A 40,922-nucleotide genomic window follows, 5' to 3' on the forward strand; every position below is an offset into this window, starting at 1 on the left:
ACCGATTATTGACAGCGTTCAGGCGCGGCTGCTGGATCTGCTGCGCGGGCTTGTGCGCGACATGGGATTGTCCGCGATCGTGGTGACGCATGATCTTGCCGTGGTGCGGCTGGCTTGGCAGGCGCATGGCCTGTGCTACGGTGTTTCCTGGCCGGAACCCGGTGGCGGGACGGTGCTGGTCGACCTGTCGCGGCGCTGCCTGGCCGATGCGGCGCGGGTCTTTCCGGGGCTGGGCGTGATCCATGTCGGCGCGGAACCGGCGCTTTGTGTCGCAAGGCTGGCTGCGCGCGGGCGCGAGGATCGGGCGCAGATCGCCGATCGCATCGCCCGCGAGGCGGTCTTCGATCCGGGGAACCTGCGCCTGATTCGTATCGACAATTCCGGCGATCCGGCGGTTTCGACGATCGCCTTTCTCGCTGCGCTGGACGAGGTTGTTCCATGATGATCCTTGCAAATGCCGAACTGATCCTGCCCGACCGCGTGATGCGCGGCGCCATCCATGTGGAGGACGGCGTGATCGTGGCCATCAGCGAGGGCGCCGCCGTTCCGCCCGGCGCGATGGATTGCGGCGGCGACCACGTCGCCCCCGGCCTGGTGGAGCTGCATACCGACAATCTGGAACGGCATATCCAGCCGCGTCCCGGCGTGGATTGGCCCCATGCTGCCGCGATCTTCGCCCATGACGGTGAACTGGCCTCGGCCGGGATCACCACGGTCCTCGACGCGGTAAGGGTCGGGTCGATCCCCGAAGACGGGGCGGGCTACGCGAAATATGCGCGCCCGCTGGTCAGCGAGATCAATGCTCTGCAGGCCGAGGGACGGACCCGGATCAGTCACTGGATCCATTTGCGGGCCGAGATTTGCAGCCGGACCCTGCTGGACGAACTGGCCGAATTCGGGCCGCAGGATCGCGTCCGGCTGGTCAGCCTGATGGATCACACGCCCGGCCAGCGTCAATTCCGTGACATCGCCAAGCTGGCCCGGTATGTGCAGGGCAGGAAGGGGCTTACCGATGCGGCCTTCGCCGATCATGTCGCGCGCCTGACCGCGCTGCGCGACCGTTTCGGCGCCGCGCACGAGGCCGGCGCGGTCGCCGCCGCGCGCCGCCTGGGCGCGACGCTGGCCAGCCATGACGACACCACCGCCGATCAGGTCGCGACCAGCGCCGGCTATGGCATCCGCCTGGCCGAGTTCCCTACCACGGAAGAGGCCGCGCGCGCCTGCCACGACCACGGCATTGCGGTGATGATGGGCGGGCCGAACCTGATCCGGGGCGGATCCCATTCGGGCAATGTCGCGGCCGAGGCGATGGCGCGGGACGGATTGCTGGATATCATCTCGTCCGACTACGTGCCCTCCAGCCTGTTGCTGGGGGCGCAGCATCTGGCGCGTGTGTGGAAGGATCCGGCGCGCGCCTTCGCGACCGTCACCGACGCCCCGGCGCGCGCGACCGGCCTGACGGATCGCGGCCGGATCGGGACCGGCCTGCGCGCCGATCTGATCCGGCTGGCCGACATGGACCGGACGCTGCGGGTGGCCGGGGTCTGGGTCAAGGGCCGGCAGGTCGGCTGAGGATCAGTCCGGCGCCGCGACCGCCTCGCGGACCAGCGCGCCGGGATGGGCGATCACCTTGCGGCTCAGCGCGTGACCGGCGCGGATCGCATCCTCCGGACCCGCGCCGCCAAGGCTGGCGGCCAGATAGCCGGCGTTGAAGGCGTCGCCGGCCGAAGTCGTATCGATCGGCGTGGCGCGTTCCAGATCGCCGACCACGCCGACGCCCTGTGCGCCGCCGAACCGGATCGGCTCGCCGCCATTCTTGATGACCACCTCGCCCGCGCCCAGATCCAGATATCGCGCCAGAGTCGCCTTGTCATCCGTATCGCCGAAATGGGTCATCTCGTCCTCGAGGCTGGGCAGGACCAGATCGGCGCCCGAGGCCGCGGCCTCGATCCAGCGGCGCATCGCGGCGGCCCCGGTCCACAGCCGGGGTCGCAGGTTCGGGTCGAAGACGATCCGGCAGCCCGATGCCCGCGCCCGTTTCAGCGCCGCCAGCAGCCTGTCGCGCCCGGCGTCGGACAGGATCGCCAGCGTGATTCCCGACAGATAGGCGATGCGGCACCCTGCCAGCGCAGTGTCCAGCGTCTCCGGATCGTCGGCCAGATGCCGGGCGGCGGAATTGTCGCGCCAATAGGAAAAGCTGCGCTCGCCATCCTTCAGCGAAATCGCGTAAAGGCCGATCTCGCGGTCGGCGTCGCGGGTGACATGCGCGGTCTCGATCCCCTCGGCATCGAGGAAATCGACCATCTTCTGCGAGAACTCGCCCGTGCCGACGCGGCTGAGATAGCCCACGCGCCAGTCGGTCCCCAGGGTCCGGCGCAGATACCAGGCGGTATTCAGCGTATCGCCCGCGATCCCCAGACGCCACAATTCGCGCGTGTCCGACCGCGACAATTCCAGCATCGCCTCGCCGATGGACAGGATCAGGCCGCTCATGCCGGCACCTCCGTCAGCGGATGGCTCAGGGCCGCCTCGACCCCGCGCAGTTCGGCCAGACCCTTGAGGCGGCCGATGGCGGGATAGCCCGGCTGGCCGTCGCGTCCCAGATCATCGAGGATATCCTGACCGTGATCGGGCCGCATCGGAATCACCGCATCGGACCGCCCGGCCCGTCGCCGCCGCCTTTCCTCGCGCAGCACCGCGGCGATCAGCGCCACCATGTCGGTCTGGCCGGCCAGATGTTCGTCCTCGAAGAAAGAACCCCGGATCGCGTCGCCGTCGCGGCGCACATTGCGCAGGTGCAGGAAATGCACCCGGTCGCCCAGCCGGTCCATCATGCCGGGCAGGTCGTTGTCGGGCCGCGCGCCCAGCGATCCCGAACACAGGGTGATGCCATTGGCGGGAAGATCGACGGCGGCCATCCGTTCGGCATAATCGGCCTCGGTCGACATGATCCGGGGCAGACCCAGCAAGGCGAAAGGGGGATCGTCGGGATGGCAGCACAGCCGCATCCCGATCTCTTGCGCGACGGGGGCGACCTGTTCCAGGAAATCGTGGAAATTGCGGCGCAGGACCGCATCCGTCACCGGCGCATAGCTGTCAAGCAGGTCGCGGACATCCTGCAGGCTGAAACGTTCGGCTGCGCCCGGCAGGCCGAAGACGACGTTGCCCGCCAATTGCTGGCGTCGCGCCTCGTCCATGTCGGCAAAGCGGCGCGCGGCCTCGTCGCGGACATGCTCGGGGACATCCCGGGCCGCGCCCTGGCGTTGCAGGATGTGGATGTCGAAGACCGCGAAATCTGTGAAATCGAACCGCATGCAGCGCGCGCCCGAAGGCCGGGGCCAGGACAGGTCGGTCCGGGTCCAGTCCAGAACCGGCATGAAATTGTAGCACAGCACCTCGATTCCCGCGTCGCGGAGATGGCGCATCGAGGCGATCCAGTTCGTCACATGCGCCCGCCAGTCGCCGCTCTGGGTCTTGATGGCCTCGCTGACCGGCAGGCTTTCGACCACCTCCCAGGCCAGCCCCGACGGGGTGCCGTCGCGCATGGCGGCGATCTGGGCCTGGCGGCGCGCGATCTCGTCGGGCAACCATGTTTCGCCGGTGGGAATGTGGTGCATGGCCGAGACCACGCCCCGCACACCCGCCTGAAGCATGTCGTCGATGGAAACCCGGTCCTGCGGCCCGAACCAGCGCCATGTCTGTCGCATTCTGTCCCTCTTTTCCTTCAGCCGATTGCGGGCCGGTCGGTTGCGCCCTGTCTAGCTGTCATTGCCCCAGCATCTCGGGTTGTTCAATGCGCAGTCGCTCCAGCGTCTCGTTGATGCGTGACAGATGGTCGGTGACGGCGGCGGCGGCGGCATCGGGGTCGCGATCGCGCAGGGCGCGCAGGATCACGCGATGTTCCTGCATCGCGTTCTGCGCGTTGTAGGACAGCGACAGATAGCGGGCGCGGTCCATGTGGCCCTTGTTTTCCTTGATCAGGGTCCACACCACCTCGCGACCGATGAAGGCGCAGATGTCGTGGTGAAACCGGTCGTCCAGCGCATGAAAGCCGCTGCGGTCGTCGGCTGCGATGGCGGCGTCCTGCCGGGCGATCAGATCGTCCAGCGCCCGATGCTGATCCGGGGTCAGGCGCAACGCGGCCTCGCGCGCGGTGGCGATCTCCAGCGCGTTGCGGATGAAATGCGCCTGCCGGATGGCCTGCTCCGAGATCTGCGTGACCACCGTCGCGCGCTGCGGACGGATCAGGATGAAGCCCATCTGCGACAGCCGGTAGAAGGCATCGCGCACCGGTTGGCGCGACACCCCCATCTGCGTCGCTACCTCGGCCTCGGACAGCCGGGCGCCGGGCGGCAGGGTCAGGTCGATCACCCGCTCATAGAGGGCGTCATAAACCTGGTCGGTCACGCTGGGCGGTCTTGCCTCGTCCAGCGCCGGCAGGGCGACATTGGCGGGCGATGCGGGCGGGGTCATGGCGGCTCCGGTTGACATCTCATAATCTAGCATATTAGATGACTAGCACAGTGGCAAGGCGAATCGGGGGGATGATGGCGCTGCTTGACGACGACCGCCTGTTTCCGTCCGAACCGGTTCAGCGAGATCTGGCGCGCGATCTGTATGAAGGCGTGCGCGATCTGCCCATCATCAGTCCGCATGGCCATACCGACCCGCGCTGGTTCGCCGAGGATCAGCCCTTTCCCGATCCGGCGCAGCTTTTCGTGACGCCGGACCATTATGTCTTTCGCATGCTGGCCTCGCAGGGGGTGCCGCTGGCCGATCTGGGCGTGCCGCGGGTCGATGGCGGCCCGGTCGCATCCGACGGGCGCAGCATCTGGCGGATTTTCGCGCGCCACTACCATCTGTTTCGGGGCACGCCGTCACGGCTGTGGCTGGATCATTCCTTCCGGCATGTCTTCGGCATCGACCGCCGCCTGACGGCCGAAACGGCGGACTGGTATTACGATCACATCGCCGATTGCCTTGCGAAACCCGAATTCCGGCCCCGCGCCCTGTTCGACCGCTTCGGGATCGAGGCCATCGCCACGACCGAGGCCGCCACCGACGATCTTCGCTGGCACCGGATGATCCGCGAATCGGGTTGGACGGGCCGCGTGGTGACGACCTATCGCCCCGATGGTGTGATCGACCCCGAGATGGCGGGCTTTGCCGATAATGTTGCGCTGATGGGTCAGCAGACGGGGTTCGACACGACGACCTGGGCGGGCTACCTGGACGCCCACCGCGCCCGCCGCGCGTATTTCAGGGATTTCGGCGCGACCGCGTCCGATCATGGCCATGCCAGCGCCCGGACCGAGGATCTGCCGCAGGCCGACGCGGCCGCGCTGTTCGGAAAGGCGCTGAACGGTCGGTGTTCCGCCGAGGAAGCCGATGCCTTCCGAGGCCACATGCTGACCGAGATGGCCCGGATGAGTCTTGATGACGGGCTGGTCCTGCAAATTCATCCCGGATCGCGGCGCAACCATTCGGACGCGGTCATGGCGACATTCGGCCGAGACAAGGGTTTCGACATTCCCGGCCCCACCGATTACGTCTCCGCCCTGCGCCCGCTGCTGAACGCGGTGGGGATGCGACCCGATCTGACGGTGATCCTGTTCACGCTGGACGAGGCGGCCTTTTCGCGCGAACTGGCGCCCCTGGCCGGGGCCTGGCCCTGCTTGCGGCTTGGTCCGGCCTGGTGGTTCCACGACAGCCCCGAGGGGATGCGCCGCTTTCGCGAGACGACGACCGAAACGGCAGGTTTCTACAACACGGTCGGTTTCAACGACGATACCCGTGCCTTCTGTTCGATCCCCGCCCGCCACGACGTCGCGCGGCGAGTGGATTGCGCCTATCTGGCCACGCTGGTCGCAACCGGCCGGCTGGACGGGGAGGAAGCGCCCGAAGTGGCGCGCGAGCTGGCCCACGGCCTCGCCAAACGGGCCTACAGACTTTGAGCTTCATCCAGGGAGGATTAAACATGAAGTTCCTGAATACGACACTGATCGGGCTGCTGGCTTCGGCCGCCTTCGCAACCGCGGGCGCGGCTGCGGAATGCGAAATCACGCTGCGGTCATCGGACACCCACCCCGACGGCTATCCGACCGTCGAGGGGGTCAAGTCGATGGCCAGCGAGGTCAAGGAGAAATCCGATGGCCGCATCTGCATCGAGGTCTTCCCGGCCGCGCAGCTGGGAGAGGAAAAGGACACGATCGAGCAGACCCAGTTCGGCGTGATCGACATGGTTCGTGCCAGCTTCGGCACGTTCAACGACATCGTGCCGGTCACCCAGCTTTTCTCGCTGCCCTACCTGTTCCGGTCGCAGGATCAGATGCACAACGTGCTTGATGGTCCGATCGGCGAAGAAATCGCGCAGAATTTCGCGGAAAAGGATCTGATCGTTCTTGGCTATTATGATGGCGGCGCGCGCAGCTTCTACAACAGCCAGAAACCCATCACCTCGATCGAGGATCTGAAGGGCATGAAGTTCCGCGTGATGCAGAACGACGTCTTCGTGGACATGATGTCGGCGCTTGGCGCGAACGCGACGCCGATGCCCTATGGCGAGGTCTATTCAGCCATCCAGACCGGCGTCATCGACGGGGCCGAGAACAACTTTCCCAGCTATGACAGTTCGGGCCATGCCGAGGTCGCCAAATACTATACCCTGGACGAACACCTGATGGTGCCGGAACTGGTGGCGATGTCGAAACTGTCCTGGGAAAAGCTGAGCCCCGAGGATCAGGAGATCATCAAGACCGCCGGCAAGAACTCGGTCGAGGTCGAGCGCAAGCTGTGGGCCGAGCAGGAAAAGGCGTCCGAGGAAAAGGTCGTCGCGGGCGGGGCGCAGATCATCAAGGATATCGACAAGACCGCCTTTCAGGAAGCGATGGCCCCGGTCTACGAGAAATACGTGACCACGCCCGAGGCCAGGGATCTGGTCCGGCGCATTCAGGAAACCAAGTGATCCCGTGACCTTCCGGCCGCCCGCGCATCCCGCGCGGGCGGCCCCTTGCCCTTGCAGGAGATCGCCCGATGCGCGGTGCAATCTTGAAACTGGCCGACGTGACCGGGCTGGTGGCCCGATTGGGATTGTGGCTGGCGGGGATCGGCCTGGTCCTGATGACGGCGGCGGTCTTCGCGCAGGTCTTCTATCGCTACATCATCGGCTACAGCCTTTTCTGGGCCGAGCCCGCCAGCGTCATGCTGATGGGATGGTTCATCTTCATCGGCGCGGCGGTCGGCGTGAAAGAGGGCTATCACCTGTCCTTCGACGTCGGCCTGATGGTCGTGCCGGAAGGCTGGCGGCCCTGGTTTCACAGCCTGTCGGACGTGGTCGTGGCAGCCTTCGGCTTCGGGATGTCGTGGTTCGGCTGGCAACTGGCCGCAAAGGCCGCCAGCGGCGACATTCCGGGACTTGGCATTTCGCGCATCTGGGATTTCGCGCCGCTGATCGCGGGCGGGGTGCTGCTGCTGCTGTTCTCGGCCGAGCGTATCCTGCGCCGGCTGGTGGGGCTGCGCACCCGGCGCTTCGGCGACATGGATGACGCCGCCGATGGCGAGGTCGACGGCCATGCGGCGGGCGCGCGGGCCCGCGACATGCTGGAGACGAAGTGATGGAATACTGGATCCTGTTCGGAAGCTTCACGGGCCTGCTGCTGATCGGAACGCCGGTTGCCTTCTGCCTTGGCGCATCCAGCTTTTTCACCGTTCTCTATCTGGGACTGCCCCCGGTGGTGGTGTTCCAGAGGCTGAATTCCGGCATCTCGGTCTTTGCGCTGATGGCGATCCCCTTCTTCATCTATTCGGGCGATCTGATGGTGCGCGGCGACATCGCGCGGCGGCTGGTCGCACTGGCCGGGGCGATGGTCGGGCACCTGAAGGGCGGGTTGGGACAGGTCAACATCATGGCCTCGCTGATGTTCGGCGGCGTCTCTGGCTCGGCCGCGGCGGATGCCTCGGCGGTGGGCGGGCTGATGGTGCCGCAGATGAAGGCGCGGGGCTATGACGTGGATTATGCGGTCAACATAACCGTGGTCAGTTCGATCATCGCGCTGATGATCCCGCCCAGCCACAACATGATCATCTATTCCATTGCCGCCGGCGGCCGGCTGTCGATCGCGGATCTGTTCACTGCGGGGATCATTCCCGGCCTGCTGCTGGCGCTGATGCTGATGAGCGCGGCGTGGTACGTGGCCCGCAAGAAGGGCTATCCGACCGAGCCGTTTCCCGGGTTCCGGATGATGGGCGCGCTGTTCGTCTCGGCCGTGCCGGGGCTGATCCTGATCGCGATCATCTTCGGTGGCGTCCGGTCGGGCATCTTCACGGCCTCGGAATCCTCGAATGTCGCGGTGGTCTATGCACTGCTGATCACGGCGCTGGTCTATCGCAGCCTGCCATGGGGCGAATTCGTCGAAGCGACCAAGGGCGCGGTCCGCACCACTTCGATGGTGCTGCTGGTCATCGGCAGCGCGGCCTGTTTCGGCTGGCTTCTGGCCTATCTCCGCGTGCCGGCACAGCTGGTCCAGCTTTTGCAGAGCGTCTCCGACAACCCGCTGGTGATCCTGCTGCTGATGAACCTGATCCTGCTGATCCTGGGCACCTTCATGGACATGTCGCCGCTGATCGTGATCACCACACCGATCTTTCTGCCCGTTGCGCAGGCCTTCGGCGTGGACCCGGTGCATTTCGGGGTGATCCTGATCCTGAACCTGGGCATCGGATTGTGCACGCCGCCGGTCGGCGCGGTGCTGTTCGTGGGCTGCGCGGTGGGACGTATCAGCATCTGGCAGGCGATGCGCACCATCTGGCCGTTCTACGGCGCGGCCTTCCTGACGCTGATGCTGGTCACCTACATCCCGGCACTGTCGCTGTGGCTGCCCTCGGTGTTCAGATGAGCGATCCCGTCCGCACCGTGCTGGCCCACAGCCCCGAAATGATGGTCGTCCGCTTTGCCTTCGCGGCGGGCGACCGGGGGGCGCTGCACAGCCACCCGCATGTCCAGTCGACCTATGTCCGCTCGGGCCGCTACCGTTTCACGATGGAGGGCCGCGAATTCGAGATCGGGCCCGGCGACGCCTTCGTGATCCCCTCGGGGGCCGAACATGGCTGCCTGTGCCTGAAAGCGGGAGAGTTGATCGACAGCTTCACCCCGCGCCGCGACGATTTTCTGTGAAAGGATTCCTGATGACCCATGTCGAAACCCGCCACGCGATCCATCCCGACCACGCCAAGGGCATGGATACCGCCGAGCTGCGCCGTCACTTTCTGGCCGAGGGCGTGTTCGCGGACGGCCAGATCCGGCTGGTCTATGCCCATTACGACCGCTTCGTGATTGGCGGCGCGGTGCCTGCGGGCGGATCGCTGGTGCTGGACAGGATCGAGGAAACGAAGACCGACAGCTTTCTTGAGCGCCGCGAGATGGGGATCGTGAATATCGGCGAGACGGGCACGGTCGCCGCGGCCGGTCAGTCCTGGGACATGCAGAAGGGCGATGTGCTGTATCTGGGCATGGGTTCGGGCGCGGTGACCTTTTCGGGGCAGGGGCGGTTCTACCTCGCCTCGGCCCCCGCGCACCGCGGATTGCCCTGCCGGCTGGTCACGGTCGGCGAGGCGAAAGAGGTCAGGCTGGGCGCGGTCGAGACCAGCAACAAGCGCACCATCCGCCAGTTCATCCACCCGCTGGTGATGGAAAGCTGCCAGCTGGTCCTGGGCTATACGACGCTGGAGGACGGATCGGTCTGGAACACCATTCCCAGCCATGTTCACGACCGGCGGATGGAGGCCTATCTGTATCATGGCATGGCCCCCGAGGCCCGCGTCCTGCACCTGATGGGCGAGCCGCAGGAAACCCGGCACCTGTTCGTGGCCAATGAACAGGCGGTGATCTCGCCCACCTGGTCGATCCATTCCGGCGCGGGGATCGGCGGCTATACCTTCATCTGGGCGATGGCGGGCGACAATGTCGACTACACCGACATGGATTTCGTGCAGCCGGAGGATCTGCGGTGAACCCGTTTTCGCTGGAGGGCCGCACGGCGCTGGTGACCGGCGCGAATACGGGCATCGGGCAGGCGATCGCCGTGGCGATGGCGCAGGCCGGCGCGGAGGTGATCGCCGCAGCACGCCGCGATTGCGACGAGACGCTGGCGCTGATGGGGTCGGGTCGCGCGTTGCGCCTGGATTTCGCCGATCCGATGGCGGCGCGGGACCTCTTCGCATCGGAACGGATCGACATTCTGGTCAATAATGCGGGCATCATCCGCCGCGCCGATGCGGTGGATTTCACCGAGGCCGACTGGGATGCGGTGATGGATGTGAACATGAAGGCGCTGTTCTTCACCTGCCAGGCCTTCGCCCGCGCCGCGCTGCCGCGCGGGGCCGGCAAGATTGTCAACATCGCCTCGCTGCTGTCCTTTCAGGGCGGCATCCGGGTGCCGTCCTACACCGCCAGCAAGCATGGCGTGGCGGGTCTGACCAAGCTGATGGCCAATGAATGGGCCGCGCGTGGCCTGAACGTCAACGCCATCGCGCCCGGCTATATCGAGACCAACAACACCAGCGCCCTGCGCGCCGATCCCGACCGCTCGAAAGCCATTCTGGATCGCATCCCCGCGGGTCGTTGGGGCAAGCCCGAAGACATTGCGCAGACGGCGGTTTTCCTGTCGGCGCCGGCATCCGGTTACGTCAACGGCGCGGTCCTGAACGTGGACGGAGGCTGGCTTGCCCGATAGGCTTTTCCGGTCGCCGTCCGAGGCTCCGGCGGGCATCGTCCATCTGGGGCTCGGTGCGTTCTTCCGCGCCCATGGCGCGATCTATCTGGCCGAGGCGATGGCGGCCGGGGGCGGCGACTGGGGCGTCACCGGGGTTTCGCTGCAATCGCCGGGCACCCGCGACCGGCTGCGGCCGCAGGGCTGGGCCTATCAGGCGGTCGAACTGGGTCCGCAGGGCGAGGCGGCGCGGGTCGTGACGGTTCTGCGCGACGTGCTGGTCGCGCCCGAGGATCCTCAGGCGGTGCTGGATGCGATGGCGGCGGCCGCGATCCATATCGTCAGCCTGACGGTGACCGAAAAGGGCTATTGCCACGAACCTTCGACCGGGCGGCTGAACCGTGACCATCCCGACATCGCGCATGATCTGGCCCATCCGCTGCCGCGTTCCGCCCCCGGCTTTCTGGTCCGCGCCCTTCAGGCCCGCCGCAGGGCCGGCCTGCCGCCCTTCACCGTCCTGTGCTGCGACAACCTGCCCGAAAATGGCCGCGTCGTCCGCGGTGTCGTGCTGGAACTGGCGCGGCTGATCGACCCCGATCTGGCGACATGGATCGATGTCGAGGGCGCTTTCCCCTCGACCATGGTGGACCGCATCGTCCCTGCCACGACGGCGGCCGATCTGGACCGGCTGGAAGCCCGGACGGGCCAGCGCGACGAGGCCCCGGTCATGCACGAACCCTTTCGCCAATGGGTCGTCGAGGACCGTTTCTGCGGCCCCCGTCCGGCGTTGGAACAGGTCGGCGTGCAGATCGTGGGCGACGTGACCGCGTTCGAACACATGAAGCTGCGGATGCTGAACGGCACCCATTCATCGCTGGCCTATCTGGGTTATCTGGCGGGACACGAGACGATTTCCGACACCGTGGCCGATCCGGTCTTCTCGGCATTCGTGCAGCGCCTTTGGCGCAACGAGATCATTCCTGCGCTGACCCCGCCTCCGGGCGAGGATCTGGCTGCCTATGCCGATGCCCTGCTGGATCGATACCGCAACCCGGCCATCCGGCACCGGACATGGCAGATCGCGATGGATGGCAGCCAGAAGCTGCCGCAGCGGATTCTGGGCACCATCGTCGAAGGCCGCGCAGCGGGGCGCGACGTGCCGGGGCTGATCCTCTCGGTGGCGGCGTGGATGCGCTATGCCTCCGGAACCGATGAGCAGGGCGGTCCGATCGAGGTCAAGGATCCGCTGGCGGCGAAGCTGGCCGCGCAATGGGCCCGTGACCCTGCCCGCACAGTCGCCAATTTCCTGTCGCTGGGCCAGGTTTTCCCGCCCGTCCTGCGCGAGGATGCGGCCTTTGTGCGCGATCTGACGGCGGCGCTGGCCGGGCTGGTGCAGAAGGGGGCGCGGGCCATGGCGGCAGAGCCGTCCGATGGCTGAGCCGATGATCCTGAACCCGTCCGACAATGTCGCGATCCTGACCGAGAGGGGGGTCGCGCCGGCGGGGCACAAGATCGCGCGCCGCGCCATCGCCACGGGCGAGCCTGTCTTCAAATATGGCCAGATCATCGGCTATGCGACCGCTGACATCAGCGCGGGCGATCACGTCCACAGCCATAATTGTGCATTCGGCGACCACGATCGCGCCCATCGCCCTGGCGCCGGCCTGCCTGCCGCGCGCGCCGCGCTGGACCGGTATCGTGGGCCGGCCCTGACGTTTCAGGGCTATCACCGCGAGGGCGGGCAGATCGGGACGCGGAACTTCATCGCGCTGGTCTCGACCGTGAATTGTTCGGCCACGGTGATCCGCCGCGCGGCCGAGGAATTGCGGATCGAGGGCGCGCTGGACGCCTTTCCGAATGTCGATGGCGTTGCGGCCTTCGCCCATGGCTCGGGTTGCGGCATGGCCGATGGCGGGCCGGGCTGGCGGGCGCTGCAACGGGTGCTGACCGGCCATGCGGGCCATCCCAATGTGGGCGCGGCGCTGTTCGTGGGGTTGGGCTGCGAGGTCATGCAGATCGCCCGGATGAAGCAGGAACTGGGCGCGGCCGCGCGCTTTCACGGCCTGACCATCCAGCAGAACGGCGGCACCCGCGCGACCATCGAGGCGATCAAGCTGCGCGTGCGCCAGATGCTGCCGCAGGTGAACGCCGCGCTGCGCGCGTCCGCCCCGGCCTCGGCGCTGAAGATCGGGCTGCAATGCGGCGGTTCGGACGGGTTTTCGGGCATCACAGCCAATCCCGCGCTTGGACTTGCCAGCGACATGCTGGCGGCGCAGGGGGCATCGGTGGTGCTGTCCGAGACGCCCGAAATCTATGGCGCGGAACGTCTGCTTCTGGACCGCGCCGCCTCGCCGGACATCGCGCAGCGGCTGCTGGACCGGATCGCCTGGTGGCAGGATTATACCGCCCGCAACGGCGCCTCGCTGGACAACAATCCAAGCCCCGGCAACAAGGCGGGCGGGCTGACGACGATCCTGGAAAAATCGCTGGGCGCCGTCGCCAAGGCGGGTGCTACGCCGCTGAACGCCGTTCTGGATTATGCCGAAACGATCACCCAGCCGGGGCTGAATTTCATGGATACGCCGGGCTATGACCCGGTATCTGCCACCGGCCAGATTGCGGGCGGGGCGCAGCTGATCGTCTTTACCACCGGGCGCGGCTCGGCCTTCGGGTCCAAGCCTGCGCCGACGATCAAGCTGGCCACGAATGACGCGCTGTTCCACGCGATGTGCGAAGACATGGACCTGAATTGCGGCGATATCCTGTCGGCGGCCGTGACGCTGGAGAACAAGGCCCGCGAGATCGTCGCGCTGATCATCGCCAATGCCTCGGGCCAGCCCAGCAAGAGCGAGGAATTGGGCCTGGGCGACAACGAATTCGTCCCCTGGCAGATCGGCGCCGTGCTGTGAGAGTTCGGGCTTGGCGTGCCGGTCTTTCTTCACGCTACCGTCCTGCCCTGGAGATTGTCCCTGCACCGACGGGCAAGCCCCGTTCCATGGCGCCTTCTGCCACGACCGCCGTGGCCATTACGGGACGGCCGCGGCGAAAGCGGTCTCCACGGCATCAAGCAGGATCTCTGCCTCGGGCTGCTGCAGCACCAGAGGCGGGCGGATCTTCAGGATATTCGCGCCGGGTCCGGTGGCGCTGATCAGCACCCCGTTCTGACGCAGATGGTTGACCACAAAGCCGGCCAGCGCCGCGTCGGGCGCGTTGGTTTCGCGCCGGGTCACGCATTCCACCGCCAGGAACAGCCCGGCGCCGCGCACATCGCCGATGGCCTCGTGCCGGGCGGCGATCCGGTCCAGCCCGGCCTTGAGAAAGGCACCTATTCGCAGCGCATTGTCCTGCAAGCCCTCGTCCCGGATCACGTCCAGCACCGCAAGGCCGGCGGCGGCCGCGACCGGGCTTCCGCCGAATGTATTGAAATAGCGGGATCGCGCGCCGAATTCCCGCACCAGTTCGGGGCGCATGGCGACCCCCGAAACCGGAAAGCCATTGCCCATCGGCTTGCCCATCGTGACCATGTCGGGCACCAGACCGTGCCGCGTGAAACCCCAGAACGCCTCGCCGGTGCGGGCGAAACCGGGCTGCACCTCGTCGGCGATGAAAACGCCGCCCTCGGCGCGGATCAGCTCGACGGCGGGGCGCAGGAAACCGGCCGGTTCCGGATGCAGACCGTCGCTGGAAAAGATCGTGTCGGCGATGAATGCCGCCGGTTCGATCCCCTCGGCGCGCATCCCGGCAATCGCGCGGGCCAGATCGGCGGCGAGCCTTGCGCCCTGATCCGCCGCAGGCACCCGCAGGCCGTCCGGCGCCTCGATCAGCCGGACGCGCGGGCCGCGCGGCACGAATTCGCCCAGCGACGGCGACAGTTCCGACACCGCTTCGGTCAGCCCGTGATAGGCCAGCCGGGTGACGACAACACCCTGCCGTCCGCCACGGCTGCGCGCGATGCGCAAGGCCAGGTCATTGGCTTCGGACCCGGTGCAGGTGAACATCACATGCCCCAATGCGTCAGGCATCGTGGCCAGCAGCCTTTCGGCATAGATGACCACATCCTCGTGCAGATAGCGGGTATGGGTGTTCAGCACCCCAAGCTGGGCCGAAACGGCCTCGATCACGCGCGGATGGCAATGGCCCAGCGAGGCGACGTTGTTATAGGCGTCCAGATATCTGCGGCCGCGCCTGTCCCACAGCCAGACGCCCTTGCCCCGCTGGATGTGCAGAGGCTCTTCGTAGAACAGCCGGTAGGCGGGCCCCAGAACGCTGGCGCGCCGGGCGATCAGCGCCTTGTCCTGGGGGTCGAGACGGGCCTCGCCGCTGCCGTCGAAGGCGTTGATCATGGTCATGGCATCCGCTCCGGCGGCAGGGCGCGTTTCAGAATGTCCAGGACGGCCGCGGTGCCGATCCGGTCCAGCACGGTCAGCCCGCGCAGCGATGCCGCGCCGTTGCGCCGCAGATAGGCCGCATTGGCGGGATAGCGCCGCGCCCGCCAGGCCCCGATCGTCAAGGTGGCGGCATGGCGCATGCGCATCAGGTCGGGCAGCAGATCCAGTTCGGCCCGTTCCAGCGGCAGGATCGGGGCATAGCCTGCCAGCAGCCGCCCGATCGCCTCGATCGGGCGCGGTCCGTCGCCGATCTGGTAGGAACAGGCCACCGCCAGATCGCAGACCAGAGGCGTGTGCACCATATCGCCGAAATCGATGATCCCGGTCAGGCGGGTGGCGCGGGGGGCATCGACCAGCAGGTTGTGCGGATTGAAATCGTTGTGCACGACCTGGGCGCGCAGGCCGCAAAGGCGCGGCGCGATTTCGGCGTCGAAGCGGTCGATCAGCCGCGTCAGCCGCCCTCGCAACCGGCCGTCCTCGACCGCCTCCAGCATCGGGCGCAGGTGGTGCGCGCGCTTGATGTCCCATTGCAGCATATGCCGGGCCGCGGGATGGTCGAACCCGCGCAACCCGATCGTCAGCCGGGCCAGCAGCGCGCCGATATCTTGGTGCAGGCCGGTGGCGGACAGGGCCTGCCCAAGCGTCGTCCCCTCCAGATAGGTCAGCAGGCGGACCATATGGCTTTGCCCGCCGGGGATCGACAGGATGTGGGCGGCCCGCCCGGTCAGGGTTGGCCGGATATGGGGCACGGGCAGCGTGGGATCGACCCTGCCCAGATGCATCAGGGCGGCGGTCTGCATCTCGGTCACGCCGCGGTCTTCGGCAGCGTTGGTGATTTTCAGCAGGACCGGCGGGCCTTTGGCGGGGGTGATGCGGAAATTGGCGTCCTTTTCGGCGCTGAGCCATTGCACATCGCCGCAGACACCAAAGATCTCCGCTGCCAGTTCCGCCGCCTGCGCGGACGTCACCGCAGGCGCCGCATGGTCCAGCAGGTCGGGCGCGACCGCCGTTCCGGACAGCCCGACCAAGGATCGGGGGCCCGTGTCACGCATCAGGTCTGCACCGGTTCGACGCCGCACCATTCGGCGACGAACAGCGCCATGGCCTGCGTGACCCGTCTGACCGAAGTCAGGCTGACGCATTCGTCGATGCCGTGGATATTGCGCGCGACCGGCCCATAGCAGAGCGCGGGGATCCGGTTGTAGAGTGCATGGACCCGCGTATCGAGGTAACCGGCCGTCATGAAGGATTGCAGCGGCGCGCCGATGGCGGTTTCATGCGCACGGCCCAGCACCGCCTCGGCCTCGCTGCCCGGTTCCAGCACGTAACCTTCGGCGTAGAAGCCGTTGAAAACCACTCGGGGCGGGTTGTTGGCCAGGAACCTGTCGGCTTTGGCGAAGGCCGCGACACGCGCGGTTATCTCGTCGGCGGCATCCCCGGCGCTGCGGCCGGGATAGATCGATACCCGGCAGTCGATCCTGCACCAGCTGGGCACGGACGAGGCCCAGTCGCCGCCTTCGATCTTGCCGATATTGAGATTGATCGGATGGGCTTCCTTTTCGAAATGGGGGTGCCTGTCCTTGTCGGCGTTCCAGTCCGCCTCCATCTCGCGCAGCGCGGCGATGATGCGGGTGGCGCCGTCGATGGCGTTGGCGCCTTCGCCCATCTCGCGCACGTGCACCGGCACGCCGCGGACCTGCACCTGAAACCACAGGACGCCGGTATTCGCACGCACCAGCATTTCGTCCTCGGGTTCGGGGATCAGCACCGCATCGGCGGTATAGCCCTGAAGAAGGGTTTGCAGCGCGCCGTTGCCGGTCGATTCCTCCTCGACGACCGATTGCACATAGACGCTGGCTGCGGGCTGAAATCCCGCGCGGCGCAGCGCGTCCAGCGCAAAGATGTTGGCCGCCGCGCCCGCCTTCATGTCGCCTGCGCCGCGGCCATACATCCAGTCGCCCCGGATCCGGGCCGAGAAGGGCGGTTCCGCCCACATGTCATGCGGCCCTTCCGGCACCACGTCGAGATGCGATTGCAGGATCAGCGAACGGCCCGTCTGCTGACGCGGGCGGTGGATGCCGACGACGATAGGCGCGTCCGAATGATCGTCCGAGAATTTCGACCCTCCCGGATGCGCCTCGATCGCCGTCCGGTCCATCCGGAACCGGTCCATCGCGTATCCGCGTTCGCGCAATTCCTTGAAGATCAGATCCTGGATCGGATGTTCGCGTCCGCGCAGCGACGGCATCCGCACCAGTCTTTGCGTGAAGGCGACCTGATCGTCGAACCCGTCGGAAACGGCCTGCAGGATACGGTCGCGCAGATTGGCGTCGAGAGGCATGGAATTCCCTTTTCCGGTTGCTGGCTCAGATCATCGCTTCGATCAGGAACGGGCCGGGCTCGGCCATGGCATTGCGCAGGGCCCGCCGGAATTCGCGAATGTCCTCGACCCGTCGGCCCGGCACGCCCATGCCGCGCGCCATGGCCACGAAATCCAGCCCCGGCCGGTCCAGGTTCAGCATCCCGAGCGCGTCGGGACCGGGCTGCGCGCCGACATTGTGCAATTCGCCCTTGAGGATCGCGTAGGCGCGGTTGGCCAGGATCACGGTGGTCACGTTCGCCCCCTCGCGCGCCTGGGTCCACAGCCCTTGCAGGGTGTACATCGCCGAGCCGTCCGCCTGCAATGTCAGCACCGGACGGTCGGGACAGGCGATCGCGGCGCCCGCCGACAGCGGGATGCCGATGCCGATCGAGCCGCCGGTCAGAGCCAGCCAGGAATGGGGCGCGGCGGCAGCGCCGCCGGGAAAGATGTCGCCGCTGCTGGACACGGCCTCGTCGATGACGATGGCACCTTCGGGCAGGGTCTCTGCCAGCACGGCGGCGATGGTGACGGGGGTGATGGCCCCGGCCTGCGGCACCGGCGCCGGCTCGATATCGCGCGCCGTGACGGGCCGGGCGCCGATGCGGTCGGCCAGCGCCGCAATGGCGGCCGGCCCATCGCCGTCGATCCCCGCCAGGGTAAGCGTGTCGCAGGTTTCGGGCAGCAGCAGGCTGGGCTTGCCCGGATAGGCGAAAAAGGCCACGGGCGGGCGGGTTTCCACCAGGATCGCCCGCGAATAGCCCGCAAGGCAGTGCAGCGCCGCGTCGATCGGATAGGGGATCTTGCCGATGGCGAACCGCCCGCGACCGCGTTCCATCCGCCGGTTCGAGGTGGGGGCAAGAACATCGGCCCCGGTCCTTTCGGCGATGCCCTGCAGTCGCGCCAGCGCCGAGACATCCTCCAGCACCGACAACCCCGCGATGATCACCGTTCTTTCGCCGCTTTCCAGCGCGGTCACGGCGGCATCCAGCGCCGTCTCGTCCAGCGGGGCAGGGCCGGCGGTCGCCACCGGGGCCGCCATATTGCCGCCCGCGTCCCAGCCGATATCGGCTGGCGCGATCAGCGTCGCGATGCGGCCGGGCTTGCCCCTGGCCACCGCCAGCCCAGCCATGGCGTCGGCGGCAAAGCTGCCGGCGTCCCGGCCCGTCCGCACCCAGTCGCTGAACGGCGCGCAGGCACCCTCCACATCGGCGGAAAGCGGCGAGTCATATTGCCGATGCCGCAGCGCGTGATCGCCCACCAGGTTCAGCATCGGCACCCGTGCCTTTCGCGCATTGTGCAGATTGGCGGCGGCATTGGCGAAACCCGGCGCCAGATGCAGAAGCGTCACCGCCGGCTTGCCGGCCATCCGGGCATAGCCGTCGGCGGCGGCGCTGACCACGCCCTCGAACAGGCCCAGCACGCATCGCATCAGCCTGGTTCGGTCCAGCGCATCGACGAACTGCATCTCGGAGGTGCCGGGATTGGCGAAACAGACCTCGACGCCATCGGCATGAAGGCTGCGCAGGACGCTTTCGGCGCCGTTCATCGGGGCAGGCCGTTCCGTCATCGTGTCGCCTCGCGGAACGTGGAAAGAAAGGCGCGGGCATTGTCGGCCAGGGACGGGCCAAGATAGCCACCTTCCTGGATCAGCGCGGTGGGCAGGTTCAGCGCCGCCAGACGGCGGGCCATTTCCGCGAAACCGCCCGGATAGACCGCAACCGCAGCCAGCGGATCGTCGGCGGCCATGTCGAAGCCCAGCGAGACCACCAGTGCCTCGGCCCCGAAATCGCGGATCGCGGACAGACCGCGGTCCAGCGCCGCAAGCACCTCGGCCTCGCCCGCGCCGTGTTCCAGCAGGATGTTCAGTGACCGGTTCCTGCCTTCGCCCGCGCCGGTCTCGTCGGGATGGCCAAGATAGAAGGTCGGGAAGGTTCCGGGATCGGGATGCAGCGAACAGAAGAAGATGTCGCCACGCTCGTACAGGATGTCGAGCGAACCATTGCCGGTATGCACATCCACGTCGATCAGCGCGACCTTGCGGAATTTTCGCGTCAGGTGGTTCGCGGCGATGCAGGCATTGTTGAAAAAGCAGAATCCGTTGGCACAATCACGCATGGCGTGGTGACCCGGCGGACGACACAGGGCATAGGCCGCGCGCGCACCCGCGATGATGTCCTCGGCGGTTGCGATGGCGGTCTGGGCTGACCAATAGGCCGCCTCCCATGTGCCTTCGGTCAGCGGTGTCGATGTATCGGTCATCCACCAGCCCAACTGGCCGTGGATGTCACGGGGCTCTCTGCCACGCCTGGCGCCCGGATGGGCGGTGGGGATGGCCAGCGCGTCCGGCCCGGCATCGGCCACGAAGCGGGCATGGGCGTCGGTCAGGAAATCGACGTAATCGGGATTGTGAACCGCCTTGATCGGCCCGGCTCCGTAATCGCGCGGTCCGGTGATGTCGAACCCTTCCCCGATCAGCATGTCGCGCAACAATTCCGCGCGTCGGGGCTGTTCCTGATGCGGCATGGCCGCCCCGCGCCGGAAATAGATTTCGGGCGCATGGCGCAGCTGGCGCGGGTCGAAGAAGGCTTTCATGATCGGTTCCTTCGCGAGAGTTCGTTCCTGTCGTGGTGGCGCGTCCGGCCCGCTTGGCGCGTGCCGGCATCATCGCAGGCATGATTTGCGGATTCAATGAACATGATGCATCATGCACCAAAATCGGCCCATCGGCGGAAAGCCTGCCGGGAATGGGGCTGGGGGAGAGGATGAAGGTAATCAGCAGGGATTCGCTTGGAGACGCCATCTACCAGCGCCTGTGCCGGGATCTGGTGCGCGGCAAGCTGCGACCGAACCAGAGGGTCACGATCCGCGGTCTGGCAGAGGCCCTGGGCACCAGTTCGACCCCGGTGCGCGATGCGGTGCAGCGATTGCTGCGGGACAACGCGCTGGTGCAACGCTCGGGTCGCGATGTGCGGGTTCCGGTGCTGACCATCAGCCAGTATCACGAGATCGCGCTGATCCGGATCGAGTTGGAGGGGCTGGCCGCCGCCCGCGCCGCGGAGCTGGCGCAGGACCGGGATGTGGCCCGGTTGCAGCGGATCGTGGCGCGCAACGAGGAGGCCATTGCCGCCGCGCGGTGGCAGCAGGCCAACCAGCTGAACCAGGAATTCCACTTTGCCCTGGCCGAGATCGCCGACATGCCGATCCTGCTGGATGTCCTGGACCGGCTGTGGTTGCGGATGGGGCCGCTGCTTTCGGAATATTATGCCTGCGCAAAGCAGGATATGGTCAGGCAGCATCACATCGTCATTTCCGCCTGCGGCAATCGTGACCCGGCGACGGCCCGCGAGGCCATGCAGACCGACATCGCAACGGCAAGGGAGGGGATCGTCGCCTATATCAGATCGCTCGAAACGGTCTGACGCTTGTGCCGCCCCGGATCGGGATCGTCGCAAGCAGCGGGCTGGTCGTCATGTTTCAGGCGGCCGAAGCAGAAAATGCCAAGAACCTATAACAACGTCAGGGAGACACCATGTTGAAGCACATCAAGATCACCGCCACCGCCACGGCCGCCGCCGCCATTCTTGCGCTGGCGGGTCCGCTGGCCGCGCAGGACGCAAAGCCGCAGACGGGCGGCACGCTGAATGTCGTCATCCAGCCCGAACCGCCCGGCCTGATGATCGGCCTTCTCCAGAACGGACCGACCCAGATGGTCGCGGGCGACATCTACGAAAGCCTGCTGCGCTATGATTCAGAACTCAAGCCCAGCGGACAGCTGGCCGAATCCTGGGAAATATCGGAAGACGGCAAGACCTACACATTCAAGCTGCGCAAGGGCGTGGTCTTTCATGATGGCGAGCCGTTCACCTCGGCGGACGTGAAATTCTCGATGGACAAGTTCCTGCGCGAAACGCATTCACGGATGCGGACCTATATGGAACATGTCGAAAGCATCGACACGCCCGACGATTATACCGTCGTGTTCAAGCTGAAGCAGCCGTTCGGTCCCTTCCTCGGCATATTCGAGCCGGGCACGGCGCCGGTCATTCCCAAGCACATCTATGAAGGCACCGATTTCGCCAACAATCCGGCGAATGCCAACCCCATCGGCACCGGCCCCTTCAAGTTCGCGGAATGGGTCAAGGGCAGCTATATCCGGCTGGTCAGGAACGAGGATTACTACATGGAGGGCAAGCCCTATGTGGACGAGATCTATTATCAGGTGATCCCGGATGCGGCCTCGCGTGCCGTGGCCTATGAAACCGGCCAGGTGGACGTGCTGCCCGGCGGCGCGATCGAGAATTTCGACGTGCCCCGCATCCGCGAGATGGACAATACCTGCATCACCGACAAGGGCTGGGAATATTTCGGGCCGCTGTCCTGGATCTGGATCAATCTGGACAACAAGCCTCTGGACGATCTGAAGGTCCGCAAGGCGATGATGTATGCGCTGGACCGCGAATTCGCGAGGGACGCCTTGTGGAGCGGTCTGGGCAAGGTCGCCACCGGTCCGCTGTCGTCCTCGACCCGGTTCTATTCCGCCGAGACCCCGGACATTTCCTATGACCCCGAGAAAGCCAGACAGCTTCTGGAGGAATCGAGCTATGACGGCGAGACCATCCGTCTGCTGGGTCTTCCCTATGGCGAGACCTGGCAACGCTGGGCCGAAGCGGTCAAGCAGAACCTGACAGAGATCGGCATGAACGTGGAAATCGTGCCCTCCGACGTGGCCGGATGGAACCAGAAGGTCAGCGATCGCGACTTCGACCTCGCCTTTACCTATCTCTATCAGTATGGCGATCCGGCCCTGGGCGTATCGCGGACCTACATGAGCACCAATGCCGAGCCCGGTTCGCCCTGGAACAACGTGGCCGATTACCAGAACCCGGAGGTCGACAAGCTGTTTGAGGAGGCGGCCCTGATGGCCGACCCCGAAGAACGGCGCGCAGCCTACAAGAAGGTCCAGGACATGATCGTCAGCGACGTTCCGAATCTGTGGCTGCTGGAACTGGGCTTCCCGACGATCTATCGCTGCAACATCAAGAACCCGGTCAACACCGCCCTGGGCGTGAATGACGGATTCCGCGATGTCTGGATCGACAAGGCGCAATAGGGACACCGGTCCCGCCGTCCGGGCCAAGGCGTTGGCCCGGACCGAACGCATCACACGGACGGCAAGGCAGACAGCGTGATAAGGTTCATCCTCGGCAGGCTGGTCAAGGCAGTGTTCATCCTGCTGGCCATCCTGATAGTCAACTTCCTTCTGATCCACGCCGCCCCCGGCGATCCCGCTGCGGTCATGGCCGGCGAGGCGGGCGCGGCGGACGAGAAATTCCTTGCCGATCTGCGGACGCGCTTCGGGCTGGATCAGCCACTTTATGTCCAGCTCTGGACCTATCTGAAGGGGGCGGCACAGCTTGATCTGGGCTTTTCCTATCGGCAGCAGATGCCGGTGGCCGACCTGATCGCCGACCGCCTGCCTGCGACCCTGCTGCTGACCGGCGTCGCCTTCGTGCTGTCGCTGGTGCTGGGGGTGATCGCGGGTGTCGCGGCCTCGGCCCGGCAGGGATCGTGGAGCGACACGATCATTTCCACGCTGGCGCTGCTTTTCTACGCCACGCCCCTGTTCTGGGTGGCGCTGATGGCGGTGCTGGTGTTTTCGGTCTGGCTGGAATGGCTGCCGGGCTTTGGCTATTCGACCATCGGCGCCGGCTATACCGGACTTGCGCATGTGCTGGATGTGGCCAGGCATCTGGTCCTGCCGGCCAGCACGCTGGGGCTGTTCTTCATGGCCATCTACATGCGCATGACCCGCGCCTCCATGCTGGAGGTCAGCCGGCTGGATTTCGTCAAGACCGCCCGTGCCAAGGGACTGAAACACCGGGTGATCCAGCGCCGGCATATCCTTCGCAACGCCCTTTTGCCGGTAATCACGCTGGCCGGGCTTCAGGCGGGACAGATCTTCGGCGGGGCGATCCTGACCGAAACGGTCTTCGCCTGGCCCGGCATCGGCCGGCTGATGTTCGAGGCCATCAACCAGCGCGACTATGCGGTGATCCTGGGCGTGTTCTACATTTCGGGCGCGATGGTGCTGTTGTTCAATCTGATCACCGATGTCGTCTATGTCATCGTTGACCCGCGCATAAAGCTGACAAGATGAAAGAGTTCTGGAAACGCTTCCGCTCCAACCGGGGCGCAGTGATCGGGCTGGTCATCCTGGCCGTGGTGATCGCCACCGCCGTGACCGCGCCCTTCCTGTTTCCCACCAGCCCGTGGAAAATGGTGCAGCGCCCGTTTTTGCCCCCCTTCACGCAGGACGGCCTGCCGCTGGGCACCGACGCCGTGGGGCGCAATGTGCTGGCGGGACTGGCGCATGGCGCCTATGTCAGCCTTCTGGTCGGTCTCGTCTCTACCATCGTGGCGCTGGCCATCGGGGTGCCCGTGGGCGCGCTGGCGGGTTACTTTGTCGGCCGGACCGATGACGTGCTGATGCGCTTTACCGAATTCTTCCAGACCATCCCCAGCTTTGCGCTGGCCATCGTGCTGCTGGCGATCTTTCAGCCCAGCCTGACCTTCGTGATCATCGCCATCGCCATCGTCTCATGGCCGCCGGTGGCACGACTGGTGCGGGGCGAGGTGCTGAGCCTGCGCACGCGCGAATTCGTCGAGGCGGCGACCCTGTCGGGGCTGGGCAACACGCAGATCATCCTGCGCCATATCCTGCCCAACGCGCTGCCGCCGATCATCGTGCTGGCCTCGCTGATGGTGGCGCAGGCCATCCTGCTGGAAAGTTCGCTGTCCTTTCTGGGGCTGGGCGATCCCAACATCATGTCCTGGGGCTACATGATCGGCGCCGCACGCACCGTGATCCGCACCGCCTGGTGGCTGTCCTTTCTGCCCGGCATGGCGATCCTGCTGACCGTGCTGGCGCTGAACCTGATCGGCGAGGGATTGAACGACGCCCTCAATCCGCGTCTGACAAGGAAATCGGAATGAGCCTGCTGAGCATCCGCGACCTCGACATCGCCTTGCCCGAGGGCGCCGACCGCGCCTACGCCGCGAAGGACATCAGCTTCGACCTGGCCGCCGGTGAAATCCTGTGCATCGTGGGCGAAAGCGGCTCGGGCAAGTCCATGTCCGCCAACGCGGTGATGGGGCTGTTGCCGCAGGAGGTCAAGCCGGTGCGCGGCGCCATCACCTTCGACGGCCAAAATATCCTGGCCCTGTCCGAAGCGCAGATGCTGGAACTGCGCGGGCGGCGGATTTCGATGATCTTCCAGGAACCGCTAAGCGCACTGAATCCGCTGATGCGTGTCGGCGCGCAGATCGCCGAGGTCTTCGAGGCGCATGGCCAACTGCGTCCCCAACAGCGGCACAGCCGGGCGCTGACCCTGCTGGAAGAGGTCGGGATCCCCGATCCCGAATCGGCCATCCGCGCCTATCCGTTCCAACTGTCCGGCGGGCAGCGTCAGCGGGTGATGATCGCCATGGCGCTGGCGCTGGAACCCGACATCCTGATCGCCGACGAACCCACGACCGCGCTGGACGTCACCACCCAGGCCCAGATCCTGGACCTGATCGAGGATTTGCGCCGGTCGCGCGGGATGGCGGTGATCTTCATCACCCATGATTTCGGTGTCGTGGCCGACATCGCCGATCGCGTGATCGTCATGCAGACCGGCGAGATCGTCGAAACCGGCGCGGCGGACGAGGTTCTGCTGCGACCCCGGCATCCCTATACTCGGGCCCTGATCGCCGCGATTCCGCGCCTGACCCTGCAGGCCGATGCCCCAGCCGGCGACCGCGTGCCGGTGCTGAGCGTCGAGGGGCTGAACAAGACCTTCGTCACGGGCGGCGGCGGGCTGTTCGGCAAGCCGCGCGTGGTCAGGGCGGTGCGGGATGTCAGTTTCGATCTTCACGCCGGTGAAACCATCGGCATCGTCGGCGAAAGCGGTTCTGGCAAATCCACGGTCGGGCGCTGCCTGACACGCCTGATCGACCCCGATGGCGGCCGCGTGATGATCGGGGGTGCCGATATCGCGCTGATGTCGGGGGCAGAACTGCGCGACAAGCGCCGCCAGCTTCAGATGATCTTCCAGGATCCGTTCTCATCGCTCAATCCGCGCGCGCGGGTATCGCGCATCCTGACCGAAGGGCTGATCGCCTATGGCACGGGCCGGGCGCAGGCGATGGAAAGGGCACGGGAATTGCTGGGTCTGGTCGGGCTGGACCCGTCGGCGATGCATCGTTTCCCGCATGAATTTTCCGGCGGCCAGCGTCAGCGGATCGGCATCGCCCGTGCGCTGGCGCTGGAACCGTCGATCATCATCGCGGACGAGGCGGTCTCGGCGCTGGATGTGTCGATACAGGCGCAGGTTCTGGATCTGCTGGCCGAATTGAAGGCGCGGCTGAACCTGTCGATGCTGTTCATCACCCACGACCTGCGCGTTGCCGCCCGCATCTGCGACCGGATCATCGTCATGCAGAAAGGTGCCATCGTCGAAGTGGGACCGACGGGCAAGGTGCTGCACGACCCCGACACGGCCTATACGCGCAGCCTGCTGGACGCGATTCCGGGCCAGGAATACGAACGCGCGCTGGCGGCGGGTGGCGACTTCTAGACGCGCGGCCGATGGCCTGTTGCACGGGTCAGGGCGCTGATCTTCAACTTGCGCATCCGGCCTCGCCTAGCGGCACTTGGGATTCAAGCTGAAATGGCAGACGTGGGCATCGTTTTTCCTGGCTGGGCCTGCCGCCCGTGACCTTGTTCCCCGGACGGCCTGCGCGCCGGCACGGGGGGCGGGCAGGCGCACGGTCAAGAAGGAAAATGACCTGCGGCGGGGCTTGACCTTCCGGCTGCCAGGACAAAGCCTTTTCAGAAGGCGACGGGCAAGGCGGGGTGATCCTTGGTCCCGGCGATGTCGCGAAACTCCGCCGGTCCGCGAACAGGCTTCACGGGCGGCCGGGGATCGGGCAGATTGAAGGGCAGGCGCAGGGTCGCACCAGGTCGATCCCGATCAAAATCACATCGCTTTCAGCCGTTGAAAGACGGCATCGCGATGATTGGCACGGCCCCAGACGACGAACGGGAAAGGAAGAATGGCGTGATGAACAACGGATTTGGCGGCGGCATGATGTTCGGGATGGGCCTTTTCTGGCTCATCGCATTGGTGGTGGCGGTCCTGGTCGTGGCCGCCTTGATCAAGTACCTGCGGAAATAGGGGGCGGAAGGCCGGATGGATGATCGCGAAAAACCTCTTGTCGTCGTAACCGGATCAAGCGGGTATCTGGGCGGCGCGGTGGTGCGGCGCCTGCACCGGCGCTATCGGGTCGTGGGACTGGACCGGCATTCGCCGCCGCATCCGCCGCATCAGGCCGAATGCATCTGTTTCGACATCACCGACCAGGAAAGCGTTGACAAGGCGCTGTCCCGCCTGCGTCTCGCCTATGGCGACCGCATCGCCGCCTGCGTCCATCTTGCCGCCTATTTCGACCTGACGGGAAAGGAAAGCGGCGCCTATGACGCGGTGACGGTCGATGGGACGAAACGTCTTCTGACCGGCTTGCAGGAATTCGAGCTGGAGCAGTTCGTCTTCGCCTCGACCATGCTGGCCCACGCACCCACCGAACCGGGGCGGCCGATCGCCGAGGATGATCCCTTCGATCCGAAGCTGCCCTATCGCGCCTCCAAGATCCGCACCGAGGCCATGTTGCGCGAACAGCGGGGCCACGAGAAGCTTGTGCTGATGCGCCCCGCGGGCGTCTATGACGACAGCGGCCGTTCGACCTTCCTCGCCCATCAGATCGCCCGCATCCACGAAAAGCGGTTCAGCGGCAAGGTCTATCCCGGCGATCTGGCACGCGGGCAGGCATTCCTGCATCTGGAGGATCTGCTCGACGCGCTGGAGCGGATCGTGGACAGGCGCGCCGATCTGCCGGACATCTTCCCGGTGCTGCTGGGCGAGGAAGATCCCGTCCCCTTCGGCGAGTTGCAGCGTTTGATCGGCCGGGAACTGCATGGCGAGGACTGGATCACCTGGAACGTGCCGCCGCGCCTGGCCAAGGCAGGGGCGTGGATCGAGAACCGGGTCTTCGGCGAGGATGCCTTCATCCGCGCCTGGATGGTGGACATTTCAAGCGATCACTATGAACTGGATCTTTCGGCCGCCAAAAAGCATCTCGGATGGACGCCGCAGCACAGCCTGCGCGACGACATGCCGAAGATCCTTCAGGGGCTGAAGGACGATCCCTATGCCTGGTATCGCGGCAATGGCCTGAATGCCGCCCGCGTCTCGGCGGCAAAGGTCGAGAAAGCCGCCGCCGAGGAGGCGGCGGAATACGCGCCGCCCGCCGCCGAACAGGATACGGCCGAACGCGACCAAGCCGCCCAGATGCGGCAGATGCATTTCTCGATGCTCTGGGTTCACTGGCTGGTGATGGGGCTGGGCCTCTGGCTGGCAACCGCGCCGTCGGTCTTCGGCACGTTCGACCAGACCGAGTTCAGCGCCGCAGTCCAGCGCGTGACCGAGGATCGCGGACTTTTGGACGCTGCCACGCGCAGTTGGCTGACCGCCTGGAACGATGTTTTCACCGGACTGCTCATCATGGTCTTTGCCGGGCTGTCGCTTCGCCCCGGCATGGGCTGGGCGCAATGGGCGAATGCCGCGCTTGGCGTCTGGCTGCTGGCCGCCCCGCTGATCTTCTGGACGCCGGATGCGTCGGTCTATGCCAACGACACCCTGATCGGCGCGCTGGTGATCGCGCTGACCATCCTGATCCCGATGATGCCGGGCATGTCGCGCGAGGGGATGATGGACGATGGCGACATCCCTCCCGGATGGACCTATTGTCCCTCGACCTATGTCCAGCGCCTTCCGATCATCGCACTGGGCGCTGTGGGGTTCATCCTGTCGCGGATCCTCGCGGCCTATCAGCTTGGCCATGTCGATGGCGTCTGGGAGCCGTTCTTCTCCTCGCCCTCGGGCCTGAACGGCACCGAATACATCGTCACCTCGGATGTCTCGAAAGCCTGGCCCATCGCCGATGGCGGACTTGGCGCCATGAGCTACATGTTCGAGATCCTGATGGGCGTCATGGGTAGCCGCCTGCGCTGGCGGACGATGCCGTGGATGGTGGCGCTGTTCGGGATCGTGGTCGGGCCGCTCGGCATCGTGAGCATCTATTTCATCATCATCCAGCCGATCACCATCGGCACCTATTGTACCATCTGCCTGATGGCTGCGCTGGCGATGCTGATCATGATCCCCTTCTCGCTGGACGAGATCGTGGCCATGATCCAGTTCATGGTCTGGAACACCCGGCGCGGCCGCCCCTTCTGGCGTGCCTTCTTCCGCGGCGACGCGCTGCCCGGCAGCAGCAAGGGCGGAGACATGAGCTTCGACGCCGGCGTCCTGGCGGTCTTTCGGCAAGGCGCGCGCGGCGTCATCGTGCCCTGGACCCTCGCGCTCAGCGCCGGGATCGGTATCTTCCTGATGTTCTCTCGCGCGATATTCGGCAACGAGGCGGCGATGGCCAACAGCGATCACCTGATGGGAGCGCTGGTGCTGACCACCGCGGTCATCGCCTGGGCCGAAGTCGCGCGGCCGCTGAGATTTCTCAACATTCTCTTCGGCCTGTGGCTGATCGTCGCACCACTTTTCCTGGAGGGCGGAACCGTCGCGGGCAGCCTTGTCGGAATGATGCTGGGCGGTGCGCTGATCCTGCTGAGCCTGCCGCGCGGGCGCCGCAGCGACGAGCATTACGGAAGCTGGGACAGATTCATCGTCTGACGGCATTGTCGGAAGTGGATTGATCCGGCGCCGGCTGTCGGGCCTCCGCCGAAGGCGGTCGCGCGGCGATCCGGATCGCCGCGCGCCGATGGGTCCCGAGAACCGACCCCGCCGCGACGAGGATATGGCGGGCCTTTCCCGCCAAGGCGGAGCGATCCGCCGAGAAGCGGAAAAACCTTCTTCTGCTCGCTTGACCTTCCCCCTGGTGGAAGGATTAGTTTCGTCTCAGTCGAGAAGGATCGCTGCCATGACCATCGGACCTGTCGCGGATCAGACGGAAGGCTCGTCAGGACCATCCGCCATCGCGATCCCGCGCCTGGCCGTCATGGCTATGACCGGCCGGCCTTTTGTCGCGGTCGGGCCGAGGCCGGGCGGGGCCGGATGGGCTTTGGCGAGTCGATCACCAAATCGCGCATACGCCACACTGGCATTTCCGCCGGCCGGAGGCTAGATACCAGCCATGCAATTGTTCGCCCGCCTGATTCTGGTCGCCCTGCTTGCCGCTTTCGCGGTCGGCACGGTCGCGCAGGCCGCCGGGTCGGCGGGTATCGCCACCGAGATGGCTGCGGTCGATGTGGCAACCTCGGACATGGCGGATTGCGACGCTTGCGGCGATTCCGGCGCTGGCGGCATGGGACTTGCCTGCGAATTCTTCTGCGGGGCGGGCAGTTTTTCGGCCGTCCTGGCGCCGCAAACCGACAGGTTTGCCGAGGCGACGGGCAGTTCGCTCTGGCCCGCGGCAGCCCATGCCCCCAGTGGTGTCATCGGGACGCCCGCCAAGCAGCCTCCAAGAATCCTCGTCTGATCCGACGCCCGGTGCATGACTGCATCGGGGCGCCTTGTCGTGCCGGCCCGTGCGCCTGTTTCGATGCAAGGCCGAACCGTCGCCCGCTGCCCTCTGTCTTCCGGCGACCAACCCGATGATCAGCAAGAGATGAACGATGACTCGATTTCCCCATATGCCGCTTTCGGCCGCCTCACGATCGGCAGCGACAAGCCGGCATTGTTTTTCCGACCCGTCCAGACGCGGATTTCTGACCGCATCGCTGGCGGCAGCCGGCCTTCTTCTTCTGCCGACGTCGCTGCGCGCGGCCGATCCTGCGCGCTCGTCGCTTGCGGCGCTGGCATTCGACGGCGATGTGTTGCTGGCCGCGGGACAAGCCCTGGTTCGCAGCGATGACGGCGGCCAGTCCTGGTCGCCGCTATCCGGCCCCGCGCAGATCCTGACACTTGCGACGCATCCTGAACGACCGGGCCGGATCCTGGCAGGTCTGGCCGCCGACGGCATCGCGCTGTCGGAAGATGGCGGCAGGACATGGACAAGCCGCGCAAGCGGATTGCCCGCGGGCCCGACGGACGCCCTGGCGATCGCGGCCGGCCAGCCCGACATGATCTATGCCGCGATCCGCGGCGACGGGCTGTGGAAAAGCGAGGATGCCGGCGAAAGCTGGAGCCTTGCCATGGATCGTCCCTGGCTGGACGAGGCCGAGCGGGATCTTCTGACGCTCGCCTCGGTCGATCTTGCCACCGGCATGGGCGGGATCTGGATCTATGCCGGAACCGAGAAGGGGCTGACACGACTGCCCGATTGCTTCTGCCGCTGGCAGGATGTCCAGCCAGGCAACGCGATGGATGCCCTGGTTTCCGGCGATGCCCCGCCCTCCGAAGCCCCGCTTCCGGCGGGCCAGCCGATCCGGGCGCTGGTCAGCGCGGCTTCCGCACCCCAGACCCTCTATGCAGCCCTTTCATCAGGCGTCTGGACCTCGCGCGACGCCGGCGTGGTCTGGTCGCGCCTTGCGCCGGGTGACGCAGTCTCGGTGGCGGTTCACCCGACCAATCCCGACTACATCTTTGCCGCCGTGGACGGCGGTCTGAAACAGAGCCGCGACGGCGGCACCACCTGGTCCGCGCTGGCGGCCATCTGAAGGACATCAACATGAAAAACGTTTTTGCATTCGCCCCGATAGCAGCCCTTGCAGTTGCAGGCGGCATCGCCTTTGCCTTGCCGTCCTTCGCGCAGGAAACGGGTTCGGCGGCCAGCGCCGGCGCGCCGGCGGAACCGGCCGCGCAGAGCAAGCAGCTGACCATGTGGCGCAGTCCCGGCTGCGGATGTTGCGACGCCTGGGGCGCCTATATGGAAAAGGCCGGATACACGGTCGAGATCATCGACGACCGCAACTTCGACAAGACGTCGGTTTCGGTGGGCGTGCCGCAGCAGGGGCTCGGCTGCCATCTGGCGAAGGTCGGCGGCTATTTCATCGGCGGTCTGGTGCCGGCCGAGGTGGTCGACCGTCTGCTGGAGGAAAAGCCCGAGATCACCGGTATCACCCTGCCCGGAATGCCCCCCAACGCCCCCGGCATGGCGAAGCAGAAGTCCGGCACGCTGAGGGTCTATTCCTTCGGGCCCGAGGGCGTGGCAGTCTATTCCGATGAGTGAATGCATGGGCGGAATGATGAGCGGCCCGATGATGGGAACGATGATGGCGGGCGGCGTCCTGCTGCTGCTGCTCGTGCTTGCGATACTGGTGCTGACGGTCGCGGCGCTGGTAAAATATCTGCGGAGCCCGGCATGAAAGGCAGGGCGCTGACCTTCACCTGCGCCATCGCGGCGGGTCTTGCGACGACCATGCAGTTCGCGGCCGCGCAGCCACCTGCCGCGCCGGAAGCGATCACGTTCCTGGGTGAACCCGTCAGTGCCGACCGGATCGCGCAGGGGCAGGAGATCTATGCCAATACCTGCGCGTCCTGCCATGGCGCAAATCTGGAAGGTCAGCCGAACTGGAAGCGGCGGCTGCCTGACGGCCGGATGCCGGCGCCTCCGCATGACCAGACCGGGCACAGCTGGCAACACCCCGACCGGCAACTCTTCGACTTTACGAAGCTGGGCATCGGCGGTGTCGTGGCAGGCTATGAAAGCGACATGCCGGCTTTCGGGGACGTGCTGACCGACGCCGAGATCACGGCCGTGCTGGCCTATATCAAGAGCACATGGCCGGATCTTCAGCGTGACATGCAGGCCAAACTCACCGCGAAAGACGAGGAGGGATCATGAGCCCGGATCTTGAACAGGAACCCCGGCGGCGGGGCGGGCGGCTGGTCCTGCTTCTGCCGCTGGCGGTCTTCGGCCTGGTCGGCGCGGCCTTCTTCTGGGGGCTTTTGAACAACAACAGCCCGTTGCCATCACCGCTGATCGGAAAACCCGTGCCCGAATTCACGCTGCCGCCGATCGAGGGGCGCGATGACGGCCTGTCCTCGGCTGATCTGCGTGGACAGGTCTCGCTTGTGAACGTCTGGGCATCCTGGTGTGTGCCCTGCCGGGCCGAGAATCCGCTGATGGTCGAGCTTTCCAAGACGGGCGAAGTCCCGATCTACGGGATCAACTACAAGGACAAGGCCGGCGAGGCGCTGGCCTTTCTCGACGAACTGGGCGATCCCTTCACCCGCATCGGAGCAGACCTGTCCGGGCGCGTGGCCATCGACTGGGGTGTCTACGGCATTCCGGAAACCTTCGTGATCGATGCCGCCGGACGTGTTGCCTACAAGCATGTCGGCCCGTTCAATCGGCAAATTCTGGAAGAAGACATTCTGCCGGTGGTGCGAAAGCTGCAACGCGAGGCCGGGCAATGATGTCGCGACCTTTCCTGTCCGGTGCAGGCGCGCCGCTGCGTGACGACCTGCGATGGATGCCTTCGCCCCGGCGGTCGGGATCATCGCGCGCGAGCCACCCCGGTGCCACGCCGCCGAGAGCCTTCAGACAACATCATTTTCGAGGAGAAACCGATCCATGTCCGAAACATCCACCCCACAGACCCGCCCCGCCCGGTTCAGGCTGCCGCTTGATCGCCGGGGCCTGGTGGTCGCTGCCATGGTCCTTGTCGGGGCCGGCCTCTGGCTGAACTGGGGCTGGGTCGCGGCGATCGGGGCCGCACCGCTGATCCTGGCGCTGGCCCCCTGTGCCGCCATGTGCGGCCTCGGATATTGCGCCACATGCAAAAGCAAGGGCGGTGACGCAGACAAGACCCCGGCCGACGCGCCGGGTGCAACGAGGGACTGAGACGAAACCCAACCAAGGAGACGACCATGAAGACGAATACCCGATTTGGCCTTGCCGCCGCGCTTGCGGCGATGATCGCAGCGCCGACGGCCTTTGCGCAGGATACCGCAGCCCCCGGAGATATGAAGCCGGGTGAATCCATGAATGGCGAGATGACCGGCGGCGACATGTCCGGCATGCAGGGTATGGAAGGCATGCAGGGAATGCAGGGGATGGAAGGCATGCAGGGGATGATGCCGATGATGCAGATGATGCAGCAGATGGGCCCGATGATGGCGGCCTGCACCGAGATGATGCAGACCATGACCGAGCAGATGAAATCCTCGGCGTCAGGCCAGAAGGAAGGTTGACCTCGATACCGCGCGGGCCCGAAGCCGGGCCCGCGCGGAACCTTCCTTCAATGAGATGACCATGACATCCACGACCCGTAACCTGCGCCATGTTCGGCTGGCGACCCTGGCTGCTGCGGCCGCGCTTCTGCTTTTGACAGGCGGCGCGCTGATCCTGCGCGCCTACACCCCGTCGCCGCCATCCCTGGCAACGACCGTCGGAGAGGCGGACGTTCGCTCTGAATTCTCGCTGATCGACCAGACCGGCACCGCCGTGACCGAGGCCGATTTCGCCGGCCGCTGGCAGCTTGTGTTCTTCGGCTTCACCAATTGTCCCGATATCTGTCCGACGACCCTGGCCTATATGGCAAGCGTGCTCGATCTTCTCGGACCCAGGGCCGAACAGGTTGCGCCGCTTTTCATCACCGTCGATCCGGCCCGCGACACCGTGCCCGTGATGGCGGAGTATGTCTCGAATTTCCATCCTCGCCTCGTCGGTCTGACAGGCAGCGACGCGCAGGTGGCAGACGCCGCGCAGAGTTTCCGGACCTGGTACACGCGGGTCGAAGAAAAAACGGCGCCCGATGGCTATCTGATGGCCCATGCCGGCTACATCTATCTGATGCGGCCCGACGGGCGTTTCGAGACCGTCGTCCAGGAGCGAGACCAGCCGCCCGAGGAACTGGCCCGTCGGATGTCGACCCTGATCGACGAAAGCATCTGATGCCGCCGTTGCCGCAACAATGGCCGGTCGCGGAGGCGACGCGGAGCCCGTCGCAGCTTGAAGGTCGGGACGCGCCGCGCACCGTGCCCGCGGGTCACGTGATTGCGCGCGGCGGACGCCCTTTCGGCGCAAGCCGTCGCGACAACGACCTGACCGTCGCGCCGCCACCCGGGCCGCCGCGGCACGACAACATTGTCCGACTGGTTCGATGATGACGACGATCTGTCCGACGGGAAGGCCCGACTGGCGGGTGGCGCTGCGGCGCTATCTTCTTTTTCTGGCCGCCGCGAACCTTCTGTGGGAATTCGCGCATCTGCCGCTTTATACCATCTGGCTGACCGCAAAGCCCCCGGAACTGGTCTTTGCGGTGCTGCATTGCACCGGCGGCGACGTGCTGATCGCGCTCAGCGCGATCGTGCTGGCGCTTTTGCTGTTTGGCAGTTCGGAATGGCCAAGGCTGGGTGCCGGACGCGTTCTTCTTGCCGTTCTGGCCTTCGGGATCGGCTACACCATCTTCAGCGAATGGCTGAACATCGTGGTCCGGCAGGCCTGGGCCTATCGCGACCTGATGCCGGTCATTCCGGTAATCGATACCGGTCTCAGTCCGTTCATGCAGTGGCTGGTCGTGCCGCTGGCCGCCTATTCCTACGCCACCGGCTGGCGACCATGGCGCCGCAAGAAAAGAGAGTCCGTACATGCCTGACCTTTCCCTGATCGGCCTGACCATCGTGCTGCTGGCGGGCGTGATTTCCTTTGCCTCGCCCTGCGTGTTGCCGTTGGTGCCGGGCTATGTCTCCTACATTGCCGGACGAACCGTCGGCGGCGCGGCGCGGCCCAGCCGTGGTCAATCCATCTGGCTCAGTCTGTTTTTCGTGCTGGGCTTCTCGACGATCTTCATGATCCTTGGCGCCTCGGCCACGGCTTTGGGCCAGTCGCTTCTGCGCTGGCGCTACGAGTTGAACATCATTGGCGGCGGCATCGTCGTCCTGTTCGGATTGTTCATGCTGGGCGCAGCGCGGATCCAGACGATGCAGCGGGATTTTCGCTTTCAGCTTGATCTGCCGGGCGGGCAGCCGGTGGCGTCCTATGTGCTCGGGCTTGCCTTCGGCTTCGGCTGGACCCCTTGCATCGGCCCGATCCTGGGCGCGATCCTGACCGCCAGCGCCGCCAGTGCCACGGTCGGGCAGGGGGTGGCGCTGCTGGGCGTGTATTCCATCGGGCTGGGCGTGCCGTTCCTGATCGTGGCCGCCTTCACAGACGGCCTTGCCGGCCGCCTGCGCGGCGCCCGCCGGCTTGGGCGCCGCCTGCATCAAATCGCGGGCGTGGTGATGATCGTGATGGGCGTTGCGATGATGACCGGCCAGCTGAGCGCGCTGTCCTACTGGATGCTGGATGCGTTTCCCGTGTTGGGCAGGATCGGCTGAGGCCGCGGAACCGGTATCACCGCGAAGCTCCGGCCTCGGGACGCGTCAGGAAATTTCTGCCGCGGCCCTTGAACCTCAAGCTACTGGAGATCCCATCTTGGGGAGACGAAAAGCGAAGGGGCGGCCGTGCCCCTGATCGGAACAGGAGGATCGACGGATGGTGGCTGACGTGAATGATGCCGGGCGCGGCCCGCAAGGGGGAGGCGGCAAGATGCGCTGCCCGGTCTGTGACGTGCCGCTGAGCATGGCCGACAGGCAGGGTGTCGAGATCGATTTCTGCCCCGATTGCCGGGGCGTCTGGCTGGACCGGGGCGAACTCGACAAGATCATCGAGCGCAGTGCGGCGGACGTGGCGCCACAGCGCGCGCCCGAACCGGCCGAACCGCGCGGCTATGCGGAAGAACGCGGCTATGGCGGCGGCTATGGCAAGCACGGTGGCGGGCACCATGGCAGCGGCTATGGCAAGCATGGCCGCCGCCGCAAATCCTGGCTCAGCGAAATCTTCGACTGAGACCGGCATGGGAGCGGGACATGATCACGGTGGCGGACAGGGCGGCGGAACCTCTGCCAGCCGCCACAAGGGCAGCCTTCGCTGGGCGCTGGCGCTGACCGGAACATTCCTCGTCGTCGAGGTGGTGGGCGGGCTGTGGACCGGCAGCCTGGCACTTCTGGCGGATGCCGCGCATATGGCGACCGACGTGGGCGGGCTGTTCATGGCCCTGGTCGCGGTGCGTTTTGCCGAACGGCCGGCGACGCCGCGGATGACCTTCGGCTATGTCCGCACCGAGGTGCTGTCGGCGCTGGTCAACGCCGTGGTGCTGCTGATCGTCACCGTTTTCGTGCTGCGCGAGGCCTGGGCGCGGCTTTTCGCGCCGCCCGAAATCCTCGGCGGCCCGATGCTGGCGGTGGCTGTGGCGGGGCTGATCGTCAACCTGATCTCGATGAAGATGCTTCATGCCGGGTCGCAGGAAAGCCTGAACCTCAAGGGCGCCTATTTCGAGGTGCTGGCCGACATGCTGGGTTCGGTCGGGGTGATCCTGGCCGCGCTGGTTGTGATGCTGACCGGCTGGACCATCGCCGATCCGATCATCGGCGCCGCCATCGGGCTGTTCATCGTGCCGCGCACCTGGATCTTGCTGAAAGGCGCGCTCAACATCCTGATGGAGGGAACGCCCGCCCATGTCGATACCGAGTTGCTGCGCCGGCGGCTGGCGGAAATTCCGGCCGTGACCGGGGTGCACGACCTGCATGTCTGGACCCTGACCTCGGGCCTCGACGCGATGAGTTGTCATCTGGTCGTGGACGACCCGGCCCGCGGCAGCGATGTGCTTGCCGCGGCCCGCAAGGCGATGAAAGAGGACTTCGCCATCACCCACACCACGATCCAGGTCGAGGACGCCGAGGCGGCCGAGACCGAGGATCCGAGCCATATGTGAGGACAGAGGCAGCATGGGAAACCATCTCTTTCGATCCGGGAAACACGGGCGCCGCGGGGACCGATATCGCGATGCCGGCAGGGGCGGCCACGGCGACGACCGCAGCGGCTTCGGCGACATCGCCCCGGCGCGCGGCCCGCGCATCGCTGGCGCGGTCCTTCTGGGCGGGCTGATCGTCTGGAGCCTTCTCGCGCTTGGCCTCTGGGCGCTGGTCGATCCGGTCCTGGCCTGGGCCGCGGGCATGACCGGCTCCGCCACCGATCTTGGCGTCGGTTTCGCGCGCTGGTTCGGCCTTGGCCGCGAGGCTTCGGCGTTGCGCGACGCGGCGAATGTCGATGGGCTGGTCGGCTGGGCGATAGGCCCGGTCCATGTCCTGGCCAAGGCTGGCCTGATCCTCATCTGGCTCGCCGGGGCGGCCGCGCTGGTCGTGCTGCCGGCGATCCTGCGTCGCCGATCCCGCTGGTGACATGCACTGAACGACGCTGATCCCCGCCGCCGATTGCGGCCCCGCGCGCGCGCCCGTCCGGCGTTTTTCGACCAGGCTGTCAGCCGACCGACAGGATGAAGATACCCGTGCCGAGGATCAGTCCGAATATCGTCAGCACCCCGAGGCCCAGAAGCAGACCCAGACGGTTGTTTGCCGCCGTCGCCGCGCGGGCCGGTCTTCTTCCATAGTCGCCGCCGGACGAAACCGGACCCCGGACCGGTCCGGCCATGTCCCGACCTCGCCGCAGCCGCTTTCCCTCCGTCCGGTTCCAGTCGAAGACGACAACCAGTATGGCGATCACCAGCATCATGCTGCCCGGCACCCAGAGGATAAAGCCGCCGGCGGTCTCGTCGGTCAAGGGCGCGATGCCGAAAAGCCGCCCCTCGATGTCGTAGGCGGTGTAGAGGATGCTGGTCTTGAAAACCGTGATCGCGCCGAGAAGAATGTTCGACACGATCGCCGCGAACAGCAGCACGACACGCAGAAAGTGCGACGGGTCAGAGGGCAGGTCGCGCCGGTCGAAGATCATCGCGAAGAACACCAGCCCGCCCGCCAGCATCGTCAGATGCATCGTCCAGTGGATCGCCGGATCAAGCAGGGCGGCGTTGTGGATCGGCGGAATCTGCCAGAAATAGAGCGATAGAAGAAAGATCACGAATGCCGTGACCGGGCCGGTCAGACGGCGGTAAAGTCCCGAGACCGCGCCGTCGGTCATCAGCGGCGCTACCAGCCACTTGCGCAGGAATTCCGGCAGGCCCGCGATCAGCAGGCCCTGAGGACGCGACAGAACGACCAGCATCGGCCCCACCATCCGAAGCAAAAGATGCTGGATCTGATGGGCGAGAAACAACCGTTCGCCCATCGGATCGACCGGCGATTGCAGCGACAGGAACAGCGCCAGGATTCCACCCCCGAAAAGGACATGCCGCAGGGCCGGGACCGGTCCTGTAACGGAACGGCGGCGCCACGCGCCGCGCAGGTAGACCGCCAGGATCAGCAGGATCGGACCGCTGATTTCGGGGGTGAGGTTCCAGGCCGTCCAGGCTTCGGCGGCCGAAAGGCCTTCGCCGCCATGAGCCAGCGCGACGGAAGGCATGGTCAGGGCCGCAACAGGCAGCAAGACGCGGGGCCGGATCGGACGAAGCCGGGCGGTTCGGGGTGCAGGGATCGGCATCTTGGTCTCTTAGAAGGCGTAGATGATTGTCGCGCCGGTAATGATCACGGTGGCGAACATCGCGACCGAAATCAGCGCCAGCGTGCGACCCATGCGGCGGTTTGACTCGGCCACCTTCAGTCGCAACTCATACGCGGTTTCGGGAAATTCGAGCGCGGCCGAGTTCGATCCGCTCCAGTTGTGCCGCGCGTTCCAGCGTCGGACCTCGGTCCGGTTCCAGCCGTTGAAGGCCAGGATGATGGCCGCCAGGATGACGAAGGACGAGGGAACCCAGATCGTGTAACCCCCGGTCGCCTCGTCGGCCATTGGCGCGAAATCCCACAGCCGTCCGGCGGCGTCATATGCGGGATAGAGCACCATCTCCTTCATCGTGGTGAGCGAGCCGAGCAGGATGTTCGAGACGATGACACCGACCAGCGCCAGAAGCCGCTTTCCGTGGGGTGCGCCCTCGGGCGGGCTGCGCCGGTCGAGCGTGACGGCAAAGAAGTTCAGACCCGCCAGCGTCATGCCGAGATGCGCCACAAGCGCCAGCGGCGGCATGGCGACCGCCGCGTTGTGCAGCACCGGCACCTGCCAGACATAGAGCGACGCGACCAGCAGGACGAAGCTTGTGCCGACGCGGGACAGGGCTCGCGCTGCGCTCTGTGCCGCGGGATGGTCTTTGCGCCGCCCGAGCCAGCGGCGAACCGGCCGGGGCAGACCCGCCCGCAGGACCGGCCAGGGATAGGCCAGGATGAACAGCAACGGCCCCAGCAGCCGGATGACCAGATGCTGAACCTGATGCGCCAGGAAAAGGCTTTGCCCCGCGCCCGCCAGCGGCCCTTCGAAGGCCAGGGCCAACAGCAGCATTCCGGCCGCGAACAGGCCGTGCCGGACCGGTCCGACCTGTTCGCCGACGATGCGGGGCCGGCCCATGCCGCGCAGATAGAGCCACGCGACGCCGCCAAGAACGGCAAGCGCGACCGGAGACAGGCTCGGTCCTAGCGGGTCGAGGATCGCGACGTTCATGCGGTGACCCGGTCCGGGCCGACCGCACCGGCGACGGATCGCCGAAAACCGCCAGCCGTCAGCGGCCGGGGGATTCGATGCGTGTCCCTGTCTCTGGGGTCCGACCGTCGGCGGCTTGCAGTTTCAAAGATCATTGCGCACGCGCGACCCGGATTGCAGGGATGGGAGGCACGGACCCGTGGGCTGCGGTCGAGCCCCGCCAGAACCATGCCGCCAGCATCGCGCCTTATGCATCAGTGGGCTCCAGCCGCCACAGCATCCGCAGGACGCTTGCGTCCGTATCTCGATGACCAGGCGCCTCATGGGCAAGGGCCCGGTTCGCTGTCCTGATCAGCAGGCCGCCCGCCGCAAATGCTTTTCATGCCCTGTCCCTTTTGCCTCTACGGAGGGATGGAAACCTCATTCGAGGGTCTGCCTACAACCTAAACCGGCTACAGGTTCAAGCAGAGAATGACCCGCGCGGCAATGTCGCGCCGCAATGTCGCACATGCTCCTGGAGGGGTCGCGCAGGCGGCGCTGCGGCGACCGGGTCGGAGAAAACAGCATCCGTTCTTCAGGCCGCCGGACGCAGCCGAGGTCATGCGGCCCGGCGGGCCCACGCACGGATCATGCCGCCAAAGCCGTGCCTTGCGCCTGGGGCCCTCGGTCATCTGCGTGCCGATGGCGTCGAAGAAGCCAGCGAACTGCACCCGTTTGAACGGCCGATATCCGTTGCGGTTCATCAAGCAGACGGGCAAGGGGCCTTGCCCAGATCGGACAGGTCAGGTCTGCAATGGCCCGGTCGGTACGCCCGCCATCCCGCCTGGACGTTTCGCAGCCGCGGCGATGCGGTTCTGACCGGACATTCGTTGCCAGGCCAGCCCCCCAGCGGACCTGCTGCCGCCCCCCCCCACGCAGGCCGAGCCCCGACTGGCGTGCGTCCTGCCCGAGATGACGCTCGCGGACCTGCCGGTGTTCGTTCTCACGCACGAAAAATTCCGTGCCCTGTCTCGGATTCGCGCGGTCTTCGATGCGCTGGTCCAGAGAGCGGAAGACGTGACCGTG

The 40,922-nt window shown here is 66.1% G+C and carries 41 protein-coding genes and 1 pseudogene; 32 read left to right on the forward strand and 10 right to left on the reverse strand.

The window, feature by feature from the left end; genetic code table 11:
• Both B4L36_RS03160 and B4L36_RS03165 read left to right on the forward strand, forming a co-directional pair.
• Positions 1 to 442 (forward strand): annotated as a pseudogene (locus B4L36_RS03160) (hypothetical protein); the annotation flags it as partial.
• Positions 439 to 1,572 carry an alpha-D-ribose 1-methylphosphonate 5-triphosphate diphosphatase gene (locus B4L36_RS03165; protein WP_292952243.1) on the forward strand — a complete coding sequence of 378 codons (1,134 nt, stop codon included), beginning with the start codon at positions 439 to 441 and terminating at the stop codon, positions 1,570 to 1,572. The pseudogene B4L36_RS03160 and the gene B4L36_RS03165, both read left to right, overlap by 4 nt.
• A gap of 3 nt (positions 1,573 to 1,575) precedes the next feature.
• On the opposite strand, the gene B4L36_RS03170 is transcribed toward B4L36_RS03165, so the two are convergent.
• From B4L36_RS03170 to B4L36_RS03180, 3 genes are read right to left on the reverse strand one after another with little or no spacing between them, the layout of a single operon-like run.
• A complete protein-coding gene (locus B4L36_RS03170) occupies positions 1,576 to 2,493 on the reverse strand; it encodes a sugar kinase (RefSeq protein ID WP_292952245.1) in 918 nt (305 codons plus the stop codon).
• Positions 2,490 to 3,707: a mannonate dehydratase gene (gene uxuA, locus B4L36_RS03175; RefSeq protein ID WP_292952247.1), complete on the reverse strand. Its 1,218-nt coding sequence runs from the start codon at positions 3,705 to 3,707 to the stop codon at positions 2,490 to 2,492. Before uxuA ends, B4L36_RS03170 begins: the two co-directional genes overlap by 4 nt.
• A gap of 58 nt (positions 3,708 to 3,765) precedes the next feature.
• Positions 3,766 to 4,473, reverse strand: coding sequence for a GntR family transcriptional regulator (locus tag B4L36_RS03180; RefSeq protein ID WP_292952249.1), 708 nt, complete (start codon positions 4,471 to 4,473; stop codon positions 3,766 to 3,768).
• Positions 4,474 to 4,547: 74 nt separating this feature from the next.
• On the opposite strand from B4L36_RS03180, the gene uxaC reads away from it, so the two are divergent.
• The 9 genes from uxaC (at position 4,548) to B4L36_RS03225 (ending at position 13,615) form a co-directional block, all read left to right on the forward strand.
• Positions 4,548 to 5,954: a glucuronate isomerase gene (uxaC, locus tag B4L36_RS03185; protein WP_292952438.1), complete on the forward strand. Its 1,407-nt coding sequence runs from the start codon at positions 4,548 to 4,550 to the stop codon at positions 5,952 to 5,954.
• A gap of 23 nt (positions 5,955 to 5,977) precedes the next feature.
• A complete protein-coding gene (locus B4L36_RS03190; protein WP_292952251.1) occupies positions 5,978 to 6,964 on the forward strand; it encodes a TRAP transporter substrate-binding protein in 987 nt (328 codons plus the stop codon).
• Positions 6,965 to 7,032: 68 nt separating this feature from the next.
• Positions 7,033 to 7,614: a TRAP transporter small permease gene (locus B4L36_RS03195; RefSeq protein WP_292952254.1), complete on the forward strand. Its 582-nt coding sequence runs from the start codon at positions 7,033 to 7,035 to the stop codon at positions 7,612 to 7,614.
• Positions 7,614 to 8,894, forward strand: a complete 1,281-nt coding sequence (locus B4L36_RS03200; RefSeq protein WP_292952257.1) for a TRAP transporter large permease — start codon at positions 7,614 to 7,616, stop codon at positions 8,892 to 8,894. Before B4L36_RS03195 ends, B4L36_RS03200 begins: the two co-directional genes overlap by 1 nt.
• Entirely contained in the window at positions 8,891 to 9,172 is a 282-nt protein-coding gene (locus B4L36_RS03205) for a cupin domain-containing protein (protein ID WP_292952260.1), read from the forward strand. The genes B4L36_RS03200 and B4L36_RS03205 overlap by 4 nt, the downstream gene beginning before the upstream one ends.
• 11 nt (positions 9,173 to 9,183) lie before the next feature.
• Entirely contained in the window at positions 9,184 to 10,008 is an 825-nt protein-coding gene (gene kduI, locus B4L36_RS03210) for a 5-dehydro-4-deoxy-D-glucuronate isomerase (RefSeq protein ID WP_292952262.1), read from the forward strand.
• Complete coding sequence (gene kduD, locus B4L36_RS03215) at positions 10,005 to 10,730, forward strand: 2-dehydro-3-deoxy-D-gluconate 5-dehydrogenase KduD (protein WP_292952265.1); 726 nt, start codon at positions 10,005 to 10,007, stop codon at positions 10,728 to 10,730. The genes kduI and kduD overlap by 4 nt, the downstream gene beginning before the upstream one ends.
• Positions 10,720 to 12,144, forward strand: a complete 1,425-nt coding sequence (locus B4L36_RS03220) for a mannitol dehydrogenase family protein (protein WP_292952268.1) — start codon at positions 10,720 to 10,722, stop codon at positions 12,142 to 12,144. Before kduD ends, B4L36_RS03220 begins: the two co-directional genes overlap by 11 nt.
• Positions 12,137 to 13,615, forward strand: a complete 1,479-nt coding sequence (locus B4L36_RS03225) for a UxaA family hydrolase (RefSeq protein ID WP_292952271.1) — start codon at positions 12,137 to 12,139, stop codon at positions 13,613 to 13,615. The genes B4L36_RS03220 and B4L36_RS03225 overlap by 8 nt, the downstream gene beginning before the upstream one ends.
• Before the next feature lie 117 nt (positions 13,616 to 13,732).
• Here the strand turns inward: B4L36_RS03225 and B4L36_RS03230 are convergent, their stop codons facing one another.
• The 5 genes from B4L36_RS03230 to B4L36_RS03250 are packed head-to-tail and all read right to left on the reverse strand — an operon-like array spanning position 13,733 to position 20,048.
• Complete coding sequence (locus B4L36_RS03230) at positions 13,733 to 15,055, reverse strand: aspartate aminotransferase family protein (protein ID WP_292952274.1); 1,323 nt, start codon at positions 15,053 to 15,055, stop codon at positions 13,733 to 13,735.
• Positions 15,052 to 16,146 (reverse strand): phosphotransferase, encoded by a 1,095-nt coding sequence (locus B4L36_RS03235; RefSeq protein ID WP_292952277.1) that lies wholly within the window; start codon positions 16,144 to 16,146, stop codon positions 15,052 to 15,054. The genes B4L36_RS03230 and B4L36_RS03235 overlap by 4 nt, the downstream gene beginning before the upstream one ends.
• Positions 16,146 to 17,435, reverse strand: a complete 1,290-nt coding sequence (locus tag B4L36_RS03240) for an ArgE/DapE family deacylase (protein WP_292952280.1) — start codon at positions 17,433 to 17,435, stop codon at positions 16,146 to 16,148. The genes B4L36_RS03235 and B4L36_RS03240 overlap by 1 nt, the downstream gene beginning before the upstream one ends.
• Positions 17,436 to 17,460: 25 nt before the next feature.
• Complete coding sequence (locus tag B4L36_RS03245) at positions 17,461 to 19,023, reverse strand: acetolactate synthase large subunit (RefSeq protein ID WP_292952283.1); 1,563 nt, start codon at positions 19,021 to 19,023, stop codon at positions 17,461 to 17,463.
• On the reverse strand, positions 19,020 to 20,048 hold the full coding sequence (locus B4L36_RS03250) for a histone deacetylase family protein (RefSeq protein WP_292952286.1): 1,029 nt from the start codon (positions 20,046 to 20,048) through the stop codon (positions 19,020 to 19,022). Before B4L36_RS03250 ends, B4L36_RS03245 begins: the two co-directional genes overlap by 4 nt.
• A gap of 170 nt (positions 20,049 to 20,218) precedes the next feature.
• Between B4L36_RS03250 and B4L36_RS03255 the strand changes: the two genes are divergently transcribed.
• The 21 genes from B4L36_RS03255 to B4L36_RS03355 all read left to right on the forward strand — a co-directional run bounded on the left by B4L36_RS03255 (position 20,219) and on the right by B4L36_RS03355 (position 37,675).
• Entirely contained in the window at positions 20,219 to 20,875 is a 657-nt protein-coding gene (locus B4L36_RS03255; protein ID WP_292952289.1) for a GntR family transcriptional regulator, read from the forward strand.
• A 110-nt stretch (positions 20,876 to 20,985) separates the two neighbouring features.
• Positions 20,986 to 22,566 (forward strand): ABC transporter substrate-binding protein, encoded by a 1,581-nt coding sequence (locus tag B4L36_RS03260; RefSeq protein ID WP_292952292.1) that lies wholly within the window; start codon positions 20,986 to 20,988, stop codon positions 22,564 to 22,566.
• A gap of 75 nt (positions 22,567 to 22,641) precedes the next feature.
• On the forward strand, positions 22,642 to 23,613 hold the full coding sequence (locus tag B4L36_RS03265; RefSeq protein WP_292952295.1) for an ABC transporter permease: 972 nt from the start codon (positions 22,642 to 22,644) through the stop codon (positions 23,611 to 23,613).
• On the forward strand, positions 23,610 to 24,449 hold the full coding sequence (locus B4L36_RS03270; protein ID WP_292952298.1) for an ABC transporter permease: 840 nt from the start codon (positions 23,610 to 23,612) through the stop codon (positions 24,447 to 24,449). Before B4L36_RS03265 ends, B4L36_RS03270 begins: the two co-directional genes overlap by 4 nt.
• Positions 24,446 to 26,074, forward strand: coding sequence for an ABC transporter ATP-binding protein (locus B4L36_RS03275; protein ID WP_292952301.1), 1,629 nt, complete (start codon positions 24,446 to 24,448; stop codon positions 26,072 to 26,074). Before B4L36_RS03270 ends, B4L36_RS03275 begins: the two co-directional genes overlap by 4 nt.
• Before the next feature lie 420 nt (positions 26,075 to 26,494).
• On the forward strand, positions 26,495 to 26,674 hold the full coding sequence (locus B4L36_RS03280) for a hypothetical protein (protein WP_292952304.1): 180 nt from the start codon (positions 26,495 to 26,497) through the stop codon (positions 26,672 to 26,674).
• A gap of 15 nt (positions 26,675 to 26,689) precedes the next feature.
• Positions 26,690 to 29,242 carry an NAD-dependent epimerase/dehydratase family protein gene (locus tag B4L36_RS03285; protein WP_292952307.1) on the forward strand — a complete coding sequence of 851 codons (2,553 nt, stop codon included), beginning with the start codon at positions 26,690 to 26,692 and terminating at the stop codon, positions 29,240 to 29,242.
• 460 nt (positions 29,243 to 29,702) lie between these two features.
• The gene (locus tag B4L36_RS03290) at positions 29,703 to 30,047 is read left to right on the forward strand and encodes a hypothetical protein (protein ID WP_292952310.1); all 345 of its coding nucleotides are present in this window, start codon (positions 29,703 to 29,705) and stop codon (positions 30,045 to 30,047) included.
• Positions 30,048 to 30,183: 136 nt separating this feature from the next.
• Positions 30,184 to 31,167, forward strand: coding sequence for a WD40/YVTN/BNR-like repeat-containing protein (locus tag B4L36_RS03295; RefSeq protein ID WP_292952313.1), 984 nt, complete (start codon positions 30,184 to 30,186; stop codon positions 31,165 to 31,167).
• 11 nt (positions 31,168 to 31,178) lie between these two features.
• Positions 31,179 to 31,679, forward strand: coding sequence for a DUF411 domain-containing protein (locus tag B4L36_RS03300; RefSeq protein ID WP_292952316.1), 501 nt, complete (start codon positions 31,179 to 31,181; stop codon positions 31,677 to 31,679).
• Entirely contained in the window at positions 31,672 to 31,815 is a 144-nt protein-coding gene (locus B4L36_RS03305) for a hypothetical protein (protein WP_292952319.1), read from the forward strand. The genes B4L36_RS03300 and B4L36_RS03305 overlap by 8 nt, the downstream gene beginning before the upstream one ends.
• The gene (locus B4L36_RS03310; protein WP_335662219.1) at positions 31,812 to 32,294 is read left to right on the forward strand and encodes a cytochrome c; all 483 of its coding nucleotides are present in this window, start codon (positions 31,812 to 31,814) and stop codon (positions 32,292 to 32,294) included. Before B4L36_RS03305 ends, B4L36_RS03310 begins: the two co-directional genes overlap by 4 nt.
• On the forward strand, positions 32,291 to 32,869 hold the full coding sequence (locus tag B4L36_RS03315; protein WP_292952322.1) for a DsbE family thiol:disulfide interchange protein: 579 nt from the start codon (positions 32,291 to 32,293) through the stop codon (positions 32,867 to 32,869). The genes B4L36_RS03310 and B4L36_RS03315 overlap by 4 nt, the downstream gene beginning before the upstream one ends.
• Before the next feature lie 157 nt (positions 32,870 to 33,026).
• Positions 33,027 to 33,296, forward strand: coding sequence for a hypothetical protein (locus B4L36_RS03320; RefSeq protein ID WP_292952325.1), 270 nt, complete (start codon positions 33,027 to 33,029; stop codon positions 33,294 to 33,296).
• Between the two features lie 26 nt (positions 33,297 to 33,322).
• Positions 33,323 to 33,646 (forward strand): hypothetical protein, encoded by a 324-nt coding sequence (locus tag B4L36_RS03325; RefSeq protein WP_292952327.1) that lies wholly within the window; start codon positions 33,323 to 33,325, stop codon positions 33,644 to 33,646.
• 61 nt (positions 33,647 to 33,707) lie between these two features.
• Positions 33,708 to 34,349, forward strand: coding sequence for an SCO family protein (locus B4L36_RS03330; protein ID WP_292952330.1), 642 nt, complete (start codon positions 33,708 to 33,710; stop codon positions 34,347 to 34,349).
• A 211-nt stretch (positions 34,350 to 34,560) separates the two neighbouring features.
• Positions 34,561 to 35,052 (forward strand): hypothetical protein, encoded by a 492-nt coding sequence (locus B4L36_RS03335; protein WP_292952333.1) that lies wholly within the window; start codon positions 34,561 to 34,563, stop codon positions 35,050 to 35,052.
• A complete protein-coding gene (locus B4L36_RS03340; protein WP_292952336.1) occupies positions 35,045 to 35,773 on the forward strand; it encodes a cytochrome c biogenesis CcdA family protein in 729 nt (242 codons plus the stop codon). Before B4L36_RS03335 ends, B4L36_RS03340 begins: the two co-directional genes overlap by 8 nt.
• Positions 35,774 to 35,984: 211 nt before the next feature.
• A complete protein-coding gene (locus B4L36_RS03345) occupies positions 35,985 to 36,284 on the forward strand; it encodes a zf-TFIIB domain-containing protein (RefSeq protein WP_292952444.1) in 300 nt (99 codons plus the stop codon).
• 7 nt (positions 36,285 to 36,291) lie between these two features.
• On the forward strand, positions 36,292 to 37,209 hold the full coding sequence (locus B4L36_RS03350; RefSeq protein WP_292952339.1) for a cation diffusion facilitator family transporter: 918 nt from the start codon (positions 36,292 to 36,294) through the stop codon (positions 37,207 to 37,209).
• A gap of 13 nt (positions 37,210 to 37,222) precedes the next feature.
• Positions 37,223 to 37,675 carry a hypothetical protein gene (locus B4L36_RS03355; RefSeq protein WP_292952342.1) on the forward strand — a complete coding sequence of 151 codons (453 nt, stop codon included), beginning with the start codon at positions 37,223 to 37,225 and terminating at the stop codon, positions 37,673 to 37,675.
• A 79-nt stretch (positions 37,676 to 37,754) separates the two neighbouring features.
• Here the strand turns inward: B4L36_RS03355 and B4L36_RS03360 are convergent, their stop codons facing one another.
• Positions 37,755 to 38,792, reverse strand: a complete 1,038-nt coding sequence (locus B4L36_RS03360; protein WP_292952345.1) for a cytochrome c oxidase assembly protein — start codon at positions 38,790 to 38,792, stop codon at positions 37,755 to 37,757.
• An 87-nt stretch (positions 38,793 to 38,879) separates the two neighbouring features.
• Positions 38,880 to 39,878, reverse strand: coding sequence for a cytochrome c oxidase assembly protein (locus tag B4L36_RS03365; RefSeq protein WP_292952348.1), 999 nt, complete (start codon positions 39,876 to 39,878; stop codon positions 38,880 to 38,882).
• Positions 39,879 to 40,922 lie beyond the last annotated feature (1,044 nt).

Source organism: Paracoccus sp. UBA889, from assembly GCA_002294185.1.
GTDB lineage: Bacteria > Pseudomonadota > Alphaproteobacteria > Rhodobacterales > Rhodobacteraceae > Paracoccus.

Coding starts and splice junctions, on each gene's coding strand:
- B4L36_RS03360 (WP_292952345.1), bottom strand. CDS start 38,792: ATGCCTTCCGTCGCGCTGGCTCATGGCGGCGAAGGCCTTTCGGCCGCC.
- kduI (WP_292952262.1), top strand. CDS start 9,184: ATGACCCATGTCGAAACCCGCCACGCGATCCATCCCGACCACGCCAAG.
- B4L36_RS03205 (WP_292952260.1), top strand. CDS start 8,891: ATGAGCGATCCCGTCCGCACCGTGCTGGCCCACAGCCCCGAAATGATG.
- B4L36_RS03180 (WP_292952249.1), bottom strand. CDS start 4,473: ATGACCCCGCCCGCATCGCCCGCCAATGTCGCCCTGCCGGCGCTGGAC.
- B4L36_RS03300 (WP_292952316.1), top strand. CDS start 31,179: ATGAAAAACGTTTTTGCATTCGCCCCGATAGCAGCCCTTGCAGTTGCA.
- B4L36_RS03345 (WP_292952444.1), top strand. CDS start 35,985: ATGCGCTGCCCGGTCTGTGACGTGCCGCTGAGCATGGCCGACAGGCAG.
- B4L36_RS03260 (WP_292952292.1), top strand. CDS start 20,986: ATGTTGAAGCACATCAAGATCACCGCCACCGCCACGGCCGCCGCCGCC.
- B4L36_RS03320 (WP_292952325.1), top strand. CDS start 33,027: ATGTCCGAAACATCCACCCCACAGACCCGCCCCGCCCGGTTCAGGCTG.
- B4L36_RS03355 (WP_292952342.1), top strand. CDS start 37,223: ATGGGAAACCATCTCTTTCGATCCGGGAAACACGGGCGCCGCGGGGAC.
- B4L36_RS03325 (WP_292952327.1), top strand. CDS start 33,323: ATGAAGACGAATACCCGATTTGGCCTTGCCGCCGCGCTTGCGGCGATG.
- B4L36_RS03365 (WP_292952348.1), bottom strand. CDS start 39,878: ATGAACGTCGCGATCCTCGACCCGCTAGGACCGAGCCTGTCTCCGGTC.
- B4L36_RS03275 (WP_292952301.1), top strand. CDS start 24,446: ATGAGCCTGCTGAGCATCCGCGACCTCGACATCGCCTTGCCCGAGGGC.
- B4L36_RS03295 (WP_292952313.1), top strand. CDS start 30,184: ATGACTCGATTTCCCCATATGCCGCTTTCGGCCGCCTCACGATCGGCA.
- B4L36_RS03285 (WP_292952307.1), top strand. CDS start 26,690: ATGGATGATCGCGAAAAACCTCTTGTCGTCGTAACCGGATCAAGCGGG.
- B4L36_RS03305 (WP_292952319.1), top strand. CDS start 31,672: ATGAGTGAATGCATGGGCGGAATGATGAGCGGCCCGATGATGGGAACG.
- B4L36_RS03170 (WP_292952245.1), bottom strand. CDS start 2,493: ATGAGCGGCCTGATCCTGTCCATCGGCGAGGCGATGCTGGAATTGTCG.
- B4L36_RS03315 (WP_292952322.1), top strand. CDS start 32,291: ATGAGCCCGGATCTTGAACAGGAACCCCGGCGGCGGGGCGGGCGGCTG.
- B4L36_RS03225 (WP_292952271.1), top strand. CDS start 12,137: ATGGCTGAGCCGATGATCCTGAACCCGTCCGACAATGTCGCGATCCTG.
- B4L36_RS03235 (WP_292952277.1), bottom strand. CDS start 16,146: ATGCGTGACACGGGCCCCCGATCCTTGGTCGGGCTGTCCGGAACGGCG.
- B4L36_RS03255 (WP_292952289.1), top strand. CDS start 20,219: ATGAAGGTAATCAGCAGGGATTCGCTTGGAGACGCCATCTACCAGCGC.
- B4L36_RS03165 (WP_292952243.1), top strand. CDS start 439: ATGATGATCCTTGCAAATGCCGAACTGATCCTGCCCGACCGCGTGATG.
- B4L36_RS03195 (WP_292952254.1), top strand. CDS start 7,033: ATGCGCGGTGCAATCTTGAAACTGGCCGACGTGACCGGGCTGGTGGCC.
- B4L36_RS03340 (WP_292952336.1), top strand. CDS start 35,045: ATGCCTGACCTTTCCCTGATCGGCCTGACCATCGTGCTGCTGGCGGGC.
- uxaC (WP_292952438.1), top strand. CDS start 4,548: ATGGCGCTGCTTGACGACGACCGCCTGTTTCCGTCCGAACCGGTTCAG.
- B4L36_RS03240 (WP_292952280.1), bottom strand. CDS start 17,435: ATGCCTCTCGACGCCAATCTGCGCGACCGTATCCTGCAGGCCGTTTCC.
- B4L36_RS03200 (WP_292952257.1), top strand. CDS start 7,614: ATGGAATACTGGATCCTGTTCGGAAGCTTCACGGGCCTGCTGCTGATC.
- B4L36_RS03245 (WP_292952283.1), bottom strand. CDS start 19,023: ATGACGGAACGGCCTGCCCCGATGAACGGCGCCGAAAGCGTCCTGCGC.
- B4L36_RS03330 (WP_292952330.1), top strand. CDS start 33,708: ATGACATCCACGACCCGTAACCTGCGCCATGTTCGGCTGGCGACCCTG.
- uxuA (WP_292952247.1), bottom strand. CDS start 3,707: ATGCGACAGACATGGCGCTGGTTCGGGCCGCAGGACCGGGTTTCCATC.
- B4L36_RS03310 (WP_335662219.1), top strand. CDS start 31,812: ATGAAAGGCAGGGCGCTGACCTTCACCTGCGCCATCGCGGCGGGTCTT.
- B4L36_RS03190 (WP_292952251.1), top strand. CDS start 5,978: ATGAAGTTCCTGAATACGACACTGATCGGGCTGCTGGCTTCGGCCGCC.
- B4L36_RS03290 (WP_292952310.1), top strand. CDS start 29,703: ATGCAATTGTTCGCCCGCCTGATTCTGGTCGCCCTGCTTGCCGCTTTC.
- B4L36_RS03230 (WP_292952274.1), bottom strand. CDS start 15,055: ATGACCATGATCAACGCCTTCGACGGCAGCGGCGAGGCCCGTCTCGAC.
- B4L36_RS03270 (WP_292952298.1), top strand. CDS start 23,610: ATGAAAGAGTTCTGGAAACGCTTCCGCTCCAACCGGGGCGCAGTGATC.
- B4L36_RS03350 (WP_292952339.1), top strand. CDS start 36,292: ATGGGAGCGGGACATGATCACGGTGGCGGACAGGGCGGCGGAACCTCT.
- B4L36_RS03250 (WP_292952286.1), bottom strand. CDS start 20,048: ATGAAAGCCTTCTTCGACCCGCGCCAGCTGCGCCATGCGCCCGAAATC.
- B4L36_RS03335 (WP_292952333.1), top strand. CDS start 34,561: ATGACGACGATCTGTCCGACGGGAAGGCCCGACTGGCGGGTGGCGCTG.